The 57,671-nt window shown below is 64.4% G+C and carries 49 protein-coding genes and 1 tRNA gene (1 of these 50 running past the window's edge); 20 read left to right on the top strand and 30 right to left on the bottom strand.

The window, feature by feature from the left end:
• Window positions 1-1,359 carry the end of an alpha-amylase family glycosyl hydrolase gene (locus J7E83_RS20100; protein ID WP_214965772.1) on the top strand. Its footprint begins 1,683 nt before the window's first position, so only the last 1,359 of its 3,042 coding nucleotides appear in the window; the start codon falls outside the window, past its left edge; its stop codon occupies window positions 1,357-1,359.
• 89 nt (window positions 1,360-1,448) lie between these two features.
• Here J7E83_RS20100 and J7E83_RS20095 read toward each other — a convergent pair whose 3' ends face one another.
• Both J7E83_RS20095 and malQ read right to left on the bottom strand, forming a co-directional pair.
• On the bottom strand, window positions 1,449-2,357 hold the full coding sequence (locus J7E83_RS20095; RefSeq protein WP_214965758.1) for an SDR family oxidoreductase: 909 nt from the start codon (window positions 2,355-2,357) through the stop codon (window positions 1,449-1,451).
• Window positions 2,358-2,382: 25 nt separating this feature from the next.
• On the bottom strand, window positions 2,383-4,623 hold the full coding sequence (malQ, locus tag J7E83_RS20090; RefSeq protein ID WP_214965755.1) for a 4-alpha-glucanotransferase: 2,241 nt from the start codon (window positions 4,621-4,623) through the stop codon (window positions 2,383-2,385).
• A 446-nt stretch (window positions 4,624-5,069) separates the two neighbouring features.
• On the opposite strand from malQ, the gene J7E83_RS20085 reads away from it, so the two are divergent.
• A complete protein-coding gene (locus J7E83_RS20085; RefSeq protein ID WP_396020585.1) occupies window positions 5,070-7,547 on the top strand; it encodes a GH32 C-terminal domain-containing protein in 2,478 nt (825 codons plus the stop codon).
• A 97-nt stretch (window positions 7,548-7,644) separates the two neighbouring features.
• Here the strand turns inward: J7E83_RS20085 and J7E83_RS20080 are convergent, their stop codons facing one another.
• Window positions 7,645-7,938: a putative quinol monooxygenase gene (locus tag J7E83_RS20080; RefSeq protein WP_214965751.1), complete on the bottom strand. Its 294-nt coding sequence runs from the start codon at window positions 7,936-7,938 to the stop codon at window positions 7,645-7,647.
• Between the two features lie 76 nt (window positions 7,939-8,014).
• Entirely contained in the window at window positions 8,015-9,013 is a 999-nt protein-coding gene (locus tag J7E83_RS20075) for a LacI family DNA-binding transcriptional regulator (protein ID WP_214965770.1), read from the bottom strand.
• Between the two features lie 165 nt (window positions 9,014-9,178).
• Between J7E83_RS20075 and J7E83_RS20070 the strand changes: the two genes are divergently transcribed.
• The 4 genes from J7E83_RS20070 to J7E83_RS20055 all read left to right on the top strand — a co-directional run bounded on the left by J7E83_RS20070 (window position 9,179) and on the right by J7E83_RS20055 (window position 13,240).
• Window positions 9,179-10,297 carry a substrate-binding domain-containing protein gene (locus tag J7E83_RS20070; protein WP_214965749.1) on the top strand — a complete coding sequence of 373 codons (1,119 nt, stop codon included), beginning with the start codon at window positions 9,179-9,181 and terminating at the stop codon, window positions 10,295-10,297.
• Between the two features lie 28 nt (window positions 10,298-10,325).
• Window positions 10,326-11,372, top strand: coding sequence for an ABC transporter permease (locus J7E83_RS20065; RefSeq protein WP_214965747.1), 1,047 nt, complete (start codon window positions 10,326-10,328; stop codon window positions 11,370-11,372).
• Complete coding sequence (locus J7E83_RS20060; protein WP_214965745.1) at window positions 11,369-12,163, top strand: ATP-binding cassette domain-containing protein; 795 nt, start codon at window positions 11,369-11,371, stop codon at window positions 12,161-12,163. The genes J7E83_RS20065 and J7E83_RS20060 overlap by 4 nt, the downstream gene beginning before the upstream one ends.
• A 111-nt stretch (window positions 12,164-12,274) precedes the next feature.
• Window positions 12,275-13,240, top strand: coding sequence for a carbohydrate kinase (locus J7E83_RS20055; protein ID WP_214965768.1), 966 nt, complete (start codon window positions 12,275-12,277; stop codon window positions 13,238-13,240).
• 12 nt (window positions 13,241-13,252) lie between these two features.
• Here J7E83_RS20055 and J7E83_RS20050 read toward each other — a convergent pair whose 3' ends face one another.
• Entirely contained in the window at window positions 13,253-13,975 is a 723-nt protein-coding gene (locus J7E83_RS20050; RefSeq protein WP_214965743.1) for an AAA family ATPase, read from the bottom strand.
• 93 nt (window positions 13,976-14,068) lie between these two features.
• Complete coding sequence (locus tag J7E83_RS20045; RefSeq protein WP_214965741.1) at window positions 14,069-14,821, bottom strand: GAF and ANTAR domain-containing protein; 753 nt, start codon at window positions 14,819-14,821, stop codon at window positions 14,069-14,071.
• Between the two features lie 210 nt (window positions 14,822-15,031).
• Between J7E83_RS20045 and J7E83_RS20040 the strand changes: the two genes are divergently transcribed.
• Window positions 15,032-15,481: a transferase gene (locus J7E83_RS20040; protein WP_214965739.1), complete on the top strand. Its 450-nt coding sequence runs from the start codon at window positions 15,032-15,034 to the stop codon at window positions 15,479-15,481.
• Here the strand turns inward: J7E83_RS20040 and J7E83_RS20035 are convergent.
• The 13 genes from J7E83_RS20035 to J7E83_RS19975 all read right to left on the bottom strand — a co-directional run bounded on the left by J7E83_RS20035 (window position 15,402) and on the right by J7E83_RS19975 (window position 26,570).
• A complete protein-coding gene (locus J7E83_RS20035) occupies window positions 15,402-16,517 on the bottom strand; it encodes a HoxN/HupN/NixA family nickel/cobalt transporter (protein ID WP_214965737.1) in 1,116 nt (371 codons plus the stop codon). The genes J7E83_RS20040 and J7E83_RS20035 overlap by 80 nt on opposite strands.
• Complete coding sequence (locus J7E83_RS20030; protein WP_214965735.1) at window positions 16,517-17,401, bottom strand: urease accessory protein UreD; 885 nt, start codon at window positions 17,399-17,401, stop codon at window positions 16,517-16,519. Before J7E83_RS20030 ends, J7E83_RS20035 begins: the two co-directional genes overlap by 1 nt.
• Complete coding sequence (gene ureG / locus J7E83_RS20025; protein ID WP_214965724.1) at window positions 17,398-18,015, bottom strand: urease accessory protein UreG; 618 nt, start codon at window positions 18,013-18,015, stop codon at window positions 17,398-17,400. Before ureG ends, J7E83_RS20030 begins: the two co-directional genes overlap by 4 nt.
• An 11-nt stretch (window positions 18,016-18,026) precedes the next feature.
• Window positions 18,027-18,719, bottom strand: a complete 693-nt coding sequence (locus tag J7E83_RS20020) for an urease accessory protein UreF (RefSeq protein WP_214965722.1) — start codon at window positions 18,717-18,719, stop codon at window positions 18,027-18,029.
• Entirely contained in the window at window positions 18,700-19,182 is a 483-nt protein-coding gene (gene ureE / locus J7E83_RS20015; RefSeq protein ID WP_214965715.1) for an urease accessory protein UreE, read from the bottom strand. The genes J7E83_RS20020 and ureE overlap by 20 nt, the downstream gene beginning before the upstream one ends.
• Window positions 19,183-19,198: 16 nt before the next feature.
• On the bottom strand, window positions 19,199-20,968 hold the full coding sequence (gene ureC / locus J7E83_RS20010; protein WP_214965714.1) for an urease subunit alpha: 1,770 nt from the start codon (window positions 20,966-20,968) through the stop codon (window positions 19,199-19,201).
• Complete coding sequence (locus J7E83_RS20005) at window positions 20,965-21,294, bottom strand: urease subunit beta (protein WP_214965706.1); 330 nt, start codon at window positions 21,292-21,294, stop codon at window positions 20,965-20,967. The genes ureC and J7E83_RS20005 overlap by 4 nt, the downstream gene beginning before the upstream one ends.
• A gap of 9 nt (window positions 21,295-21,303) precedes the next feature.
• A complete protein-coding gene (locus J7E83_RS20000; RefSeq protein WP_214965698.1) occupies window positions 21,304-21,606 on the bottom strand; it encodes an urease subunit gamma in 303 nt (100 codons plus the stop codon).
• Between the two features lie 80 nt (window positions 21,607-21,686).
• Window positions 21,687-22,250: a cysteine hydrolase family protein gene (locus tag J7E83_RS19995; protein ID WP_214965696.1), complete on the bottom strand. Its 564-nt coding sequence runs from the start codon at window positions 22,248-22,250 to the stop codon at window positions 21,687-21,689.
• A 59-nt stretch (window positions 22,251-22,309) separates the two neighbouring features.
• Window positions 22,310-23,314, bottom strand: coding sequence for a LacI family DNA-binding transcriptional regulator (locus J7E83_RS19990; RefSeq protein ID WP_214965694.1), 1,005 nt, complete (start codon window positions 23,312-23,314; stop codon window positions 22,310-22,312).
• Window positions 23,315-23,418: 104 nt separating this feature from the next.
• Window positions 23,419-24,003, bottom strand: coding sequence for an HhH-GPD-type base excision DNA repair protein (locus J7E83_RS19985; protein ID WP_214965692.1), 585 nt, complete (start codon window positions 24,001-24,003; stop codon window positions 23,419-23,421).
• A 121-nt stretch (window positions 24,004-24,124) separates the two neighbouring features.
• On the bottom strand, window positions 24,125-25,651 hold the full coding sequence (locus J7E83_RS19980) for an alpha-N-arabinofuranosidase (protein ID WP_214965690.1): 1,527 nt from the start codon (window positions 25,649-25,651) through the stop codon (window positions 24,125-24,127).
• A gap of 94 nt (window positions 25,652-25,745) precedes the next feature.
• A complete protein-coding gene (locus J7E83_RS19975) occupies window positions 25,746-26,570 on the bottom strand; it encodes a sulfurtransferase (protein WP_311379818.1) in 825 nt (274 codons plus the stop codon).
• Between the two features lie 126 nt (window positions 26,571-26,696).
• Here J7E83_RS19975 and J7E83_RS19970 point away from each other — a divergent pair, with 126 nt between their 5' ends.
• The 3 genes from J7E83_RS19970 (at window position 26,697) to J7E83_RS19960 (ending at window position 32,085) form a co-directional block, all read left to right on the top strand.
• Window positions 26,697-29,273: a DUF4118 domain-containing protein gene (locus J7E83_RS19970; RefSeq protein WP_214965688.1), complete on the top strand. Its 2,577-nt coding sequence runs from the start codon at window positions 26,697-26,699 to the stop codon at window positions 29,271-29,273.
• Window positions 29,270-29,953, top strand: coding sequence for a response regulator (locus tag J7E83_RS19965; protein WP_214965687.1), 684 nt, complete (start codon window positions 29,270-29,272; stop codon window positions 29,951-29,953). The genes J7E83_RS19970 and J7E83_RS19965 overlap by 4 nt, the downstream gene beginning before the upstream one ends.
• A 155-nt stretch (window positions 29,954-30,108) precedes the next feature.
• On the top strand, window positions 30,109-32,085 hold the full coding sequence (locus tag J7E83_RS19960; protein ID WP_214965685.1) for an amino acid transporter: 1,977 nt from the start codon (window positions 30,109-30,111) through the stop codon (window positions 32,083-32,085).
• Window positions 32,086-32,477: 392 nt separating this feature from the next.
• On the opposite strand, the gene araA is transcribed toward J7E83_RS19960, so the two are convergent.
• The 3 genes from araA to araB are packed head-to-tail and all read right to left on the bottom strand — an operon-like array spanning window position 32,478 to window position 36,513.
• A complete protein-coding gene (gene araA, locus J7E83_RS19955) occupies window positions 32,478-33,998 on the bottom strand; it encodes an L-arabinose isomerase (RefSeq protein WP_214965683.1) in 1,521 nt (506 codons plus the stop codon).
• Between the two features lie 41 nt (window positions 33,999-34,039).
• A complete protein-coding gene (locus J7E83_RS19950) occupies window positions 34,040-34,729 on the bottom strand; it encodes an L-ribulose-5-phosphate 4-epimerase (protein WP_214965681.1) in 690 nt (229 codons plus the stop codon).
• A complete protein-coding gene (araB, locus tag J7E83_RS19945) occupies window positions 34,726-36,513 on the bottom strand; it encodes a ribulokinase (RefSeq protein ID WP_214965679.1) in 1,788 nt (595 codons plus the stop codon). The genes J7E83_RS19950 and araB overlap by 4 nt, the downstream gene beginning before the upstream one ends.
• Window positions 36,514-36,992: 479 nt before the next feature.
• Between araB and J7E83_RS19940 the strand changes: the two genes are divergently transcribed.
• The 4 genes from J7E83_RS19940 (at window position 36,993) to yjfF (ending at window position 41,613) form a co-directional block, all read left to right on the top strand.
• Window positions 36,993-37,943, top strand: coding sequence for an ABC transporter substrate-binding protein (locus tag J7E83_RS19940; protein ID WP_214960522.1), 951 nt, complete (start codon window positions 36,993-36,995; stop codon window positions 37,941-37,943).
• A 99-nt stretch (window positions 37,944-38,042) separates the two neighbouring features.
• On the top strand, window positions 38,043-39,569 hold the full coding sequence (locus J7E83_RS19935) for a sugar ABC transporter ATP-binding protein (RefSeq protein WP_214965677.1): 1,527 nt from the start codon (window positions 38,043-38,045) through the stop codon (window positions 39,567-39,569).
• Window positions 39,566-40,597 (top strand): ABC transporter permease, encoded by a 1,032-nt coding sequence (locus tag J7E83_RS19930; protein ID WP_214965675.1) that lies wholly within the window; start codon window positions 39,566-39,568, stop codon window positions 40,595-40,597. The genes J7E83_RS19935 and J7E83_RS19930 overlap by 4 nt, the downstream gene beginning before the upstream one ends.
• Window positions 40,597-41,613 carry a galactofuranose ABC transporter, permease protein YjfF gene (yjfF, locus tag J7E83_RS19925; protein WP_214965672.1) on the top strand — a complete coding sequence of 339 codons (1,017 nt, stop codon included), beginning with the start codon at window positions 40,597-40,599 and terminating at the stop codon, window positions 41,611-41,613. The genes J7E83_RS19930 and yjfF overlap by 1 nt, the downstream gene beginning before the upstream one ends.
• Window positions 41,614-41,702: 89 nt before the next feature.
• On the opposite strand, the gene J7E83_RS19920 is transcribed toward yjfF, so the two are convergent.
• Together J7E83_RS19920 and J7E83_RS19915 are read right to left on the bottom strand one after the other, a co-directional pair.
• Window positions 41,703-42,713, bottom strand: coding sequence for a LacI family DNA-binding transcriptional regulator (locus J7E83_RS19920; RefSeq protein WP_214965670.1), 1,011 nt, complete (start codon window positions 42,711-42,713; stop codon window positions 41,703-41,705).
• Between the two features lie 140 nt (window positions 42,714-42,853).
• Window positions 42,854-42,926 (bottom strand) — tRNA-Lys (locus J7E83_RS19915).
• A gap of 220 nt (window positions 42,927-43,146) precedes the next feature.
• Between J7E83_RS19915 and J7E83_RS19910 the strand changes: the two genes are divergently transcribed.
• From J7E83_RS19910 to J7E83_RS19900, 3 genes are all read left to right on the top strand, one after another.
• On the top strand, window positions 43,147-43,806 hold the full coding sequence (locus J7E83_RS19910) for a hypothetical protein (protein WP_214965668.1): 660 nt from the start codon (window positions 43,147-43,149) through the stop codon (window positions 43,804-43,806).
• 275 nt (window positions 43,807-44,081) lie between these two features.
• Window positions 44,082-44,699 carry a DUF47 domain-containing protein gene (locus tag J7E83_RS19905; protein WP_214965666.1) on the top strand — a complete coding sequence of 206 codons (618 nt, stop codon included), beginning with the start codon at window positions 44,082-44,084 and terminating at the stop codon, window positions 44,697-44,699.
• Window position 44,700: 1 nt separating this feature from the next.
• Window positions 44,701-45,717, top strand: coding sequence for an inorganic phosphate transporter (locus tag J7E83_RS19900; protein WP_214965663.1), 1,017 nt, complete (start codon window positions 44,701-44,703; stop codon window positions 45,715-45,717).
• 5 nt (window positions 45,718-45,722) lie between these two features.
• Here J7E83_RS19900 and pstB read toward each other — a convergent pair whose 3' ends face one another.
• The 4 genes from pstB to pstS all read right to left on the bottom strand — a co-directional run bounded on the left by pstB (window position 45,723) and on the right by pstS (window position 49,865).
• Complete coding sequence (gene pstB, locus J7E83_RS19895; protein ID WP_214965661.1) at window positions 45,723-46,502, bottom strand: phosphate ABC transporter ATP-binding protein PstB; 780 nt, start codon at window positions 46,500-46,502, stop codon at window positions 45,723-45,725.
• Window positions 46,503-46,579: 77 nt separating this feature from the next.
• Window positions 46,580-47,692: a phosphate ABC transporter permease PstA gene (gene pstA, locus J7E83_RS19890; protein WP_214965659.1), complete on the bottom strand. Its 1,113-nt coding sequence runs from the start codon at window positions 47,690-47,692 to the stop codon at window positions 46,580-46,582.
• On the bottom strand, window positions 47,692-48,624 hold the full coding sequence (gene pstC / locus J7E83_RS19885) for a phosphate ABC transporter permease subunit PstC (protein ID WP_214965657.1): 933 nt from the start codon (window positions 48,622-48,624) through the stop codon (window positions 47,692-47,694). Before pstC ends, pstA begins: the two co-directional genes overlap by 1 nt.
• 119 nt (window positions 48,625-48,743) lie before the next feature.
• On the bottom strand, window positions 48,744-49,865 hold the full coding sequence (gene pstS, locus J7E83_RS19880) for a phosphate ABC transporter substrate-binding protein PstS (protein ID WP_214965655.1): 1,122 nt from the start codon (window positions 49,863-49,865) through the stop codon (window positions 48,744-48,746).
• A 234-nt stretch (window positions 49,866-50,099) separates the two neighbouring features.
• Between pstS and J7E83_RS19875 the strand changes: the two genes are divergently transcribed.
• The 3 genes from J7E83_RS19875 (at window position 50,100) to J7E83_RS19865 (ending at window position 55,008) form a co-directional block, all read left to right on the top strand.
• Complete coding sequence (locus J7E83_RS19875) at window positions 50,100-51,227, top strand: aromatic acid exporter family protein (protein ID WP_214965653.1); 1,128 nt, start codon at window positions 50,100-50,102, stop codon at window positions 51,225-51,227.
• 95 nt (window positions 51,228-51,322) lie between these two features.
• Entirely contained in the window at window positions 51,323-52,696 is a 1,374-nt protein-coding gene (gene radA / locus J7E83_RS19870) for a DNA repair protein RadA (RefSeq protein ID WP_214965651.1), read from the top strand.
• Between the two features lie 152 nt (window positions 52,697-52,848).
• On the top strand, window positions 52,849-55,008 hold the full coding sequence (locus J7E83_RS19865) for a glycogen debranching N-terminal domain-containing protein (RefSeq protein WP_214965649.1): 2,160 nt from the start codon (window positions 52,849-52,851) through the stop codon (window positions 55,006-55,008).
• Between the two features lie 45 nt (window positions 55,009-55,053).
• Here the strand turns inward: J7E83_RS19865 and J7E83_RS19860 are convergent, their stop codons facing one another.
• Both J7E83_RS19860 and J7E83_RS19855 read right to left on the bottom strand, forming a co-directional pair.
• Entirely contained in the window at window positions 55,054-55,713 is a 660-nt protein-coding gene (locus J7E83_RS19860) for a nucleoside/nucleotide kinase family protein (protein WP_251044216.1), read from the bottom strand.
• Window positions 55,714-55,734: 21 nt separating this feature from the next.
• Window positions 55,735-57,348, bottom strand: coding sequence for a peptide chain release factor 3 (locus J7E83_RS19855; RefSeq protein WP_214965648.1), 1,614 nt, complete (start codon window positions 57,346-57,348; stop codon window positions 55,735-55,737).
• Window positions 57,349-57,671: the final 323 nt, after the last annotated feature.

Below are 57,671 nucleotides of genomic sequence, written 5' to 3'. Positions count from 1 at the left end.
CAGGAGCAGACGGCCGAGGTTCCCACATACATCGCGAAGCGCAGCTACTCGCTCATCTATGGAGGCGCGGCCAGCGACATTAAGACTTCCGCAGAAGGCAAACTGGCAGTCACCGTTCCGCCGCTTTCGGCCGTCGTGTACAAATCCTCAGGCCGCATCCCACACTCCAAGGCAGCGCCCGCCGTCGTCCTCCAGAATCCTGCCGCAGCTCCGGAAGACAACGGGCGTGTTAAGGTGACGGCCGACGTCGGCGGTACTTCGTTTTACGAGGTCACCTTTGAGGCCAGGACTGCCGGAGGAGGCTGGGAGCCGATCGGGACTGATGACAATGCCCCGTACCAGGTGTTCCACGATGTGGCCGCCCTGGACGCCGGCACCGCACTGGAATACCGTGCGACCGTGTTGGACAACGGCGGCCACACAGCCACCAGCCAGTCCAGGAGCGCGGCGGTTCCGGCCCCGGTCCTGACCATGCAGAAGCCTCTGGAAGGCAGCAGCGTGGAGGGAGCTGTGGAGCTCAGTGCCACCGCCGATCCGGAGAAGGCCAGCCACGTGGTGTCCTTCGAACGCAGCGTTGCTGGCGGCGACTGGACGGCCGTGGGCACGGATGATTCGTCCCCCGTGTACTCAGCGACGGACAACCTAACAGCCCTGGACCTCCCGGACGGGACCAAGGTGCAGTACCGCGCCACCATGAGCGGCACCGGGTTCAACGTGGTCAGCCAACCGCGGACCGTAACCGTGGGCGCGGCGCCGCAGCCGGACTCGGTAACGGTTGCGGGAAGCTTGAACCTGCAGATGGGGTGCGCTGAGTGGGATCCGGCCTGCCCGCAGGCCCGGATGACCTTGGACCCGGCGGACAACATCTGGCGTCTCACCGTTGCCATGCCGGCCGGGCATTACGAGTACAAGGCCGCGCTCAATGGCAGCTGGGATGAGAACTACGGCGCCGACGGGGTCCTCAACGGGAACAACATCGTCCTTGACCACCCCGGAGGACCGGTCACGTTCCGCTACGACAACCGCACGCATGTCCTGGGTCCCGTTTACGCGTCCCAGCAGCCGCAAGCCGTGGCCGCCGCCGGAAGCCTTGACATGGCACTCGGCTGCGCTGCCGACTGGGATCCAGCATGCGGCCAGGCCCAGTTGACGCTTGATCCGGCGGATCTGGTGTGGAAGCTGTCCGTTCCGGCCCTGCCGGCAGGCACATATGAGTTCAAGGCGGCGCTGAACCGCGGCTGGACGGAGAACTACGGCGCCAACGGCGTGCCGAACGGGGCCAACATCGTTTACAACCACGACGGCGGCCCAGTCATGTTCCGGTACGACCACTTCACTCACCTCATCACCACCCATTAACCGCAACGTGGGGTCACATCGCGCCCATCGCTAGGCTTCCGATGGGCGCGATGTGACCCCGCGTTGTTGTGGTGCAGACCGTAGGTGACCTACCGGCGGACGGGGTGGCCCAGGCCTTCAACCAGCCTGGCAAGAGCGTCCTCTGCTGCGGGCGGTGGCCCGAAGACCTCCCGCTGGCGGGTGGTGTCCGCAACGTAGCCGCCGGTCTCGAACCAATCGATCATCGCGGACAGATCCTTGGCCATCGGGTTGAGCGGGGCGAGCAATGTCGAGGCAGCGCGGAGGACGCCGGCGGGGACGGACCGGACCCTGATTCGCGCTCCCAGGAGGCGCCCGGAAATGTCGGCGATGTCCTGCATGGACAGCGGCCGGTCCATGCCGATGTCCACCCGCTGCCCCTCCACTCCCGGTGCATCGACGGCAGCGGCAAGGTAGCTGGCGAGGTCAGCGGTGAGCACAAAAGTCAGAGGAGTGCTGGCTGACCCGAACCACATGAGCTTGCGCTTCCTGAAAGGATCGCCGCCGAACCGTGTGACCTGGTCCAGGAACGCGCCGGGGCGCAGTGCCACAAAAGGGACACCCAGTTCTTCCAGCCGGTCTTCGGTGAGCTTCTTATGCCAGAAGTGCGGAACCTGCGGGGTCTGGTCACACGTCAGGATGCTGGTGAGCACGAACCTGCGGACCCCGGCGCGGCCAGCCGCCTCCACGAGGTTGGTGTTTCCCACAGTGTCGATCTCGGAGCTGTCCCCCTTGCTGTGCCTTGTATAGCCGGCCGCCGACGTGATGACGGAGTCGGCACCGTCCATGGCGCGCGATAGCGAATCGGGGTCCATCATGTCTCCGCGGGCAATCGCCACCCCTGCGGCCTCGAGCCGGGTGGCATCGGAGCCAGGCCTCACGAGTGCCCGCACCTGCTTCCCCCGCCCGAGCAGTTGGCTGACCACTTGGCCACCCACCATCCCGGTTCCGCCGACCACCAGTACAGGTCCGTCGCTCATGATCTGGTCCTTTCCGCGCCCCTTGTCAGCGGCCCAAAGCTTCCTGTACAGCCGCCAGCAGCGAGTTGAAACGCGCGTTCCCGGGAAGGTCGTCCAGGAAGACCGCCTTGCCGTCCGGACCACCCAGCGGCACTTGCCAGTTCGGATAGAGCGCCTCGGTGGTGCCGGGCTGGTTCTGCACGCGCCGTTCGCCCACTGCATCAACCAGGGCAACACCCAGCAAGACCGACGGCGACTGGGCCAGCAGGCGGTGCAGCGCCTCTATCGTGCGCTCCTCGCTGCCCAGTTCGTCCAGGGCAGCACCAGCGCCGTCGGGAAGGAGTCCGCGCTCGCGCAGCAGCCCCATCATCTTCTCCAAGGTGGCCATGTGGCCTTCCCGCTCATCCTCCTCCGACCGTTCCAGCAGGCCAAGACGGCTGCGCAGCGCCACGTGGTCGCCGGCGAGATAACCTGCGGTCGGCGGCAAGTCGTGGGTGTTGACGCTCGCGAGCGCCTGAGTGCGGTACCTCTCGGGCGGGAGGGGCGAATCGCCGTCGTTCTCGAACCAGAGGATGGAGGTGCCAAGGATGCCCCGCGCGGCAAGGTAATCACGCACCCAGGGCTCAAAGGTGCCAAGGTCCTCGCCGATCACCACGGCACCGGCGCGTTGCGCCTCCAGCGCCAGGATGCCGATTAGTGCCTCGTGGTCGTACCGGACGTAGGCGCCGTCCCGCGGGGAGTTTCCGGTAGGCACCCACCAGAGCCGGAACAGGCCAAGGACGTGGTCCACGCGGATCCCTCCTGCGTGCCGAAGCACCGTGGACAGCATGTTGCGGAACGGTGCATAACCGGCCTCTGCCAGGCGCCCCGGATGCCAGGGCGGCTGGTTCCAGTCCTGGCCCAGCTGGTTGTACATGTCCGGCGGGGCGCCCACGCTGATGCCGGGCGCCAGGACACCGCGCAGAGTCCAGGCATCGGCGCTGCTGAGATCGACGCCCACGGCGAGGTCGTGCACCACGCCCAGCCGCATGCCGGCCCGGCGCGCCGCCTGCTGGGCATTCTCCAGCTGTTCGTCGCAGATCCACTGCAGCCAGCGGTGGAAGCCGATCCGGTCCGCGAGCTTCTCCCGCAAGGACTCGGCCTCGGCGGATCCCAGGGCGCAGTCCGGGTCCGTCCAGAGCGGGTCCTCCGGCGCGAGGTCCTCCCGGATGGCGGACCAGAGGGCAAAATCATCCAGCCCGGAACCGGAGATCCTGCAGAAATGCTCGAACGCCGCCTGCCGGGTGGGCGATCGTTTGGCGTGGTACAGGAGCTCCAGGGCCTGGAGCTTCGCGGCATATACGGAGTTCCTGTCCAGCCTTTCCCCGTTTCGGTTCAGGCCCTGCACCTGCTCCACCAGCTTGTCCACAGTGGCACGCCGTCGCGGCTTGAGGTACGCCAGCTCGGGGATGTCCTCCACCCGGATGTAGAGCGGGTTAAAGAAGCGCCGGGTGGATGGCGAATACGGCGAGGGTTGTACAGGCGGAACAGGCTCTGCCGCGTGCAGCGGGTTCACCAGGATGTAGTCCGCTCCCCGTGCGCCGCTCAGCGTGGCCAGGTCCGCGAGGTCGGCGAAATCACCGATCCCCCAGGACCGTTTGGACCGCACCGAATAGAGCTGGGTGGCCAGGCCCCAGCCGCGGCGCTCCTCCAGCGGTTGGGCTGTGGTCAGGCGCGCCGGCACCACCACCAGCGTTCCGTGTGCGGAAATCCCCTCGGACTCTGCGTGCAGGGTATGCCAGCCAAGCGGCAGCCCCTGTGGCAACGCGAAGGTCGCCCGGCCTGTGGGTATCCCGTCCACGTCCTGCGGCGGCACCCAGACATCCTGCTGGGTTGCCTCCAGCCGCTGGTCCGGGCCCGTTCCCGCTTCCAGCTCAACGCTCAGCCGAGCCGTGGCGCCGTCGCGCACATGCACGGGAACCTGCGCCGGTTCACCCTCCTGAACCACGACGGCGGGAGGCAGCATCCGCCGCCAGGGCGCCAGTTCCGCCTCGGCGAGGGCAGCTTCGATCAGCTGATTGGTGTGGGCCGCGACCCCCAGGGCGGCAAGCACTTTGATCAGGGTCTCCTCCGCAACACTGTGCGGCAGGCCGTCCCAGCCCTGGAACGTTGTGCCCACTCCGTAGGCATCGGCCAGCCGCTGGAGCAGATGCTGATCAACGGAGCCCTGACCTGCCGCGTCAACGTCGCCGGGAGAAGCTGCCGGCGTGTCGGAAGATTGCGCCTGCTGCTGGTCTGGAGCCTTCATGGATGTCCGCCTCGTCTGGTGTGATGGGCTTGAACCTACACTGCTGCCTGTTGCCCGGAGACCTTCCAGGCCCCGGGCAAACTGTTGGTTCCGATTATTGCAGGGCCACCGCGGGGATGCTCCCGTCCATTGACTTGTCTTGTGGACATCACTTAGCGTTCCTGGCACTGACAACGTTGTCTATGCAATAGGCACGCGCAATGAAGGGCGACCTCAACGATATGCAAACCAATAGATCCCGGACAGGCCGGGCGTGTTCCGCGCTCACCCTGGCCGGTCTCAGCCTGGCCGCCGCACTCCTGGGCGCCGGCCCGGCGTCGTCCGCTGCGGCAGCGAACAACGCTGCAACAGGCGCCATCACAGCCGACGCCGTCACACCCGGCGCGCCCGCTACGGGCGAGGAGCAGTACCGGCCGGCCATCCACTACACGCCCAAGCAGAACTGGATGAACGATCCCAATGGGATGGTCTTCCACAAGGGCCTCTATCACCTGTACTACCAGCACAACCCTTCCGGAAACACGTGGGGGAACATGTCCTGGGGCCATGCAACGTCAACCGACCTCACCCACTGGGAAGACCAGCCGCTGGCCATCCCCACGGACGACCAGCAGGACATCTTCTCCGGGAGCGTCGTGGTGGACAAGGACAACACCTCGGGCTTCGGGACCACCGAAAACCCGCCCCTGGTGGCCGTCTTCACCAGCGCCTACAAGGAAGCTTCGCCCTACAGGGGCCTGCAGGCACAATCGCTCGCCTACAGCCTGGACGACGGCCAGACCTGGACCAAGTACAGTGCCAATCCCGTCCTGAACCGGAACTCCGCCAACTTCCGCGATCCGAAGGTCTTCTGGTACGCCTCCTCCGGCGGGGGCGGCTACTGGGTGATGGCCGCCGTCGAAGCCACCGATCACAAGGTCCTGCTGTACAAGTCCGCCAACCTCAAGGAATGGTCGCAGCTGAGCGAGTTCGGGCCAGCCAACGGAACCGGGGGTCTGTGGGAGTGCCCCGACCTGTTCCCCTTGGCGGTGGACGGCGATGCCGGCAACGTCAAGTGGGTCATGGTGGTCAACATCAACCCCGGCGGCGTGGCCGGCGGCTCTGCAGGGCAGTATTTCGTGGGCAGCTTCGATGGGACCACCTTCACGTCCGATTCCACCAAGCCCAGTGATGCCCTGCCGGCCGGAACGCCCCTGGCGGGCTTCAACGACGGCACCTACAACGGCTGGACGGTGAACAACGAACCGGGGAATTGGAAGAACGGGCCGTTCGGCGACGCCCCGGCGTCCGGTGCGCTGCCCGGCCAGAACACAGTGACTGGCTTCGCGGGGGCCGGGCTGGTCAATTCCTTCAATGACGGCGACTGGCCGCTGGGTTCGTTGAACTCCCCGCAGTTCACCGTGACCAGCGACTACCTCAACTTCCTGGTGGGGGGTGGCCAGCACCCGCGCGTGTCGGACAAGCTGGACAACACGCCGCCGCCCGGCGACCTCCTGTTCAGCGGCTTCGAAGTTCCGGACGGCACCACCCTGGCCGGCGCCGGCTGGACCGGAACCGGGGACCTGGCCCCTGTCTACCAGCCGGCTACCTCCGGCGGTGATTTCTACATCGGCGCCAAGCGGATCAACACGTTCGAAACGGGCGGCGCTCCCGGCGACGACAGGCAGGGAACCATGACGTCGCCGTCGTTCACGGTGTCCCGGAACTTCATGAGCATGCTGGTGGGCGGTGGCCACCGCACCGCGGACTCCGGGCAGCTCCTCGAGGTTCAACTTCTCGTTGACGGCACCGTGGTGCGCAGGTTGGCGGGAGACGACGCCGGCCAGCTGAACTGGAAGGGCTGGGACGTCACGGAGTTCGCTGGGCGCACCGCCCAATTGCGGGTTGTGGACCAGGCCACCGGCGGCTGGGGCCACCTGACGCTGGACCACGTGATGTTGACGGACCAGGCGGCTGTTCCCCGGTCAGAGGAAACCACTGTGAACCTGGTCGTGGACGGCCAGGTGGTCCGCACGGCCACCGGCGCCAACAGCGAGGTCCTGGACTGGGCGTCCTGGAACGTCGCTGAGTTCAAGGGACGGCAGGCCAGCATCAAGGTGGTGGACAACAACCGCTTTGGCTGGGGCCATATCCTGGCAGATGAGTTCGTGGCCTCGGCCGCGCCTGCCACACCGCGGCTGCAGACCTATGACTGGCTGGACTACGGCCGGGACTACTACGCGTCCGTGTCCTTTGGAAACATGCCAGAGGACAAGCGCATCATGCTGGGCTGGATGAACAACTGGGACTACGCGAATACCATTCCCACCTCGCCCTGGCGCAGCGCCATGTCCCTGCCGCGGGAGGTTGGACTCACCCAGACGGCGTCCGGCCCCCGGCTGACCCAGCAGGCCGTCAAGCAGGTGGACAACCTGGGAGCGAAGGTGAGTTACGCCGAGAAGCGGGCACGGTCCATCGCCCCGGGCACCGTTGCCCTGCCGGCAGCGGCATCCGGCCAGGTGCAGAGGATCGATGTCACGTTCGCGCCGGGCACGGCGGCCAAATCCGGAATCACGGTACTGGGGAACGGGACGACGTCAACCGTCGTTGGGTACGACAGGGCTGCCGGTGAGGTGTACGTGGACAGGCGCAACTCAGGCGACACGAGTTTCCACCCGCTGTTCACCTCGGTCGACTCGGCTCCCGTCGCCCCTGACGCCAACGGCAACGTGACTCTGCGCATCTACCTTGACCGGTCCTCGGTGGAGGTCTTCGCACAGGGCGGCCTTCGGACCATCACGGACCAGGTGTTTCCCGGACCCGGAGCCAGCCAGGTGGCGCTCTTTGCCGACGGTGGAACGGCACAGCTGAAGTCGATTACGGTCACTCCGCTGGCCCAGTCCATGTTCACCACCTTGGCGAAGCCCGTTAAGGACCGCCGGTAGTTACCGCCGCCCCTGGACGTCCTGGGTTTGTCCGCGGTTCCTTGCCTTCAAGGTTCGGAATCGCGGACAAACCTGGGAATGGCGTGGGTGCGGCGCGTCAGTCGACCGGCCGGAGCCAGGTCAGCACTGAGCCGTCCCCTTCGATGTGGTCCGCGAGTTCCCCGTTGAACCGTGCGCCGTAATCCGCGCTGATGTGCTCCTGGAAGGCAGCGTCATCTTCGTAAACCTCGAAGACGAAGTACTCACGGGGATTCGTTTCCCGCGTGTAGGGCAGGAAAAGCTGGTTGCCCGGTTCCCGGCGTACGTGTTCGGTCAGTTCGCGCATCATCTCCGCAACCCGGGCTTCGCTGCCGGGCTTGACGGTGAATTCCGCGTAGAGCGTTTTGGTCATGGTTTCCCCTCGTTGTTGATTGGGCTGGTTGCTGAAAACACGTGTGGTCGAAAATGGTGGCGGCTGAGAGGCTTGCTCAGGGAACCGGAGGAAGCTCCCCTGAGCCGCGCTGGATAAGTTCGGACGGAACAACGTAGGTCTGCGCCGGGCTGCCGTCGCCGTCAATCCTTGCCAGCAGCCGCTCGGCAGCGAGCTTTCCGATCCGCTCAGGGTGCTGGGCGATCACGGTGACGCCCGGGTCCATCATGTCCGCCAGTGTGAAGTCGTCAAACCCCACCAATGCCACGCGGCGGCTGGCTCCGAGCTCCTTCAGTGCACGCATGGCGCCGAACGTGATGAGGTTCTGGCTGGAGAAAATGGCCGATGGCGGATCGTCGGCCGTGAGCAGTTCAAGCGCCGCCAGGCGGGCTGACTCCTCGTTATGCAGGCCCTCGCGCACGGGCACGTTGGACGTCGCGATCCCGGCCCTGCCAAGTTCCTCCATGAAGCCCCGCCTGCGCTCGCGGGCGGTCTGGATATCAGTGCGGTCGCCCAGATAGGCAAGTTTTGTGTGGCCGTGCGTAATGAGGTGGCCCGCTGCCCTTCCCGCTCCGACGGCGTTGTCCGTCACCACGGCGTCCGCCTCGATACCCACAGGCTCGCGGTCAATAAACACCATGGGCAGGTCGCGCGAATGCTCCGGGATGACGTAGGCCTGGCTCTTGGCAATGGGGGTAAGGACCAGCCCGTCCACGCGCCGGCCAAGAAATGCCGCCACAAGGGACTTTTCGCGTTCGGGGTCATCGTCCAGGCTGGCGGCAAAGACAGCAATGCCCCGCGCCGTCAGGGTGTCTTCCAGAGCCCGGTGGATTTCGCTGCTGAAGGGGTTGGCCACGCTCGGCAACAGGAGTCCGATGGAGAGGGTCTGGCGGCCGGTGCGCCTCAGGCTCCCTGCGGCCATATCCAGCTGGTAATTGAGCTGCTGCGAGGCGCCGAGGACCCGCTGGCGCGTGGCCTCGGAGACGCCGGGTTCGTCGTTTATCACGCGGGAAACGGTCTTGATGCCCACTCCTGCAAGGGCGGCGACATGCCGCATCGTGGGCCGGCTCTTCCCGGGGTCCGCTTGGTAACGATTAGACATCGTTGTCATAACTTCGTCCTTCATCTTCGAATCTATGTTGACTCTACCTTGTGACGCTGATTACATGATCACTGACATCGTTGTCAGGCACCGGATGTGCCACGAAAACCAGGAGATTCAATGTTGACTTCCAAAGCCCCGCGCACCATCGCCCAGCGACTGCTCGCCGTGGGTGCAGTCCTGACCCTCGGCTCGCTCAGCCTCACAGCGTGCGGGGGAAGTACCACAGCCAACTCGGCAGCGGGAAGCTCATCCGGTGAGAAGGTGGGCGTGTCCCTGATCGTGAAGACGACGTCGAACCCGTTCTTCGTCTCCATGCAGGACGGCGCCAAGAAGGCTGCCGAAGCAGATGGTGTGGACCTCAAGCTGGCTGCAGGCAAGGCCGACGGAGATGAGGACACCCAGATCCAGGCCATCGAGAACGCCATCTCCAAGGGTGACAAGGGCATCCTGATCACGCCGAACGGCCCCTCCGTGGTGGACGCCCTGAAGAAGGCAAAGGACGCTGGCCTCTTCGTGATCGCACTGGATACCCCGCCGGACCCCGCAGACGCTGCGGACATCACGTTCGCCACCGACAACTTCGCGGCCGGCCAGCTGATCGGTAAGTGGACAGCCACCCAGCTCGCCGGCAAAAAGGCCACCATCGCCCTGCTGGATCTGTTTGACGACAAGCTCGTCTCAGTAGACTACAACCGCGACCAGGGCTTCCTGACGGGACTCGGCATCGCGACCGCTGACCCCAAGAAGAACGGTGACGAGGCCAAAACCGGCAAGTACACCGGAGGCAAGGGCGGCGAGTACGAGATCGTCGGCAGCCAGGCCTCCCAGGGTAACGAGGACGGGGGCCGTACTGGCATGGAGACCCTCATGTCCAAGAACCCGAACATCAATGTCGTCTACACCATCAATGAGCCCGCAGCCGCCGGCGCTTACGAAGCCCTGAAATCGGCCGGCAAGGAAAAAGACGTCCTGATCGTCTCCATCGACGGCGGCTGCGCGGGGGTCAACAACGTCAAGTCCGGCGTCATCGGTGCGACGGCCCAGCAGTACCCGGTCAAGATGGCCGAAATGGGCGTCAAGGCAATCGTTGAACTCGCCAAGACCGGCAAGAAGCCCGCCAACTCCGAAGGCCTGGACTTCTTCAACACTGGAGTGGAGCTTGTCACGGACACCCCCGCCGACGGCGTCAAGAGCATCACCACCTCCGAAGCCAGCAAGATCTGCTGGGGCAAGTAAAAGGGATTAGAGGATTTCAGGAGTGAACGTGACCCAGCAACAGACAGCAGGCCCGCCCGCGGCCGGGCAGGCAGACCTGGCCGAGGAATTCCTCGACCGCCAGACACCGCTTAGCCGGATCCGCAATATCCTGCACCGGTACCCCGCCCTCAGTCCCGCCATCGTGCTGCTCGTCGCAGTGGTGGTATTTGGTCTCCTCAATGACCGGTTCCTCCGGTTTGAGAACCTCTCCCTGATTACCCAGCAGGTTTCCGTCGTGGGCACCCTGGCGATCGCCCAGACGCTCATCATCCTTACTGCGGGCATCGACCTGTCCGTTGGCGCGGTCATGATCCTCGCCTCCATGGTGGTGGCACAACTGTCAGTCAGCAATGGCATTCCCGGACCGCTGGCACTCCTCGTCGGCCTGGTAGTGGGGCTGGGCGCGGGCGCGCTGAATGGCTTCCTAGTCACCAGGTTCCGGCTGCCACCGTTCATCGTGACGTTGGGAACCCTGAACATCTTCGTCGCCCTCACGCTGCTCTATTCGGGCGGATCCACGGTACGGGGCTCCAATATGCCGGGGCTGCTCACCTGGATGGGCAGCACGTTCCCCATAGGGCCGGTCCGCATCTCCACCGGCGTTGTCATGATGATCTTGCTGTACATTGCCATGGCGTTCATCCTCGGCAAGACCGCCTGGGGCAGGCACGTCTACGCTGTCGGAGACGACAAGGAAGCCGCCCGCCTGGCAGGAATCCCGGTTAACCGCGTCCTCATGAGCGTGTACCTCGCTTCGGGGGCGGTGCTGGCGATCGGTGCATGGATCCAGATCGGACGGACGAACGCAGCCAGCCCCAACGCAGGTGTGGATCTGAACCTGGACTCCATCACCGCCGTCGTGATCGGCGGGACCAGCCTCTTCGGCGGCCGCGGCTCCATCTGGGGCTCCCTTCTGGGTGCGCTCATCGTCGGCGTCTTCCGCAACGGGCTCTCACTCGCCGGACTGGATGTCCTCTACCAGACCCTCGCCGTGGGCGTCCTCATCATCCTCGCTGTGTCCATCGACCAGTGGATCCGAAAGGTGAAATCATGACCGCCATGCACGTGGAGCCCACAGGAACAGCAGTCCGTCAGCCCATCCTGCAGGCCCGGAACCTCGTCAAGACCTTCGGCCGCGTCGTGGGCCTGGATGGTGTCAGCCTGGACCTCTACCCTGGTGAAGTCCTGGCAATCATTGGGGACAACGGCGCGGGAAAGTCCACGCTGATCAAGTGCCTTACCGGCGCCGAAATCCCGGACTCCGGCGAGCTGATGGTGTCCGGGCAACCGGTCCACTTCAAACGCCCGCAGGACGCCCGCCTCCACGGGATCGAAACGGTCTACCAGAACCTCGCGGTCTCGCCGGCTTTGGACGTCGCTTCCAACCTCTTCCTTGGCAGGGAGGAACGCCTTGCCGGGCCGCTGGGCAAGATCTTCCGTGTCCTTGATACGAAAGGGATGCGCCGCAAGGCCAAGGAGGAGCTGAGCCGGCTGGGCATCTCCACGCTCCAGGACGTGACAGTTCCGGTGGAGAACCTTTCCGGCGGCCAGCGCCAGGCTGTCGCCGTGGCCCGCGCAGCGGCGTTCGGCTCCAAGGTGGTTGTGCTGGACGAGCCGACGGCGGCGCTCGGCGTCCGGGAATCGAACCAGGTCCTGCAGTTGGTCCGGGACCTCAGGGACCGGGGACTGCCCGTCATCCTCATCAGCCACAACATGCCCCACGTGTTTGATGTTGCGGACAGGATCCACATCCAGCGCCTGGGCAAATGCGCGGCAACCATCACGCCGGAATCACATTCGATGACCGACGCAGTGGCCATCATGACGGGTGCCGCCACAGCCTGACCGGCTCCTTGTAAGAACACCTTCCCTCCCGACGCCGTCCGCGGGCCTGCACCAGGCCCGCGGACGGCTCCATGAAAGGCCCAGCCCGTGTCCAAGAACTCTCCCAAACCCATGCCGGCAGCCACTGCCGACGTCATTGTCATCGGTGAAGCGCTGGTAGACGTTGTCACCTCCGCCCAGGGCACCATCGAGCATCCGGGCGGATCGCCGATGAACGTCGCCTACGGCCTGGGCCGGCTGGGCGTCACAACCGCCCTGCTGACGTCACTCGGGGACGACGCGCGGGGAGCGGCGATCGAACGCCACCTCCGGAGTGCCGGCGTCGACCTCCTGCCCGGCTCAAGGTCGACCGGCCGCACGGCCTCCGCCACCGCCACTCTCGCCGCAGACGGTTCTGCCAGCTACCAATTCGACATCAGCTGGGAGCTTGCGCCGGTGGCCCCCGCGTCCCTTCCCAAGGTCCTCCACACGGGATCCATCGCAACCTTCCTCTCCCCGGGTGCCGCCGTGGTGAAGGCGCTCCTGGAGCAGTCGCACCGCGAATGCATGGTCACCTACGATCCCAACGTCCGGCCGGCCCTCCTGGGGAGTCAGGCCGAGGCCCGCTCCATTTTTGAGGATCTCGTTCCGCTCACCGACGTGGTCAAACTCAGCGACGAGGACGCTGCCTGGCTTTACGCGGATCTTGGGCTCGAGGACGCCGCGGCCCGGATCCTCCGGCTGGGGGCTGGGCTGGCCGTTGTTACGCGCGGCTCGGAAGGTTCACTGCTTGCCACGCCGGCCACGACGCTGCACATCCCCTCCGTCAAGTCAGTAGTGGCAGATACCATCGGTGCCGGCGATTCCTACATGGCCGCACTGATCTACGGGCTGCTGGCACGCAAAACTGAAGGACTGGGGCGCGGCACCCTTGAAAATCTCGGCCGGACGGCGGCTAAAGCGGCGGCGATCACGGTCCGGCGCCCTGGCGCCAACCCGCCCACGGCTGCGGAGCTGATGGCAGAACTGCCCGACGCCGGTTCCCAGGAAGGGGCCCAGGCCGAGGCAGGCAAGGCAGCGGCCGCCGTCGCCGGCTGAAAAGGCTACCGATCAGAGGTGCCTGAGGTATCTCTGGGGAGAGTCCATGAAGGAGCGCCAGTTCCTCACCAGGTCCAGGCCTTCCCACTCTCGCTGCCGCAAACCCCACGGACCAACCTCCAATATCCGTGCACCCGGAAGTGCAGCCAGAACCGGCGAGTGCGTGGACATGATGACCTGCGATTTCCCGCTCGCCAGGAGATCCTTCAGGACGGCAAGGAGGCTGAGGCAGCCGGCGAAGGACAATGCTGATTCGGGTTCGTCGAGCACCCACAGGCCATCGCCGCGGAAGCGGTCTACCGCGAGCCCAAGGAACGATTCGCCGTGGGACATGTCATGGAAAGGGATGTCGGGGAGGTACGTGCTCGGGTTCGCTTCCAGGTACGTGAAGAAGCCGTGCATGGTCTCGGCTCGAAGGAAGTACCCGCGCCTGGTGGTTCCCGCGTTCCGGACGAGCTGCAGGTGGTCCGCCAGCCCGGATTCCGATGGACGGGTGCTGTGGCGGGCGCCAGTTGACCCGCCTTCCGGGGACAGCCCGTACGCTTCAGCAATGGCTTCCACCAGCGTGGACTTGCCCGATCCGTTTTCCCCCACCAGGACGGTGGCCGCGGTCAGTTCGAGGCCCTCGTCGAGCAACTGCGCCACCGGCGGCAGGACTGCCGGCCACCGGGCCCGGTCCAGGACATGTGCCGGGTGCTCGGTCAGCCGCCGGATGGGATAGTCACGCAGGGGCATGTGGCCATTCTTGCAGTTTGGGCCGAAGCCCCCTGGGTAGTGCCGCCGTCGGACGTTTCCGACGGCGCTCCGCTGCCTCCCGGCACCTGCTCCCTATTCGTCGAAGTAGGTGGTGGCTGTTCCCGTTCCTGAAATATCGGATACGACGCGGGCAGCGACTTCGTTGAGCTTGATATTTTGGGTATTGGAGACGTGCAGCAGGACCTTGAAGGCCGTGTTCTGGCTGCAGCGGTTCTTGGCCATGATGGCACCCGTGGCAAGGTCGATGACCGTACGGGACTTCATTGCCGCCTTCATGTCGTCCCTGGTTTCCTGTAACTGGCCCAGCCTCAAGGCGAGCTGCAGACCCTTGGACGCCTGCCCGGCGAAGGTTTCCGCTCTTGCAATGGCCTGCCCGCTGAAGGCGTGAGGCTGCTCGCTGTACAGGTTCAGGACCGCCTGGCTGGGCTTCTCCAGAGGCAGCGGAACACCGACAACAGACAGGATCCCCAGCCCTTTGGCCGCCTGGACATAAGCGGGCCAGCGCTTCTCCAGCCTCAGATCGGGGACCAGCACGGGCACCGTGTCCCGCATCACCGTCAGGCATGGCCCGTCGTCGTATTGGTGCTGCAACTGGTCCATCAGCCGGGCACACGGGCTGCTGCTGGCCGTGGTGGTGGTCTTCTTCTTCCTGAAGACGGAAATCCCGCAGGACACCGTCCGTCCGGGATCGCTGAGCCGGGCCGCAGAGTACACGGCCAGATCGCCCAGGAACCCCTCAACTTCAGGGCTTCCCAACACCAGATCCTGAAGGTATTGGGCAACATCAGTAAAAACTTCATGCTCTGAGACTTCGGCAGCTACCATGGTTCCCCCCTGAACACACAGCATGGCTGAAAGAGCTTTACCAGCCAGGCCTGGCCGCCTATTGCAAAGACGGTGACCACAGTTTACCCCGGTCGGTCCCAAGGCAGAATGGGCAGCGATGGCCGGGCGTGGATTCGGGAATCCGTGAGTCCCCTCAGCCGTTAACATTTATGCGCGGGCAACTCCGCCGCGCCTTGGATAAGGAACGGAATGAGCAGGAAGTTTGAATCAGTAGAGGACGACGCCGGCAAGGTCACCCGCTACCTGCGGCACTCCAATGGAGGAGGACTGGTCGGGCCAGGAGCGGACGTCGCTGAAAGCGCCCGTATCGGTTCCATGACCTACGTGGAGACCGGTGCACGTATCGGTCCCGGCTCCCGGGTGGGGCATGGAAGCTGGATTGACCGTGAGGCACACGTTGGTGACCGGACCGTAATCGGCGACGGCGTCTATGTAGGCCACGGTTCTGTCATTGGCAACCGCGTCCATATCGGCAGCCATTCCCGGATCGGAGCCGGTGCCACGATCGGCCACGGGTCGCATCTGCATGCGGATACCACTGTGCCCGAGCGCGGTCGTATCACCGCAAAAACAAGCCGCCTGCGCCACGACGCCGCGGAGAACCGTCCCCGGAAACCGCATCGCCGCCTGGCCGCCTAGGTCTGGCGCCGCGTTGCTGGAAAAGGGCGGCCACGCCCCACACCGCCAGCAGCAGCGCAACCAGCAGCAGTCCCGCGTCGCCCAGGTCGACGGCGCCTGCCCAGCTGGTCAGTGGATCCTCAAGCCCGAACGCGGCTTTGACGAATCCGGCCAGCGTGATCACCGCGATGAACAGTGCGGACAGGGCCGAGATGCCGGTAACCACGGCATTGAAGCCCAGCCTCCGCCGCGGATTGTCCAGCGCGGAGCGGTACATCCGCATCATCGCCACGCCGTTGAGCGAATCGCACAGGGTCATGGCAGCCGTGAAAGCCAGTGGCAGTGCAGCCAGGGCGAGTGGCGAGACGCCAGCCAGCGAGGCCGCCGTCGTCATCACCAGCAGCCCGATGGTGGTGGCGGTGTCAAAACCCAGCCCGAACAGGAAGCCGATCAGGTAGATGTGGCGCGGCCGGCGCACTCGGCTCAGGGGCTTGGTCAGCAGGCGTGCCACAAAGCCTTTCGCTTCGAGGTCTTCGACGGCGATGCTGCCGCCGGCGCGCGCGCTCCGGTACACTCGCACCGTCTGCATAAAGGCGGAGCCGTTAAACATGCCCATTGCCAGCAGGAACAGCCCCGACACCCCGCTCCCGATCAGCCCAAGCGCCAGGTTCCCGGCCGAGCCTTCCTGCATGAACTGCCCCACCACTGTGGCACCGGCAACCACCAGGACGCCGGCCAGGATCACCACCGAGCTGTGCCCCAGGCTGAACGCGAAGCCCACACTCACCGGATCCTGCCGCTGGGCCACGAACTTGCGCGTGGAGTTGTCGATCGCGGCGAGATGGTCCCAGTCGTAGCTGTGCTTGACGCCGGCGAGATAGGCGGTCAGCACCAGTCCCAGCGCCAGCGGCTGGCTGCTCCCCCTCCCTGCTAGGAGAAGTACGACGGCGGCGGCGTGCAAGGCGCCCACAGCACCGAAAGTGAACAGCAGGCGTGTCCGCAGCGGCAACGTTTCCCGCTGGCGATACATCACGGCGAACTGGGTGAGCGTGGTCATCAGTACTTCCTCAGATCCAGTGGTTCCTGCCCGTGCCAGCGTTCCCGGAGCAGGGCCGTGCAGGCGCCCAGAATGCGGTGCAGTTCTCCCGTGCTGTTGGACAACGAGCGCAACACCAGCCCGGTGGTTCCGGACACAGTCCGCGTCAGCGAGATCCCGGTGTAGGCATCGTGACCGGCGGTCAGCGCATGGAGTTCATCGGCGAGCGCCTGGTCCACCCGGGCATCAACGACCAGCAACGACCCCAGGTGGCTGAAGCCCTCCATGAATCCCATGCCGGTGACATCGTTGAGGGGCGGCCGGATCAGGAGGTTGTCGAGGGCCAGCAGCGTCGGCTCCGGGCATCGGCCCCCTTCCACGCGGATTTCGTTCCGGAGCCGCAACTCCTCATATCGGAACGATGCGCCATCCGGCGACCAGCCCGGGGTTACCACCTCAGCCATGACCAGGCTCGACGACGGACGCACCGTGATGGAGGTATTCTGCCGGTAGCTCGCCTCCCGGTAGGCGATGAGCTGATCCGGCAACAACTCCAACCGCGCCCCCTCCCCCAGCCGGAGAGTCATCCGCTGCTCGGCAAAAGACCCCGGAGTCCGGTAAACCTTGGTCGCGGACTGGGTAGTGAGCAACAGGTCAGCCCCATCGCCCACTTCCACATCCAGGACAAAGAGATCCGCCCCCAGATAGGCCCCGCCAGGATTCACAACCACATAACAAACCTGCCCAGACTCATCCAGGTAGTGCGGCCGCAATATTCTCAAAGCGCCCTGATGAAACTGCCGAGATGCCACAGACCGCCCGCCACGTTCGGTGATGAACAGGTCAAGTTGTCCCATCGGCGAAACGATGACAGCAGGACCCTCAGCGACCGCCGCCGTGGTCATGAAGCCAGGTCGAGCATCAGGACGTCGCGCCGAAGCCAGTCGATGACGGCGTCAAGGCCCTCGTCCGTTTTGAGGTTGGTGAAGCAGAACGGCTTGGCGCCGCGGAATTCCTTGGAGTCCCGTTCCATGACGGAGAGATCCGCGCCGACGTGGGGTGCCAGGTCGGTCTTGTTGATAATGAAGAGGTCGGACTTGATCATGCCCTGGCCTGCTTTGCGGGGGATTTTCTCGCCCTGGGCCACGTCGATGATGTAGATGGAGAAGTCCACCAGTTCGGGGCTGAACGTAGCGGAGAGGTTGTCGCCGCCGGACTCCACGAAGATCACCTGCAAGTCAGGGTGCCGCGCCTTGAGTTCGGCGATGGCGGCCGTGTTCATCGACGTGTCCTCGCGGATGGCGGTGTGGGGGCAGCCGCCCGTTTCCACTCCGATGATCCGGTCCACGGGCAGGATGCCGTTGGCGGCCAGGATCTTGGCGTCCTCGATGGTGTAGATGTCGTTGGTGATCGCGGCCATTGAGATCTCGCGGCTCATGTGGCGGGTGAGCCGTTCCACCAGTTGGGTTTTACCGGCGCCCACCGGGCCGCCGATGCCGATCTTGACGGGTTCAGACATGTTTCCTCCTGCTAGCTCATGAACATACGGGCGCGCTGACGCTCGTGCCGCATTTGCGAAATTTCCAGTCCGGGGCTGACCGCCCCGAAGTCGTCCGGCGCGAGGTGACCGATCTGCACGACGGCGGCAGCGACGCCGTCGGACGCGTCCCGCAGCAGCCGCTGGCCGGCATTCTGCCCCAGCGGGATGGCCCGGACGGCGTTCTGGGTCAGCGAGGTGACTGCGGCGAACAAGTAAGCGGCGAGCGCCTCAGCAAGCGGAACGCCCAGTGAACGGGCGACGACGGCAAAAGCCAGCGGCTGATGGCCTGCGGCCCGGCCTGACGCCACGAGCTCCCGGTACAGTTCCAGCTCCGCGGAAGGGAACACCTCCGAGCCGATCTCGATCAGCCGGGTCCCCATCTTGATGCTGGCCTCCCGCACCTGCCGCGGCAGTAACTGCGCCGACAGCAGCGCATCCAGGTGACCAACGGCCCAGCCTTCGTACAGGAAGCGAATGGCAAGCCCGTCGGAGTACGTCAGCGGCTGGGAGATGAACGCACCCAACCAAACCCCAAACGACTCTTCGTCACGTACCAAACCCCGGTCGATATACGTCTCAAAGCCCAGCGAGTGGGCAAACGCCCCGGTCGGAAGCGCGGAGTCAGTCAGCTGCTGCAGTGCGAGCTGGTAACCGGGCAAGGGATTAGTGGCTATGTTCGGCATGGCGGAAGGGGACGGGCAGAACGCGTTCCTGGCGGCCGTAGGGCACGCCGACATGTTTAAGGTAGTCCTCGACGGTGTGGTCGTACTGGCACACCATGACCTCGGCACCGTACTCCGAGGACGCGTCGAAGAACTGTGCCTGCAGGTGCCGGTTGCCCAGGGAGTGCGCCACCATGCCCATCTCGTAGACCGACGTAGGCGCAATGACCAGAACGTCCGTGGGGAGGACGGACACCACGATCATGTTGGTTTCGGCCAGGTGCAGGATGTCGCCGTCGCGCAGGTCACCGGATCCCGACGGAAGCCGGATGCCGATCTCCTTGCCATGGTCCGTGGTGACGCGCTGGATGCGTTTGACCAGCTGAGCGCTGGGCAGCACCACTTTCTCCTGATGCAATCCGGCGTACTGAGCCGAACCTGAAGGCAGTTCGTGCAGGTTGCCGAGGATCTTTTCGATGATCACGTTCAGCTCCGGGGTTCTAGAAGAGGAAGTAGCGCTGGGCCATGGGCAGGACGTCGGACGGCTCACAGGTGACATCCTCGCCGTCGACCGTCACCTGATAGGTCTCCGGGTCCACTTGGATGTCGGGAGTGGCACCGTTGTACTTGAGGTCCGCCTTGGTCAGCGAGCGGATCCCCGTGACCGGCCGGATCACTTTCTGCAGCCCCAGTTCCTCCGGCACTCCCGCCTCGATGGCGGCCTGCGACAGGAAGGTGATGGAGGACTGCTGCAGCGCCTTCCCAAAGGTCGCGAACATGGGCCTCATGGTGCGCGGCTGCGGAGTGGGAATCGAGGCGTTGGCGTCGCCCATCAGTGCGTAGGCGATCTGCCCTCCCTTGAGCACCAGCTCGGGCTTCACGCCGAAGAACGCCGGGTCCCAGAGCACCAGGTCCGCGAACTTGCCCTCCTCCACGGAACCGATCGAATCCGCCATCCCTTGGGCGATTGCGGGGTTGATCGTGTACTTGGCCACATAGCGCTTGAGGCGGAAGTTGTCGCTGTCCGCCCCGGAGCCGACGGCGGAACCGTGAGTCCCGGCTGCATGGTCCCCTGCGCCGTCCCTCTGGGGGTCCTTGAGCACGCCGCGCTGCTTCTTCATCTTGTCCGCCACCTGCCAGGTGCGGGTGATCACCTCACCAACCCGGCCCATGGCCTGCGAGTCCGAGGATGTGATGGCGAAGATCCCCAGGTCCTGCAGGACGTCCTCGGCCGCGATGGTCTCAGCACGGATGCGGGAATCGGCGAATGCCACGTCCTCCGGGATGTCCGGGTTGAGGTGGTGGCAGACCATCAGCATGTCCAGGTGCTCTTCGATGGTGTTGCGCGTGTAGGGCAGAGTCGGGTTGGTGGAGGCGGGCAGTACGTTCGGCAGCCCGGCGATTTTGATGATGTCCGGGGCATGGCCGCCGCCGGCACCCTCGGTGTGGAAGGTGTGGATGACACGGCCGTCGATGGCCCGGATGGTGTCCTCCACAAAGCCGCACTCGTTCAGGGTGTCCGTGTGAATGGCCACCTGCACGTCGTACTCGTCTGCCACCTTCAGCGAGTTGTCTATCGATGACGTGGTGGAACCCCAGTCCTCGTGGACTTTGAGCCCGATGGCACCTGCCCGGATTTGCTCTGCCAAAGGTTCGACGGCGGACGCATGCCCTTTGCCGAACAGGCCAATGTTGATGGGGAGGCCTTCAGCCGCCTGGAGCATCCGCTGGATATGCCACTTACCGGGCGTCACGGTGGTGGCCTTGGTGCCTTCTGCGGGGCCCGTACCGCCGCCCACCATGGTGGTCACCCCGCTGCTGAGGGCAGTGGGTACCTGGTCCGGGGAGATGAAATGGATATGGGTGTCCACGCCGCCGGCGGTGAGGATCTTCCGTTCCCCGGCGATGATTTCGGTGCTGGCCCCGATGACGATATCCACGCCGTCGGTGATCTGCGGGTTGCCGGCCTTCCCGATCCTGAAGATGTGGCCGTCCTTGAGGGCGATGTCCGCCTTGTAGATGCCGGTGTAGTCCAGGATGACCGCATTGGTGATCACGGTGTCCGGAACGTCCTCATCCCGGACTGCCTGGCCGTTCTGGCCCATTCCGTCACGAATGACCTTGCCGCCGCCGAACACGACTTCCTCCCCGTAGACGGTAAGGTCCTTCTCAATTTCCAGGAACAGTTCGGTGTCCGCGAGGCGGATGGCGTCACCGGTCGTCGGACCGTACAGGTCCGCGTACTGCCGGCGGGGAATGTCGAAGCTCACTTGATACCGCCCCCTGCCGCCGCAAGGTAGCCGTTGACGGCATTGCTGAGCCCGTATACCTCACGGCTTCCGGCCAGTTCGATCAGCCGTATCGTTTTGCTGTCGCCAGGTTCGAACCGCGCCGCGGTTCCCGCAGGAATGTCCAGCCGCCGTCCGTACGCGGCCTCACGGTCGAAGGTCAGCGCACGGTTCGCCTCGGCAAAGTGGAAGTGCGAGCCCACCTGCACCGGCCGGTCGCCGGTGTTGACGACGACGACGTCGATCGCCTCCCGCCCGGCGTTCACCGTCACGGGCTCCGAGCGAAGGATGTACTCTCCTGGAATCATGGCATGCCCCTAGCGGATCGGATCGTGGACGGTGACAAGTTTTGTGCCGTCAGGGAAAGTCGCCTCGATCTGGACGTCATGGACCATTTCCGGCACTCCCTCCATGACGTCATCGCGGGTGAGGAGCGTTGTGCCGTAACTCATGAGCTCTGCCACGGTCCGGCCGTCCCGGGCGCCTTCGATCAGTTCATAACTGATGACGGCCACGGCCTCCGGAAAGTTGAGCTTGAGTCCGCGGGCCTGCCGTCGCCGGGCAAGATCGGCGGCCACCACAATCATGAGCTTTTCCTGCTCGCGGGGCATCAAATGCATCTGGTTTCCCTTCAACAGCCGTGGAATTGGCGTGTGACCACAGTAGGCGGGTCAGGTTTCGGTGAGGTTTCCGATCTGCCTCATCCAATCCCGCCGGACCGCAGCCTGCCGAGGATCACGTCGTTTGACTGCACGGGCTGGCGGTATTCAGCCGAGAGGATCCGGAGCATGTCCGCGGCAGCCTGGGTATCCTCTGACGCCATGGCATCCTCGGCGTAGGTGACCCTGATATTCCTCGCGAACGCATCCGCGGCAGTCTGGGCGATGCAGTTGTGCGTGGACACCCCCGCCAGGACCACCTCATCCACGTCCCAGTTCCGAAGCCGGGACAGGAGGTCCGTCCCCACAAAGGCGCTGTCCCGGGTCTTGACCAGCTGTGGCAACCCACTGATGTCCAGTCCGGCAACAAATTCGGCCTGTGTGCCGCCGCGGAAGATGAACCCCTGGTCGTCGTCGAGCATGTTCAGCGACCATGTGGACTTGTCGCGTTCGTGTTCAGACCCGATCAGCAGCGCCTTGTGGCTGTTGGCGGAGAATCCATCCAGCAGCTCATTGCAGGCGCCGACCAGGCGTTCCTGCTTGGCTGCCAGTGCCGGATCCTCAAAGTAGGCGTTCTGCATGTCGATGACCAGCAAGGCAATCATGTGGGGCGCCCTTTCAGTGTTCGAAGAGGTGCAGTAAGACTAACCCTGGGACCCGGCCCTTAGGGCGCGGACTCCCTGATCTTCAGGATAAAGTCCGCTTCGACGTGTACCCCATCATCCTCGGGCTGCAGCCCTTCGATCCTGTCGATCAGCAGGCCGATGGAGCGTTCCGCGATCTCGTCCATGCCGGGTGAAACCGTGGTGAGCGACGGGGACGCGAACCGCGCCTCGTCAATGTCGTCGAAGCCTGCAACCGCAACGTCCTGCGGCACTTTGATACCCCGGATGAGCAGTTCATGCATCGCGCCCAGCGCCAGTGTGTCGTTCAGGCCGAATACCGCGTCAAAAGGAACACCGGCGTCCAGCAGGCCAGCCACGGCGGCAGCCCCGGCATCACGCCACCATCCACCGGGCGCCATTAGCGCCGGGTCGAAGGCAATTCCAGCGTCCTCCAGTGCCTTCCGGTAACCGCTGAGCCGCAACCCCGCACTGCCCCCCGAATCCTCCGGGTGCGCCCCCACGACGGCAACGCGGCGGCGTCCCCCCGCCAGGAGATGGGCTGTGACCGCCCTCGCGGCTTCTTCGTTTTTCATGGTGACCAGGTCAAAACGGGCGTCCAGGATGTACTCCCCCAGCAGCACCACCGGCTTGTTGCCCCGGCTGGAGGCAACCGCATCGGCCTCCATGGCAAGCGGCGTGAACAACAGCCCGTCAGTCAGCTGCCGGAAGGGTCCCTGCAGGGCACTCAGCTCGTTGTCAACGTTGGCATCCGACTGCTCCACCAAGACGCGGTAGCCGCGCAGGGAAGCCACCTTCATCAGCTTGGAGGCAAGCTCCCCGTAGTACGGCACGGAGAGATCGGACAGGACAAGGCCCAGCATGCGCGTTTTCCCCGAGCGCAGGCTCCGCGCTGTCAGGTTCGCCTCGTACCCCAGCTCAGCGATCGCCTCATTGACCTTCTGCCTCGTGGCAGGACGGATGAACTCATAGTCGTTAAGCACATTCGATACCGTCTTGAGCGAGACGCCCGCGGCCCGTGCGACGTCGTTCATAGTGACTGCCATTGGTGCTGACTCTCCTTGCGATCCGTTTGAGTACATCGTTGCAGATGGTAGCCCGCACGGAACAACCCACAGTTACGAAAGGCCAAAGGTGTGCCATGCCCGAATTAGCTCTTGGCCGCCTTGGCTGCAGCCTTTGCCGCCTGCTTGCTGGCCCGCACCTTGGCTAGCGACTCGGGATCCACGATGTCGGCAACCGAGAGGAACGCATCTGCCCGGCCGTAATGGCCTGCGGCCTCCTCCCATCCCGGTGCCTGGAGCCCGCGCTGCTTGCCCAGGAGTGCCAGGAATATTTTCGCCTTCTGTTCCCCGAATCCTGGCAGTTCCTGCAGACGCCGCAACACCTCATTGCCGTCGGGGTCACCCTTGGTCCAGATCATGGTTGCGTTGCCGTCCCAGTCACGCTGGACTGCTTCGGCGAGCGCCTGGACACGTCCTGCCATGGAGCCGGGAAAACGGTGTACCGCCGGCCGCTCCTTGAACACCTCAATGAAAGCCTGCGGATCGTAGGCGGCGACGGCGGCCGGTTCGATCGACCCGATGCGGGCCCGGATTTTCTCCGGGCCCGCAAAGGCGGACTCCATGGTCACCTGCTGGTCCAGCAGCATGCCTGTCAGGAGCGCAAAGGCGTCGTCGCTCAGGAGTTTGTCGGCAGCGGGGTCACCGGTGATATGAAGTTCCATGTCCCCCATCCTTCCACCTGCTCCCGCCCGAGTCATGGGCCCGGAGTTTTTGTCCAGATCGAGCAGGAGTCGACGAGCGCGCCTTATCTGGACAAAAACTGAAAGGGACGAGTTCTTTCCGGGTGCCGGACTAGGAGCCCACAGCAAGCCGGATCATAGACCATGACACGGCAGGCAGCTCGGCGGTGAGCCGGCCGGCGTCGGCCTTCACCGTGACGTTCTCGGCGGGCAGGACTGACGTCGAGTCATCGGCGGTGGCTTGCCAGTACGGGTCCTTGTTGGTGTAGGTGACCGCTTCCGTGACCCGGACATCGCCAAGCCCGGCCACGGCTGCATCAAGCGTCAGCGCATCCGTCGTAGAGCGGTTTACCGCGAACACCACGGCCTCGCCGCTCTCGACGTCGATCGTTGCCACGGCGGACAGCGCGGCGAAATCGGCCGTCTTCCCCCCGCTGACCAGCGGTGACTCGACGGCGAGCCGAAGCACCGTGCCGGACGCGTGCCGGGATGTTAGGGCGAATGGGTGGAAGGTGGTCTGCTTCCACGCGCGGCCGCCCGGTTCAGTCATGATGGGGGCAATGACGTTGACCAGTTGGGCCAGGCTGGCGGAGTGCACCCGGTCAGTGTTGCGCAGCAGCGTGATCAGGAGATCACCGACGACGACGGCGTCCGCCACCGTGTAGATGTCCTCCAGCAGCACGGGGGCCACCGGCCAGTCCTTGCCCGTGGGTGTCCTGGACTCCCCGCGGCTCGCGTGCCAGACGTTCCACTCGTCAAAGGAGATGTTTACCTGCTTGGAGGACTTCTTCACAGACTTCACGTGGTCGATGTGGCTGACAATGTCGCGGATGAAGGATTCCATCTTGTGGCCCGCGGCCAGGTGCTCCTGAAGGTCGCCGAAGTCCTCGAAATACTGGTGGGCGGAGATCAGGTCCACCAGGTCGTAGGTTTCGGTCAGGACCACGCGTTCCCATTCCCCGAAGGTGTCCATGCCAGGAGACGAACTGCCGCAGGCCACGAGCTCCAGGTCCGGGTCGATCATGCGCATGCCGCGGGCCGTGTCGGCAGCGAGCCGGCCGTACTCGAGGGCGTTCTTGTGGCCGATCTGCCACGGGCCGTCCATTTCGTTCCCCAGGCACCACATTTTGATGCCGTAGCCGTTCTCCGCACCATTGGCCTTGCGCTGGTCGGCGAAGGCCGTGCCGCCGTCGATGTTGCAGTATTCCAGCAGGTCCAGAGCCTCCTGGGTACCGCGGGTGCCCAGGTTGACCGCCATCATGGGTTCCACACCGGCTTTAGCGGACCATTTGGCGAACTCGTCCACTCCAACCAGGTTGGGATCGGTGGAGTGCCAGGCCAGGTCCAGGCGCACCGGACGCTGCTCTGCAGGGCCCACCCCGTCTTCCCAGCGGTAGCCGGAGACAAAGTTGCCACCCGGGTAACGCACAGTGCTGACGCCCAGTTCGCGCGTGAGGTCCAGCACGTCCGTGCGGAAGCCGTCCTCATCGGCCTTGGGGTGCCCGGGCTCGAAAATGCCGGTGTACACGCAGCGGCCCAGGTGCTCCACGAAGGCACCAAACGTCCGGCGCCGGACGGGTCCTACCGTGTAGGCGGGGTCGATGGTGATGTTTGCTGCGCCAGATTCTGCAGTGGCCATGAAGCGTCCTCGTTTCTAATTTCTACAACGTTATAGAAACTAATTGTTAGTGCTCGCGCCGCGCGAGTCAACCCTGTTCGGAAGTTGATTTCTCTCAAGCGGTTTCGACAGGAAGGCTTGTTTGGTGGGCGTACTGCGACCAGCCCCCGACGAACAGTTTGCCCCGCCCCGCTCCCAGCTTTTCCAGCACCAGGAGATTGTGGCAGGCAGTCACTCCCGATCCGCAGTAACTGATGACGCCCTCGGCTGAACGGATGCCGGCGCGCTCGAAATTCCCGCGCAGCTGGTCCGCGGGGAGGAGTTTGCCGGATGAATCCAGGTTCTCGCGGCAGGGCACGTTCACAGCACCCGGTATATGTCCTGGCCGGGGGTCAATGGGGTCCTGGCTGCCGTCGAAGCGGTCGCGGTTTCTGGCATCCACCACCCTGTAGTCACCACGGGATGCCTCGGAGATATCCGCTATCCGGGATTCCGGCCAGGGCCGGGCAGTGAGGTCTCCTTGAGGACGGTTGGATACCTCGGTCTCCAACCCTCCCGGATAGCTGGCGAGCCCGCCGTCGAGTATGGCGGCCCGGTGCCCGGTGACCCTGAGCATCCAGACGAGCCGGGCAGCAATAACGCCGCCGGCGTCGTCGTAAGCGATAACGGTATCTGAACTGTTGATTCCAGCTTCACGCATCCCCCGGGCAAACACCTCCGGATCGGGCAGCGGGTTTCTCCCCGATTCCTTCGACGCCGGGCCGGAGAGGGAGCGGTCCAGATCAACAAAAACGGCCTCAGGGATGTGCCCGGCGTGGTAAGCGTCGCGCCCTGAAGAGCCATCCAGATACCAGCGGGTGTCGGCGAAGACAAACTCCCCCGAATGGCTGTTGCACCAGCCCCAGTCAACGAAAGGAGGGAAGGTCGAGAACTTCATCATGATCTTGAGCCTAGAATCTCGTCCCGTATCGCGAGATAGCCGTCTCAGCATACGGATGTGTCGTAGGGTCAATAAGGCCGAGACTCAATACGCTGGTCCAGCTTTTTAAACTGACAGACTGTGGGTATGGCAAGAGGAACTCTCCGCATTTTTCTGGGCGCGGCGCCCGGAGTGGGCAAGACTTTTGCCATGCTGCAGGAGGCCCACCAGCTCCAGGCCAACGGGAAGGACGTTGCGATAGGAATTGCGCTGGACCATGGCCGGCCGGAAACGCGGGAGCTCATGACAGGCCTGGAGATCATTAGCGCCCGGCGCTTCGAAGGTCAGGGCGTCGAGATCGAGGAATTGGACATGGAGGCCGTTTTGACCCGGCATCCGGAAGTCGCCGTCGTTGATGACTACGCACATTCCAACCCACCCGGCAGACGAAATGAACAGCGATGGCAGGATGTCGATGAGATGCTCGACGCCGGTATCGATGTACTCTCCACTGTCAGCATCCAGCACCTTGCCTCCCTTCGGGATGTGGTTGGTGGCATCACCGGGGTGCCCCTGACCGAAACCGTGCCCGATGAGATTGTGCGCCAGGCAGACCAAATCGAGCTCGTGGACATTTCGCCGGAGCTGCTGCGGCAGCGGCTCTTCGATGGCAACATCTATCCCCGGGGGCAGGTCGACGCCGCCCTCGCCAATGAATTCCGGCTTGGCAACCTTTTTGCCCTGCGGGAGATCGCCCTGATCTGGCTGGCCGACAGAGTGGATGAAGGGCTGGCGAAATACCGCGCCAGTCAGGGCATCATCACGAACTGGCCGGCCAGGGAGCGCGTGGTTGTCGGACTCACGGGGGGTCCGGATGGTGAAGCGCTGATCCGAAGGGCATCCCGGATCCTGTCCCGGGTCAACGGCGGCGACTTACTGGCTGTTCACGTTCGGCGCCCTGAAGGGCAAGCCCGGGAGTCCCCGCAGGCCGCGGAGGCACAACGCCGGCTCGTCACCGACCTGGGCGGCAGTTACCACACCGTGGCTGGCGATGACCCGGCAGAGTCGCTGTTGGACTTTGCCCGCAGCGTCAACGCAACCCAGATCGTCGTCGGTATCTCGCATGGAGGTTTGACCGGGCGCCTTCTGGGCGGCGGTGTGGGGGCCAAGGTGATCCGGGGATCGGGCGACATTGACGTCCATATGGTTTCCCGCCCCCTGGGAAGTCCCGGCCTGCCGCTGCCTCGCTTTGGGGCATTGGGCCGGACCAGGACAACCGCCGGTTTTATCCTCGCCGTACTCATCCCCGTCCTGGCCACCGCGTTGCTGTCATTTGCGCCGGACCTGAACTTTGCCACACAGGTGCTCGTCCATCTGACTGGAGTAATGGCGGTGGCATTCATCGGTGGCCTCGCGCCCGCAGTACTCGCGGCAATCCTGGACTCGCTGTTGCTCAACTACTTCGAAACCGATCCGGTCGGGAACCTGAGCATCAGTGACCCGCAGAACCTCTTCGCCTTGCTCGTGTTCCTGGGCGCCGCCATTGCCGTGTCGCTGGTCGTGGGTCTCTCGGCCAGAAGGGCGCGGGAAGCAGCCCGGGCCCGCGCCGAGGCGGCGACACTGGCTGATCTGGCCAGGGACGCACTGGTTGAGGACGATACAGTTGCTGCCTTCCTGGAGAAGGTCCGGGAGACCTTCCGGGTCCGTTCCGCGGGTCTCTTCACCAGCTCCGCCGAGAATGGCGGCGACTGGGAACTTCGGGCGTTTTCAGGTGACGCCCCTCCCCCGCCCCCGCATTCCGGGGAATCCGGCACTGATGCTGTTGAACTGGCCGATCCCGAGACCGCCCTGGTGATCTCGGGCAGGACTCTGACTGCCGGTGACCGGCGGTTGCTGGCAGCGCACGGGGCCCACCTTCTCCTGTTGCAGAGACGACATTCACTGCAGCTCAGACTGAGGAACACCACGAAACTGGCTGAGGGCAACAGCATTCGGACATCCATTCTGCGCGCCGTCAGCCATGATCTAAGGACACCCCTGGCGGGGATCAAGCTTGCGGTCACCGCCCTTCAGCGCCAGGAGCGCAGGCTTCCCGAAGAGATACGGGCTGAAATGCTCGACACCATCGAATCCTATGCGGACCGCCTCGACTCCCTCGTGGGCAACCTTCTGGACATGTCGCGAATCTCCAGCGGGTCCGCCGCCCCCCTTACCGCCCCCGTTACCTGGCGTGATGCCATCGAAGAGGCTCTGCGGGGAGTACCCGTCGGAGCAATCCGGATCGACCTTGCCGCAAACATGCCCCCGGTGGATGCAGACCTTGGGATGCTTGAACGCGTCATCGCAAACATCGTGGAGAACGCCCTGAAATACGCACCCCACTCTGACATTGTCATCGTGGGGCCCTCCAGTGGCCCCGGGGCCACCGTCGTCCACGGACGCCCCTGCGGGGAACTGCGCATCGTGGACCACGGTCAGGGCGTGCCGGCGGCTGATGTGGTGGCAATGTTTGAGCCGTTCCAGCGGCTCGATGACGCACCTGAGGGCCTCGGCATAGGCCTGGGGCTGGCTGTGGCTAAAGGTTTCACGGAAGCGATGGGCGGAGAGCTCGTGGCAGAACCGACACCAGGAGGGGGACTGACGGTCGTGATCCGGCTGCCTCTTTCCGCCGGACCGGAGAAAGTGCGCCCCGGTTCCCGCCACTCAGAAACAGGTGACGCATGAGGACCGTGCTTGTCGTGGACGACGAACCGCAACTCCTCCGTGCGTTACAGGTGAATCTGCATGCCGAGGGCTACCAGGTACTGACAGCCCTCGACGGGACTAGCGCGCTCCAGTACGCCGCCAGCAACCATCCCGATGTCATCGTTCTCGACCTGGGCCTACCGGACATCAACGGGGTGGACGTCATCACCAAGATCCGGCGATCCAGCAGCACACCGATCATCGTGCTTTCTGCCCGGCACGGATCCGCGGACAAGGTTAGGGCCCTGGACGCGGGAGCCGATGATTACGTCACCAAACCCTTCGGCCTTGATGAACTCCTGGCACGGCTACGGGTCGCCGAGCGGAGGCTCTCCACGTCGGACGGAGGCGAACAGGTGAAAGCTGTCGACGTCGGGGACTTCGAAGTAGACCTGGCAAGCCAGAAAGTCACCCGCAACGGAGCACCGGTGCGGCTGACACCGCGGGAATGGGCCATCCTTCAACTGCTGGTCCGTAACCCGGGACGGCTCATAACCCAGCAGCAGATGCTAACCAGGATCTGGGGCCCGGGATACAGCAGCGAAACTCATTACCTGCGGGTCTACATGGGACAGCTGCGCCGCAAACTTGAAGCCGACCCGGCGCGACCCAGGCACCTGCTGACTGAAGCGGGAATGGGGTACCGCTTCGAGCCCTGACCCGGCAGACGCGCACTCCCTACAGGCAGCCGGGCCCTCCCGCCGGCCAGCGTAAATGATTCGTCAATAAATACGCCTTTCACGGTTCACGGTTTTTCACAGGTGTTAGTTTCGGCTGTGTCCGCGGCGCGATCTGCCGCGCGGAAAGGAAATTCATGACCACGTTGAGCAGGCCCCCGGCAGATCCATCGACGCCTCCCCCTGGAGGTAAGGCGGCTCTAAGGAACTGGCTGCTGTTCGGTCTTCAGGACAGCAAAGGCACCCACCAGGGCCCGGGTGGAGTGACCACCGCCCACGAAAAGAAGCATTCGTGGTGGCAGGTCATGTGCCTGACGGGCGTGGACTACTTTTCCACCCTCGGCTATCAGCCGGCGATCGCGGCCCTTGCCGCCGGTGCCATCTCGCCGCTTGCCACCATGGTGCTCGTTGCAGTCACCCTGTTCGGCGCCCTGCCGGTTTACCGGCGGGTTGCCGGGGAAAGCCACCGCGGAGAGGGCTCCATCGCGATGCTCGAACGGCTGCTGCCCCGGTGGGGCGGCAAGCTTTTTGTCCTCATCCTGCTGGGGTTCGCCGCGACGGACTTCATGATCACCATGACGCTTTCGGCCGCCGATGCCAGCGCGCACTTGATCCAGAACCCCATCGCCCCCGGGTGGTTGCAGGGCCAGAATGTCGTGGTCACCCTGTTCCTGCTGGCACTGCTCGCAGCGGTGTTCCTTAGGGGTTTCAGGGAAGCCATCGGAGTCGCCGTCGCCCTCGTGGTCCTCTACCTCGGCCTCAACGCGGTGGTCGTGGTCGTGACTCTCAGGGAGGTGTTCACACACCCTGTTGACCTCGGAGACTGGTGGACGACACTCTGGACTTCCCATGGTGACCCGCTCATGGTCGTGGCCATCGCACTTCTCGTCTTTCCCAAACTTGCCCTTGGCCTGTCAGGCTTCGAAACGGGAGTGGCTGTCATGCCCCAGGTCAGGGGAGACGAGGCTGATACGGCTGAAAACCCTGCCGGCCGTATCCGCGGAACCCGCCGCATGCTGACCACGGCCGCCGTGATCATGAGTGGCTTCCTGATCGCCACCAGCTTTATTACCGTCGTCCTGATCCCGGCACAGGAATTCGAACCTGGCGGGCAGGCGAACGGACGCGCCCTGGCCTTCCTTGCGCATGAGTACCTGGGCGTCGAATTCGGGACCGTCTACGACATCAGCACCATCGCCATCCTCTGGTTCGCTGGCGCTTCCGCCATGGCAGGGCTGCTGAACCTGGTACCGAGGTACCTGCCGCGCTACGGAATGGCCCCCGGATGGGCCAAAGCGGTCCGTCCGCTAGTGCTGGTCTTTACCCTGGTAGGGTTCCTGATCACTTTCCTCTTCGACGCCGACGTCGACGCCCAGGGCGGTGCCTACGCCACCGGCGTCCTGGTATTGATGACCTCCGCAGCTGTTGCTGTCACTCTTTCGGCGCGCCGGCGGAAGCAGCGTAAACGCACAATAGGCTTCGGCGCTATTTCCGTCGTGTTTACCTACACCACCATCGCCAATATGTTCGAACGGCCAGAAGGCATCAGGATCGCCGGCGTCTTCATCTTGGGCATCATCGTGATCTCCCTGCTCTCACGCATACGCCGCTCCTTCGAACTGCACGCCACGCACGTTCATCTTGACCGGCAGGCCCTCGAATTCATGTCCTCCACCCTGGACGGACCGATCGCGATCATTGCCCATGAGCCGCTCCGGCTCACGGCCGAGGCCTACAGGAACAAGCTCACCTCGGCGATCGAGGTCAGCCATCTGCCCCTCGAACACGAGGCTCTGTTCCTCGAAGTGGTGGTCGAGGATTCCTCTGATTTCGAGACAGAACTGAGGGTGAACGGCGTGAGCCGCCACGGATACCGGGTCCTGGAAGTGCATGGCCCCGTCGTCCCCAACACTATTGCCTCCGTCCTGCTCCACATCAGGGACGTGACCGGTCTGATGCCGCACATCTACTTCCGTTGGACTGAAGGGAACCCAGTGACCAACCTCCTGCGGTTCCTGTTCCTCGGCGAGGGCGAGATCGCTCCGGTCACCCGTGAAGTGCTGCGCGAGGCGGAGCCTGACGTCACCAAACGTCCCTGGGTCCATGTTGGCTGACACTTCTGCGCAGCGTGGGGAAGGTGGCGTAGGCGCGGACCGGAATTCGAGTACCGGAACCGCCAATCCGAGTACTACCTAATCTGAAAAACGAGTACCGATTACCCGTTCTTCCTGGCCCGTCCAGAACTAGGTTCGTCTCAAGGGATTAGACGTGTATGGCTCACTAGGGGGTGTGAGGCGGGCAATGCGCTCAGGACTCACAAACTGCGAACTCCCGGGCTAACGGATCCGGGCATTTAGCGGGGCCGGCGACGAGGAGACCTTTGAGACCAAGGCCTCTCCCCCAGCCGTCGCCGGCCCTCTCACCGCGGACAACCGCAACGGCGGCGCTCCCCCGCGCCCATTTCGAGCACTAGGTGCGGGAACGCGCCACCCCATGATGCCCGTGCTCAGAGACCCCCGGCGAGCTTGTAGTACGCGGCGTTCCAGTTCAGGTCCTTTTTGAACTGGCGGATAGTGGTGCCCTCGTCAATGGTGAGCAGTTCAGTGCGGGCAATTTCCGCAAAGTCCTCAAAGACGTCCATCCCGACGGCGGTGCTCAGCACGGTGTGGTGCGCGGCGCCTGCGGTGAGCCAGGCGGCAGCGGAGGTGGCGAAATCAGGCTTCGGCTCCCACAATGCACGGGCTACCGGGAGGTTTGGAAGCGGCTGGTCCAGGGGCACGACGTCCACGGCGTTGGCAACCAGGCGGAAGCGGTCCCGCATGTCCGAAAGCGCCACCACAACGCCCGGGGAGGCATCGGCGTCGAACACCAGGCGAACGGGATCTTCCTTGCCGCCGATGCCCAGCGGATGGATCTCCAGGCGAGGCTTTCCGGCGGTCAGGGACGGGCAGACCTCCAGCATGTGGGCGCCAAGGATCTTCTCCGCACCGGGCTCCAGGTGGTACGTGTAGTCCTCCATCAGGGAGGCGCCACCGGGCAGTCCGGAGCCCATCACCTTGGCGGCGCGGACCAGGATGGCGGTCTTCCAGTCACCCTCGGCCCCGAAGCCGTAGCCATCCGCCATGAGCCGCTGGACTGCCAGGCCCGGCAGTTGACGGAGCGCGCCCAAGTCCTCGAACGAGGTGGTGAAGGCTGCCGAGCCGTTGGCTTCCAGGAAGCTGCGCAGGCCCAGTTCGATGCGTGCTCCGTACCGGAGCGAATCGTGGCGTGCGGCGCCGGCGCGGAGTTCCGGAACCACGTCGTAGAGTTCCTCATACTCTGCCACCAGGGCGTCAACGTCGGTGTCCGAGGCACCGTGCACGGCATCGGCGAGTTGGTTGACTGACCAGGTGTTGACCGCGACGCCGAACCGCAGTTCTGCCTCGGTCTTGTCGCCTTCGGTCACGGCCACGTTGCGCATGTTGTCACCGAATCGCGTCAGTTTCAGGGTCCGCACGGCGGCCCAACCGGCGGCTGCGCGCTGCCAGACGCCTACCTGCCGGGCCACCTCGGGGTTGGAGACGTGGCCGACGACGGTCTTCCGAGCGATACCCAGGCGGGACTGGATGTACCCGAACTCACGGTCGCCGTGGGCGGCCTGGTTGAGGTTCATGAAGTCGAAATCGATGTCCGCCCAGGGCAGTTCGACGTTGGCCTGGGTGTGCAGGTGCAGGAGGGGCTTGCGCAGCAGGTCCAGGCCCTGGATCCACATCTTGGCCGGGGAGAACGTGTGCATCCAGGCGGTGACGCCGATGACGGAGTCGTCCGAGTTCGCTTCCAGCGCGGTGCGGCGGATGGCGTCCGAATCTGTCAGGACAGGCTTCCAGACGATCTTTACCGGAACGCTGGAGGAGGCGTTCAGCTGGTTGGCGATCTCCTGGGACTGGGCGGCCACCTGCTTGAGCACGTCCTCGCCATAGAGGTGCTGGCTGCCGGTCAGGAACCAGACTTCATAGCCGTCAAGGGAGGTGTTTGCTGCGGTGTTCATAAGTTCTCCTGCAAGTAAATTCAAGGTGGGCTGACGGCGGGTTACTGGCCGTAGACGTTCTGGTAGCGGGCGTAGAGGGAGTCGATATGACCCTGGTCAATGGGGATCGGCTCGCCCAGCTGGCGGGAAATGTGGACGGTACGGGCCACTTCCTCGCACATCACGGCGGCCTTGACCGCGGACCTGGCATCCTTGCCGATCGTGAACGGGCCGTGGTTCTGCATCAGCACCGCCGGGGAGTTGGAGCCCTTCAAGGTTTCCACGATCCCCTGCCCGATCGAGTCGTCGCCGATCAGTGCGAACGGTCCCACAGGGATGGAGCCGCCGAATTCATCGCTCATCATGGTCAGCACGCACGGGATGGATTCGCCCCGCGCCGCCCAGGCGGTGGCGTAGGTGGAATGGGTATGCACTACCCCGCCCACCTCCGGCATATGCCGGTAGACGTATGCGTGTGCTGCTGTGTCCGACGACGGCGACAACGGCGGGTTGCCCCACTCACCTTCTGCATCGCCATTGACGGGAACCCCATAGAGGTCTGTGACGACCATCTGCTCAGGCGTCAGGTCGTCGTAGGAAACACCCGAGGGCTTGATGACCAGCAGTTCATGGCCTGGGACGCGGGCCGAGACGTTGCCGGCTGTCCACACCACCAGTTCGTAGCGGGTGAGTTCGGCGTGGAGTTCACAGACCTCAAGGCGGACACGGGCAATGGTTTCGAGCGTACTCAAGCGGACACCTCTACAACCCGTTCTGCGGCATCGGAGTCAGCCTGCACGGAATCGGAGGCGTCCAGGCCGGGTGTCGCGTTGCGCTGGATGGCCTTGAGCCGGTGCATAACGTCGTTGGTGCCGCGGCCGAAGTAGTCGTGCAGGGTGCGGTATTCCTTGAAGAGTTCCTCGTAGGCGGCAACGTTTTCCGGAATGGGAATATACACTTCGCCGGGTTCGGAGCCCATGGCCGCGGCAGCTTCGCGGATATCTGCGTACTTTCCGGCAGCAACGGCGGCGTGGATGGCGGAGCCGAGGGCGGGCCCTTGGGTAGAGCCGATGGTGGAGAGTTGGAGCCCGGTGATGTCCGCGTAGATCTGCATCAGGAGCTTGTTCTTCAGCAGCCCGCCTGCCACGATGAACTCCTTGACCGGAACGCCGGAATCACGGAATGCGTCCACGATGGTCCGGGTTCCGAATGCGGTGGCTTCGAGGAGGGCGCGGTAGGTGTCCTCGGGCCGGGTGGCGAGGGTCTGTCCTACCACTACGCCGGAAAGTTCGTGGTCCACCAGCACTGAACGGTTGCCCGAGTGCCAGTCCAGCGCGATCAGGCCATGCTCGCCGATTGCCTGCCGGGAAGCCAGCTCGGTGAGGTATTCATGGACGCCCAGGCCCGCCGCTTCCGCGGCCTGGTGGTATTCGGGCGGGACGCCATACTTAGTAAACCAACCGAAGATATCACCGACGCCGGACTGGCCGGCTTCGTAGCCCCAGAGGCCATCAACGATGCCGCCGTCCACCACCCCGCACATGCCGGGCACTTCGTGGAGTTCGGTGCCGTTCATGACGTGGCAGGTGGAGGTGCCCATGATGGCGACCAGCTGGCCTGGATCAACTGCCTTGGCTGCCGGAGCTGTGACGTGGGCGTCCACGTTGCCCACCGCGACGGCAATGCCTTCCGGCAGGCCGGTCCACTCGGCAGCTTCGGCTGTGAGGTAGCCGGCAGCGTCTCCGAGACGGCCGATGGTGTGTTCCAGTTTTGCGCTGACGAAGTCCGCGAACTCGGGGTTCAGCGCTGCAAGGAAGTCCTCTGCGGGATAGCGGCCGTCCTGGTAGATCCCCTTGTAGCCGGCAGTGCAGGCGTTGCGCACATACTTTCCGCACAGCTGCCAGACAATCCAGTCGGCAGCTTCGACCCAGTGGTCCATCTCGGCATAGGCTGCCGGGTCCTCCTCCAGGAGCTGGAGGCCCTTGGCGAACTCCCATTCCGAGGAGATGAGGCCTCCGTAGCGTGGAAGCCAATCCTCTCGACGCTCTGCGGCGAGCTTGTTGATCCGGTCCGCCTGGGGCTGCGCAGCGTGGTGGCGCCACAGCTTCACGTAAGCGTGCGGCCGGTTCGCGAACCCGTCCAGCTCGTTGAGCGGCGTGCCGTCGGACTTGACCGGGACCATGGTGCAGGCGGTGAAGTCGGTGGCGATGCCGACAACGGCGGCGGGGTCGATTCCGGCGTCAGCAATGGCTGCTGGCACCGCGTTCCGGAGCACGTCACGGTAGTCGTTAGGGACCTGGAGCGCCCATTCTCCTGGAAGCCGCACGCCCCGTCCATCAGTGCTCCCGCCAGCCACGTCCTGCGGGAGGACGTCTGTCACTACGGCGTGCGGGTAATCAAACACGCCGCTGCCCAGTTCCTTGCCGTCCCGGACCCGGACTACTACGGCGCGGCCAGAGAGGGTTCCGTAATCTACGCCGATGACATAGTTGTCGGCGTCGGGCTCGCTGGAAAATTGAGGTGTGTTGCTCTGCATAAGAAGCCTCCAAGGAAGAGGCGAGGACCTCTTTGCCTACGATGGAAAGGAAAGGACTACTACTAATTGTGAACGCTAACACGGGCAGCGTCAAGACCGGGTGCGGGTGCTCTGGGCTGTCAGTTGTCCGGCGGCAGTGATGCGGCCGGACAACTGTGGACTTACGGGCGGCGTTTTGGTCCAACCGCTGGGGAAAAGCCAATGGAGAGCGCTCACAAGACGCGGGTCCTGAAAAGTATGACGGGCTGAAGGCGTAGAAAGTAGAGTGCTCCTCCAGGCGGGCGCGGCCCAGCGCAAGGACAGTCGCGTCATTATCCAAATCGTGACCTGCAACGCTTGACGGGGATGATTGTTAGCGTTCACACTTGCTGCCAGAGCAGCAGCTCTCTTGCAGCAATGGCGGTGTTGGAAACTCCCGCCTGCCTGTAATCCACGCATCCGGGAGGACCATTGTGTTCAAGAAAACTCTAATCGCGGTCATGGCCGCATCAGCCCTGGCCCTGACCGCGTGCGGCGGCGGCACCCAGGCCGCCAGCGGCGGCGGCGCAGACAAGAAGATCGTGATGGGCTTCGCCCAGGTAGGCGCCGAAAGCGGCTGGCGCACCGCGAACACCAAGTCCGTCCAGGAATCGGCCAAGACGGCCGGGGTGGACCTGAAGTTCTCCGACGCCCAGCAGAAGCAGGAAAACCAGATCAAGGCGATCAGGTCCTACATCCAGCAAAAGGTCGACGTCATCGCCTTCTCCCCCGTGGTCGAATCCGGCTGGGACACCGTGCTGAAGGAAGCCAAGGACGCGAAGATCCCCGTCATCCTCACCGACCGCGCCGTTGACTCGGCCGACAAGTCCCTCTACAAGACCTTCCTCGGCTCCGACTTCGTCCTCGAAGGCAAAAAGGCAGGCGAATGGCTGGTCGGGGACTCCAAGTCCGCCAGCGGCACCGTGAACATCGTCGAAATCCAGGGCACCACCGGCTCCGCGCCGGCCAACGACCGCAAACAGGGCTTCGAAGAGGCCATCAAGGCCGACCCGAAGCTGAAGATCATCGCCTCCCAAAGCGGTGACTTCACCCGCAGCGGCGGCAAGCAGGTCATGGAAGCCTTCCTGAAGAACAACCCGAAGATCGACGTCGTCTTCGCCCACAACGACGACGAAGGCCTCGGCGCCATCGAGGCCATCGAAGCCGCCGGCAAGGTCCCGGGCAAGGACATCAAGATCATCACCATCGACGCCGTCAAGGACGGCATGACCGCCCTGAGCGCAGGCAAGATCAACTACATCGTCGAGTGCAGCCCCCTGCTGGGCACCCAGCTCATGGACCTGGCCAAGAAGGTCCTCGCCGGCGAAACAGTACCCGAACGCGTCGTCACCGAAGAAACAACCTTCACCCAGGAACAGGCCACCAAGGCCCTGCCTACCCGTCAGTACTGAGCCAACGCTCACCTGACCATCCGTGCGGTGGCAGCGCACGTCGTGCAGAACTTGCCACGCGCCGCCACCGCACGGATCAACACAGAAAAGATATCCAGGATGAACGAACTCGCTCCGGTCGTCGAGATGACCGGCATTGCCATCGGATTCCCAGGGGTCAAGGCCCTGGACGACGTCAGCTTCCGACTTTTCCCAGGCGAAGTGCATGCCCTTATGGGCGAAAACGGGGCGGGCAAATCCACCCTCATCAAGGCGCTGACCGGCGTCTACACCATCGACTCGGGCCGGATTACGGTCCTGGGCCAGCAGAAAAACTTCTCGACGCCAGCAGAATCACAGGCGGCCGGCGTCAGCACTGTTTACCAGGAAGTGAATCTCTGCCCCAACCTCACCGTCGAAGAAAATGTGCTGCTGGGGCGTGAACCGCGGCGGCGCGGTTCCATCGACTGGCGCAGCGTACGCACACGGACCCGGGAGGTCCTGGCCCAGCTCCACCTGGAACACGTTGATCCGGGTTCGCTACTTTCCGAACACTCCATCGCGGTCCAGCAACTGATCGCCATCGCCCGCTCCGTCGAGGTCAACGCCAAGGTACTGGTCCTGGACGAGCCGACGTCGAGCCTGGACGCAGACGAGGTCAACCAGCTTTTCCGCGTCATCAGGGATCTCCGCGACCGCGGAGTCGCCATCCTTTTCGTTTCGCACTTCCTGGAGCAGGTCTACGAGCTGTCGGACCGAATGACAGTGCTCCGCAACGGCAAGCTCGTGGGTGAATACATGACCCGCGAACTTTCCCGCATGAATCTCATCTCAAAAATGATCGGGAAGGACCTGGAGGTCCTGGAAGAACTGGACCAGGCATCCGCCCGGTCACAGGCCCGTCTCGCGGCCGGCGCACAGCCGTTCATGCAAGCAGAGGGACTCGGCCGCAAAGGATCGGTCTCCGGCGTCAACCTGTCCATCTACCCGGGCGAGGTTGTGGGACTTGCCGGGCTGCTCGGGGCCGGACGCACCGAAACGGCACGGCTGCTCTTCGGTGCGGACAAGTCCGATGAGGGTTCCATCAAGGTCAAGGGGCAGCCGCTGAAACTGCGTTCGCCACGCACCGCCATCGACCACGGCATTGGTTTCTGCTCCGAAGACCGCAAAGAGGAAGGCCTCATCGGCGACCTCACCGTCCGTGACAACCTCGTGCTCGCCATGCAGGCAACCAAAGGCTGGGCACGGCGCATTCCCCGCCGGGTGCAGGACGAACTTGTTGCCGAGTTCATCGAGACGCTCGACATCCGGCCGGCAAACCCGGACGCCCTGATCCGAAACCTCAGCGGAGGAAACCAGCAGAAAGTACTGCTTGCCCGCTGGATGGTGACGTCCCCGGATCTCCTGATTCTGGACGAACCAACGCGAGGCATCGATATCGGCGCCAAGACGCAGATCCAGAAACTGGTCAACAGACTTGCCTCCGAGGGCATGTCCATCCTCTTCATCTCCTCCGAGCTGGAGGAGGTACTCCGGCTCAGCGACCGCATAGCCATCATCAAGGACCGGGCCATGGTGGCCGAAATCAGCAACGACGACGTTTCAGTCGAAGACGTCCTGACAGTCATCGCCGGAGGCGCCCAGTGAAATCCGTTCTGAAAAACCGGCTGGCCTGGCCGGTCATCGCCCTCGTCGCGCTGTTGGCGGTCAACCAGATATTCCGGGGAGACTTCCTGAGCCTGCGCATGCAGGACGGCCACCTCTACGGCAGCATCATCGACATCATGCGCAATGGAGCCCCCACGATCCTCATCGCCCTCGGCATGACTTTGGTCATTGCCTCCAGGGGTATCGACCTGTCCGTTGGCGCCGTGGTTGCCATTGCCGGTGCGGCCTCCTGCGCCTACATTGCCGCTTCTCCTGAGCCGGCTTCGCCCGCTACTGCGGCTGTGGCGGTGGTCATAGCGGTTGTGGCCGGCCTGGTCCTTGGCGTCTGGAACGGTTTCCTGGTCTCCACCATCGGAGTCCAGCCCATCATCGCCACGCTGGTCCTCATGACCGCCGGCCGCGGCATCGCGCAGCTCATCACCGACGGCCAGATCGTCTCCGTGACCAATGACAGCTACAAGGCAATTGGCGCTGGCTACCTCTTCACCCTCCCCATCTCCATCCTTATCACCGCCGTCGTCTTCATTCTGGCCGCGGTCCTGACGCGCCGGACAGCCCTGGGAACACTGATTGAAGCCGTGGGCATTAATCCCGTCGCCAGCCGGCTGGCCGGACTGCGGGCACGCAACATCATTTGGATCGTGTACATCTTCAGCGCATTTTGCGCTGCGATTGCCGGCCTGATGATCAGCTCCAACGTCACTGCGGCTGACGCGAACAACGCCGGCCTGTACATCGAAATGGACGCCATCCTCGCGGTCGTCATCGGTGGGACTTCGCTCGCCGGCGGACGCTACAGCCTGGTAGGCACAGTGGTGGGAGCTTTCATCATCCAGACCCTGACCACCACCGTTTACACCCTGGGCATCCCCCCGGAGGTCACCTTGGTGTTCAAAGCTTTGGTGGTCCTCACGGTTTGCCTGCTGCAGGCGCCAAAGGCACGGAACCTCCTGAGGAACCTCAAGCCCGCAAGCCCGCTTCGCACTAAGGAAAAGGTCGCAGTCTGATGTCTCCCCTCTCCACAGTGGCCCCGCCCACGATCAAAAAGCCCTCGGCCGTCCGGACCCGCATGCGTAGCGGCGCCCGCTACGCGCCCACGCTCGCGACCCTGGTCCTCTTCATCCTGATGTTTATTGTCGGTGCCGGCATGTACCCGAGCTTCCTCTCGGGTCAGGTGCTCCTGAACCTCTTCATCGACAACACCTTCCTGATTGTCCTGGCTGTCGGCATGACCTTTGTCATCCTTACGGGAGGAATCGATCTGTCCGTTGGGGCCGTCGTCGCCCTGTCCATGATGGTCACGGCCACCATGCTTCAAAACGGCTGGAACCCCGGCATCGTCATTCTGGCCGTGCTGGTCATCGGCGGAGGACTTGGGCTGCTGATGGGGCTGATCATCCAGTATTTCGATATCCAGCCGTTCATCGTGACGCTGGCCGGAATGTTCCTGGCACGCGGTCTGTGCTATGTGATCAGCCTCGAATCCATTCCCGTCACGGACCCCTTCTTCACAGGCATGGCCCAGGCGAGGATCCCCCTCTCGGAGGAGCTGTTCATCTCTCCCGGGGTCCTGATCGCACTCGTCGTCGTCGGCGTCGCGTTCTTCGTCCTTCACCACACACGTTTTGGACGGACGGTGTACGCCATCGGCGGCAACGAGCACTCCGCCATGCTGATGGGCCTTGCCGTCAAGAGCACCAAAGTCCTCGTCTACTCCGTCAGCGGGCTTTGCTCGGCCATTGCCGGGATCCTCTTCTCCTTCTACAGCCTGTCGGGCTACAGCCTCGCGGCGCAGGGCATGGAGCTGGACGCCATCGCTGCGGTGGTCATAGGCGGAACCCTCCTGACCGGCGGGGTTGGCTACGTGCTGGGTTCAGTCGTCGGAGTCCTGGTGCTGGGCATCGTCCAGACGTTCATCGCCTATGACGGAACCCTGAGTTCCTGGTGGACCAAGATTGTCATCGGCGGGCTCTTGCTGGTCTTCATCCTGCTGCAGCGGCTGTTCACCAGACGCACAAATTAGCCGCAGACGGGCCCGGCCCTGCTGCGCGAACTGGCAGCTAATGACCTCAAACCGGAACTTTGAGGGAATCAGCTGCCAGTTCGCGCACGTCAGATGGCCGCAGTGCTTCCCCGCACTACCAACTCCGGAGTAACCACGACTCCGCTGACCGCCGCTCCCTGCTCAATTTCCCCGACCATCGCATCCACGCAGCGCCTGCCGAGTTCCTCGAAGTCCTGGCGCACGGTTGTCAGCGGCGGAACAAAGTAGGCCGCCTCGGGAGTGTCATCAAACCCCACCACCGACACATCACCCGGGATACTGATTCCGGCCTCACTGAATGCCCTCAGCAACCCAAGAGCCATCTGGTCGTTGCCCACGAAGATTGCGGTGGCTGTAAGCTCCGCTGCCCACTCGCGTCCGATCTTATAGCCGCTGCCCGCGCTCCAGTCGCCGTGAAAGAGGAGGTCATCCTCGAGGCCCGCAGCGCGCAGCGTCTCCCTCCACCCGTCCGCCCTTGCGGCACCGTCGATCCAGTCAAGGGGTCCGGAGATGTGGCCGATCCTCTTGTGCCCCTGCTCGATGAGATGCCTGACGGCGAGTTCCGCGCCGCGCTTCTGGTCGACCATGGCACCGCTGATCTTGTCGTTGCCCAGCGAGCCCACCGTCACGACGGGCACGTCCAAGGCCATCTCGTCCAGCGCGCTGAGCGTCTCAGAGTGCGGAACAACCACCACCACTCCGTCCACTGACTGGTCCTGGAAGTGGCGCAGGGCGTCGGAAATACTGTCCCGATTGACGGTCTTGAGCGCTGCGATGCTGACGAAGTATCCGGCGTTCCGCGCAGCCTGTTCCACACCCAGGATCGTGTTGGCGGGGCCGTACTGGGACAACTCGCTGCCCACAACGCCGATGGTCTGGGACCGGCGGGTCACCAGGCTGCGGGCAGCGGTGTTGCGGCGGTATCCGAGCTCGGAAATGACTGCCTCAACCCGCTCCCGCGTTGCCTTGCTGACGTTGGGGTGGTTATTGACCACCCTGGACACGGTCTGATGTGACACACCGGCCAGCGCGGCTACGTCGTTGAGGCGCGGTAGCCGTCGGCCGTTGGTGTTCGCCACAAAGGGGCCTTTCCACTGGGAGGGTATTGCTCCATATCTTAGGGCCCCGCGCCGGATACACCCTGTTAATTTCTTCCCGACACAAAACCCCGGCCTCCTGGTGACAGGAGACCGGGGTTTTCCACTCTTCGCTAAAAGAGTGGGCCCTGTGGGGATCGAACCCACGACCCACGGATTAAAAGTCCGATGCTCTACCAACTGAGCTAAAGGCCCCAGCCGACCGCCATAACAGCCGATCAGCCCGTCCATTTCTGGACGTTAATACTGTACCCCACACGCGGGGCCGCTCCCGCACCGGGTCAGTGCCGCCGTCGTACCTTTCCTGCCGTGGTTTTCCGCGGTCCCTTCCGGCGCCGGATCAGACGCCGATCCCTCGAACCCCTGTACACGCGATGCTCGATTTCCGCAGCGGCACAGGAGTAGCGTGGGTGCCATGAGCGAGCAAGCAGGACCCAGCCAGTACGGCGGAGCCAACCGGCATCACAAGCCGAAGCCTTTCGCCCCCATTGATTTTGAGCCTTTCGCGGGCGGCGCCGATCCCGCCCGAGTCTCGGAGGCTGCGCACCTCGCAGCCCAGGCGCTGGTACGCCACGGACGTGACAGCGACGACCCCGTCATCACCGAGCGGCTGGTCAGGCTGGCTGACGAGCAGGGCCTGGAAGCCATCGCCGAGATGTGGGCCGAGAGTCCGGCGCGGTCCCTTCCCGGTGCGCTGTGGCGGCTTTATGCCCTGCGCGCGGCCACGGTTCAGGACCCGGAACGGATTTCGGTGTACTTCCGTGCCGGCAAAGACACGGCGCAGGTCTCCAATGTGGTGGCAGGAGCCGCTGAGCCGCCCGGTGCGGCCGAGATGACCGCCATGGCTGACGCCATCCTGTCCGGGGCGTTCGACGGCGAGTTCGATGTCGCGCTGGAACGTTCTGCGGCCTTCTGCCGGGTGGTGGCACTCGGCCAGGCGACGATCGCTGATGGCGCCGAGCACTCCAACGAGGCCCACGCGAGCAAGCTGACCCGTAACTCCCACCAGCTCGTGAAGACGGCGGAAGACCTTGAGCACGCAGCTAATGCCTGGCGCCTGGGCGAGCTGGACTGACCTGCGCTCAACCCCAAGGGGTCCGATCTGTCAATGTTGACTTGGGCCAGCCAACGTAGAACACTGAAACTGGTGCCGAGCCGCGAAACCCCCGGGCTTCAACAATTAGCCGCCTAGAGCGGCCTACCGCCGAGAGGCGTATCCGGTTCGGCACCATTTTTAGGCCCATTTTTAGGGCCCCTTCCGGGCCGGTAGAGTAAGCGTCAGTTGCGGGCGGCGTCAAGTCACAAGGCCGGCAGCTCCCAGCCCAGTACATCCTCCGGAGACCACACCACGTGAAGCTGCGCCTTTTCCCCCAGGAGCCCGCCGGGCTGATCCTCCTCTCGGAGATGGCACATCAGATCGTGCTGGCCGGCGCCACCCTGGCCGAGCTCTTGGGGGTCCCCGCAGCCGAGCACGGCAAGCTCGTGGAGGACATGCACAACCACGAGGCCAAGTCCGCCGAGCTGCACTTTGCGCTGCTCACCCACATGCGCACCAGCTTTGTGAACCCGCTCCCACGCGAGGACATGTACGCGCTGTCCCGCTACCTCAACGAAGCAATCGAGAAACTGGACGCTGCCGGTGAGCTGGTTGCCCTGTACAAACTGGAGCGGCTGCCAAAACGGGCGGCGGACCAGCTGGAGATCATCAGCCGCCAGGCGGAACTTACCGTGGACGCCATGCGCCGGCTCGACAACCTCGACGATCTCGAGGACTACTGGATTGAGATCCTGCGCCTGGCAAAGCGCGCAGAACGCACGCACCGGGTTTGGGTTGCGGACATGATCACGGACATGAAGTGGGCCCAGTATGCCCGCAACCGCGACATCGCCAACCAGCTGGTGGAAGTGACCAAGGACATGCGGCGCATCGCCACCCAGGTGGGCAGCATCATCGTCAAGGAATCGTGAGGTGACCGCTGTCATTTTCGGCGCCGTGGTCCTGCTGACTGCGGCGTTCGCGTTCCTGAACGGATTCAGGGACGTTTCCACTTCGGTTGCGCTGGCGGTCCGGACCCGCGCGCTCACGCCGAGTGTGGCCGTGCTGCTTGCCGCCTTCTTCAACTTCCTGGGCGCCCTGCTGAGCGCCGGCCTGGCCGTGGCGGTCAGCCAGACGTGGATCAGTCTGCCAAACGGCACGGACGGCCTCAGCATCCTGACGGCAGGCCTCGCGAGCGCCTTCGCCTGGGGCGTCCTGCTGTGGTGGAAGGGCGTCCCGGCGTCCTCCACGCATGCGCTGGTTGGAGGCTTGGCCGGCGCCGGGCTCGCGAGCCTGGCGGTGTGCGGCACAGGCGTCGGCGGGGTGGACCAATCGCTGCTCTTCCAGGTGGTGCTGCCGCTGCTGCTGTCTCCCCTGGTTGCCTACAGCGGCGCATTCCTGCTGGTCTTCCCGGTCACGTGGGCGGCACGCTACGCACAGCCCAACGTTATCAACCAGCGCTTCCGCCGCAGCCAGTCGATCGCGGCCGGCGCCGTGGCGTTCGGGCATGGGCTGCAAGATGGCCAGCGGGTCAGTGCCGTGCTGCTTCTTGCGCTGTTGGCGGCAGGCTATTCCGACGGCGGCACCCTCCCCTTGTGGATTGCCCTGCTATCGGCCCTGATGATTACGGCGGGTACGCTCTTCGGCGGCTGGCGGATCTCGCACACCATCGCCTACAAGATCACCCGGGTCGACCCGCTCCGGGGATCCGTGGCCCAGATCTTCAGCGCCCTCATGCTGTTCGTCGGCGCGATCGGGCTGCACTGGCCGGTGTCCACCACCCACACGGTCACGTCCGCCGTGCTGGGCGCCGGCGAGAACCAGCACTTCTCCGTGACCAACCGGAAGCTGGTGATCCGCATTGTGTGGCTCTGGGTACTGACGCCGGCAGCGACGGCGGCCGGGGCGTTTGTGCTGGCTCTCGCCCTGTCGCCCCTCGCGGGCAGCTAGCGGGACTACCCGAAGCGGCCGGAGACGTAGTCTTCGGTGGCCTTCACTGTCGGATTGCTGAAAATGGTGTGCGTGTCGCCGTATTCGATCAGTTTGCCGGGCTTGCCGGTGCCCGCGATGTTGAAGAACGCGGTTCTGTCCGAGACTCGGGCGGCCTGCTGCATGTTGTGCGTCACGATCACCACCGTGTACTGGTCCTTGAGCTCGTTGATGAGGTCCTCGATGGCGAGGGTGGAAATCGGGTCCAGCGCGGAGCATGGCTCGTCCATCAGGATCACCTGCGGTTCCACGGCGATGGCCCGGGCGATGCAGAGGCGCTGCTGCTGCCCGCCTGACAGCCCGGAGCCCGGCTTCTCCAGCCGGTCCTTGACCTCATTCCAGAGGTTGGCACCCTGCAGCGACCGCTCGACCAGGGTGTCGGCCTCACCCTTGGAGAACTTCTGGTTGTTCAGCTTCACGCCGGCCAGCACGTTATCCCGGATGGACATGGTGGGGAACGGGTTGGGTCGCTGGAACACCATGCCGATCTGGGACCGCACCGTCACCGGGTCCACACCGGGTCCGTACAGGTTGTCCCCGTCCAGGAGCACTTCGCCCTCCACCCTCGCACCGGGCAGGACCTCGTGCATGCGGTTGAGGGTCCGCAGGAAGGTGGACTTTCCGCAACCGGACGGGCCGATAAACGCGGTGACGGACTTGGCCTCGATGTTGATGCTGACGTCCTCCACGGCCAGGAAATTGCCGTAGTACACGTTCAGGTCCTTGACGTCGATCCGCTTAGACATGATGTTCCTTCACTTGCTGGGGTAGATGTTGAGTTTAGGGGCTGGCCGCGAGGTGTGGAATGCCCTGCCGAAACGAGTCAGCGCCCGGTTTTGGGGGCGAAAATCCTGGCGATGAGCCGGGCGCCGAGGTTCAGGATCATGACCAGGATGATCAGCACCAGGGCCGCCCCCCAAGCCCGCTGCGACGACGGGCCCGGATTGGACGGCGACGTGGGATTGAGGATCTGGGTGTAGATGAACGTGGGCAGCGAGGCCATCCAGCCGCCGAACACGTTGTTGTTGATGTTCGTGGCGAAACCGGCGGTGACCAGAATGGGAGCGGTCTCGCCGATGACGCGGGCAATTGCCAGGGTGACGCCGGATGCGATGCCCGAGATCGCCGTCGGGATCACCACTTTGAGGATGGTGCGCCATTTGCGCACGCCCAGGGCGTATGCAGCCTCACGCAGCTCGTTGGGAACGATCTTCAGCATTTCCTCGCTGGAGCGGACCACCACGGGGATCATCAGGACGGAAAGCGCGACGGCGGCGACGGCTCCGGTTTTGGTGCCGGGCCCGACCACCGCGAAGAAGAAGGCGGCCGCGAACAGGCCGGCCACGATGGACGGAATGCCTGTCATCACGTCCACAAAGAACGTGATGGCTCGTGCCAGCCTGCCGTCATTGCCGTACTCCACGAGGTAGACGGCCGTCAGCAGCCCAACTGGGACTGAGATGACGGTGGCCAGGAGGGTGATCTGCACGGTGCCCAGCAGCGCATGGTAGATACCGCCGAGCACCGGTGCGCCAGCTTCAACTGCCTTGTTGTCGTATGCCCCCGTGACGCCGTTCATGGAGTTGGTCAGGAACCCCGGGGTGATGATGCCGGGAACTCCGTTGACCAGCACCGTCCAGATCACCGAAACGAGAGGCAGCAGCGCGACCAGGAACGAGCCCACCACGAGGCAGGTGGCCAGCTTGTCCTTTGCTTTGCGTGATCCCTCGACGGCGGCGCTCCAGCCGACCAGTCCGGCGGCGAAAAGGATGGCGGAGAGGATGCCCCAGCCGAAGGCGTTGAAGCCGATCAGCGCCAGGACGGCCGCGCCGATGATCAAGGCCGTGGCCAGGACAACGTACGGAGCATACTTGGGCAGCTGGCCTTTTGTGAGGGCCGACCTTTTGCTGCGTACGGGAGTGAGGGTGGCGGTCATCAGTTGGCTCCCGAGAATTCTTTGTGCCGGGTGATGATCCAGCGGGCGATCATGTTCACGCACAGGGTGATCACGAACAGGACCAGGCCGGCGGCGATCAGCGTACTGACCTTCAGGCCGCTGGCCTCCGGAAAGTTGAGGGCAATTTCGGCGGCAATGGTCTGGTTGCCGGACTGGATCAGGCTCGCGGTGAGGGCCCCGGATGACAGGACCAATGCTACGGCCATGGTTTCGCCGAGCGCGCGACCCAATCCCAGCATGACGGCGCTGATGATGCCCGGCCTGGCGAAGGGCAGGACGGCCATTTTGATCATTTCCCAGCGGGTGGCTCCGAGCGCGAGCGCGGCTTCCTCGTGGAGCTTGGGCGCCTGGAGGAAGATTTCCCGGCTGAGCGACGTAATGATGGGCAGGACCATGACCGAAAGAACTATTCCGGCGGTGAGGATGGTCTTGCCGGTAGCCGAGGCCGGGCCCTGGAGGATGGGCAGCCAGCCCAGGTTCCCGGCCAGCCAGTTATAGGCCGGTGAGATTTCCTTGGCCAGGAACGCGGCACCCCATGCGCCGTAGACCACGGAAGGGATGGCGGCGAGGAGGTCCACCACATAGCCCAGTCCGGCGGCCAGTTGCCGGGGCGCGAAGTGCGAGATGAACAGCGCCACCCCGATGGCGATGGGCGTGGCAATCACCAACGCGATGACGGCGGCGATGAGGGTGCCGACGACGATGGGCCAGATGTAGGGGAAGAAGCCCGCTCCGCCCTGGATCTTGTCCGCTGGAGCGGTCAGAGCCGGGATCGCCTGGACCACCAGGAACAGGGCAACGCCGAACAGGACGGCCAGGATGAGGCACCCGGCGGCCAGGGCGGCGCCGGAAAAGATCTTGTCCCCGGTGCGGCCTGCGCCCTGGGGACTTCTCAGCGAGGTGGCGGTCATTCCGACCCTTCGGTTGTGGTGTAACTAAGAATTGTGGCGGGGCTCAATGAGCCTGCTGGCAATGCCAAGTTCCCCGCCCGCCTTGCGGCGTGGCGGGGAACCGGGCTCAGGGACAGGTACTAGGACTTGACCTTGATGGTTGCAATGGCCTTCACGGCCTTCTCGGCGAGGGCCGGGGAGAGCGGTGCGGACTTGGCGGAGTCAGCGGCTGCCTTCTGGCCGGCGTCGGAGACTACGTAGTTTTCGAAAGCCTTCACCAGGTCAACGGTTTCCTGGGTGGCGTAGGTGGTGCAGACCACGTGGTAGGACACCAGGACCACCGGGTAGGCGCCCGAGGCTGTGGTCTTCCGGTCCAGTTTGATGGACAGATCGTTGGCCGGCCTACCGTCAACGGGCTTGCCCGCGTCGACGGCCTTCGCCGCGGCGTCGGCGGAAATCTTGGTGAACGAGTCGCCAACCTTGATCTGCGCAACACCGAGCTTGCCGCTGACTGCGGAGTCATCGGCGTAGGTCACGGCGCCCGGGGTATCCGTCACGGTCTTGACCACGCCGGACGTTCCCTTGGCATTTTCACCCTGGAGCGTTGCGGGCCAGATGCCGGCGGCCTTGTCGGTCCAGACCTCGGGAGCCGCTGCTGCCAGGTAGTCGGTGAAGTTGCTGGTGGTACCGGAATCGTCAGAGCGGTTGACCGGGGTGACCTTGGTGTCCGGGAGGGTGACGCCCGGGTTCAGGGCGGAAATGGCGGGATCATTCCACTTGGCGATTGCGCCGCGGAAGATCTTGGCGACGGTAGCGGCGTCAAGCTTCAGCTCGGTCACGCCCGGGAGGTTGAACGCAACGGCGATCGGGGAAATGTAGACGGGGATGTTGATGGCTCCGTCAGCGCCGCACTTGTCCTTGGAGCTGGTGAGCTCGGCGTCCGTGAGGTAGGCATCGGAGCCGGCAAACTGGGCGGAGCCGTCGAGGATCGCCTTGCGGCCTGCGCCGGAGCCGTCCGGGGAGTACTGCACACTGGCGCCCTGGTTGGCGGCGGAGAAGCTGGTCTTCCAGGCATCCATGGCCGCACCCTGTGCGGAGGAGCCGATACCTGTCAGCGTGCCGGTGACCTTCGGACCCGCAGAAGTCTGGTTGCCGGCAGGCGTGGTGCCCGTTGCGTTGTCTGAACCGCAGGCGGTGAGCGCGAGTGCGCCGGCTGCGATAACAGCGATAGCCGCGTGGCGGCCGAAGCGGAGTGCCTTCACTTAGATGTACCCCTTCCAGGGTTATTCAGGTGCGGGCAGGGCCGGAGACGCCCTGCAGCGCGATGCGTACGTTGTGTACCTCCACTGAAGTTAAGGGCCGCAGGTAACGGGAGGGGCCGCCCAAAGTGAACGGGAAATTAACGACGGCGGGATATTGGCTTACATCTGGGCCGTCACCATTGCGCACGTCACACCGCCGGTCGTAGTGCACTGCCTGTGAATAGACTGGAACGCATGGCCGCCGCAACAGGACTCTCAGCAAGCAGACGATTCCTGCGCGGCCGCATCCGCACCGGCCTGATCCGGAGCCGCAATTCGCTGATCCCCGCCATCCAGATGACGGTGTGCGCGGTGGGCGCCTATGCCTTCGCCGAGTACGTGCTGGGGCATTCCGGTCCCCTGTTTGCTGCCACCTCGTCCCTGATCGCACTGGGTTTTTCCCGGGATCCGCGGCTGCGCCGGGTGGTGGAGGTGGGCCTCGGCTGCACCATCGGCATCGCGGTGGGTGACCTGCTCCTGCACTGGCTGGGCAGCGGAATCTGGCAGGCCGCCGTCGTGCTTCTGTTCTCCATTCTGTTGGCCCGCTTCCTGGACAGCGGCAGCATCTTCACCACTCAGCTGGGGCTGCAGTCGCTGCTGGTGGTGCTGCTGCCGGCGCCGGCCGGCGGGCCCTTTACGCGCAGCCTCGATGCTGTGGTGGGTGGGCTCTGCGCCCTGTTGGTGACCATCCTCATACCGAAGGACCCGCGCCGGGAGCCACGCAGGGACGTGCAAAAGCTGCTCCATGAACTCGCCGAGGTGTTGCGGGAGTGTGCCACCGCCCTGAGCGACAGCGACTCCACCCAGGCGTGGCACGCGCTGATCCGGGGCAGGAACTGCCAGCCCCTGGTTGACTCCATGCGCCAGACGCTCCGTGCCTCAGGTGAGGTGGCCACGCTGTCGCCGGCCTACCGCCGGCACAAGGATGAGCTGGACCGGCTGGAGCAGTCGCTGGACTTCATCGACCTGGCACTGCGCAACAGCCGTGTTTTTGCACGCCGGCTGACGAGCGCCATCAACCACGCCGCGCTCTCGGACGACGCCACGGAGAATATCGCAGAGGTCCTCCAGGAGACCGCTGCCGCCATCGACGAGCTTTCGCTGGGCCTGGCCGAAACGCACGACGGCGTGCGGCGCGCGCATCTCCGGACTGCCAGGCAGGACCTGAGCGGGATTGCGCTGCGGCTGCACCCAAAGCTGCTTGAAGTGCAGCGGCTGGAGGGCGAAACCGTCGTGATGCTGTTCAGGCCCCTCATGGTGGACCTGCTCGAGGCCACCGGGATGGATTCGCGCGAGGCCCGGGACGTGCTGCCGGCGCTGTAGGTTCCTGGGCCCACGACCGCCAGGGTTCCCTGACCGAGCTTGCGAGGTCAGGGGGCGGGCGGGGATTGTCCGGGGCCACCGCTAGGGTGGAACCCATGGCAACAAAGACTTCCCGGGCATCCAAGGCGCCCGCCTACAAGTGCGCCGAATGCGGCTGGACCACCGTCAAGTGGGTGGGGCGCTGCGGCGAGTGCCAGGCCTGGGGTACGGTCGAGGAAACCGGCTCCGCCGTTGCGCGTACGACGGCGGCCACAACAGTCCTGGCGCCGGCCCGCCGGATTGCCGAGGTGGACGCCACCACCGCGGCGTTCCTGCCCACCGGCGTGGATGAGCTGGACCGTGTACTGGGCGGCGGCCTGGTGCCGGGCGCCGTCATCCTGCTGGCCGGCGAGCCCGGCGTGGGAAAGTCGACCCTCCTGCTCGATGTTGCCGCCAAATTCGCCCGCACCGCTCAGGACGTCCTCTATGTCACAGGCGAAGAGTCCGCAGCGCAGGTGAAGCTCCGCGCGGAGCGGATCGACGCCGTCGCGGATTCCCTTTACCTGTCCGCCGAGACGGACCTGGGGCAGGCCTTGGGCCAGGTGGAGAAAATCGAGCCGCGGCTGCTCATTGTGGACTCAGTCCAGACCCTCAGCAGCGCCGACGTGGACGGCAGCGCCGGTGGTGTTTCGCAGGTGCGGGAGGTGGCCGCGTCCATCATCGCGGCGGCCAAACGCCGGAACATGACCACCCTGCTGGTGGGCCACGTGACCAAGGACGGTTCCATCGCGGGCCCGCGGCTGCTGGAGCACCTCGTGGACGTCGTCTGCCAGTTCGAAGGCGAGCGGCACTCCCGGCTGCGGCTGCTGCGGGCAGTCAAGAACCGCTACGGACCCACCGACGACGTCGGCTGCTTTGACCTGAACGAGGACGGCATCGTGGGCCTGGCCGATCCCAGCGGGCTCTTTGTCAGCCGCACCAAGGATCCGGTCTCCGGCACATGCATCACGGTGACCATGGAAGGCCGGCGCCCGCTGCTGGCCGAGGTACAGTCCCTGCTTGCCGAAAGCCCCAACGCGCAGCCCCGTCGGGCCACCAGCGGACTGGACAGCTCCCGCGTGTCAATGCTGCTGGCAGTGCTGCAGCAGCGGGCCGGCTGCCTGCTGCACAAAGATGATTCCTACGTGGCCACGGTGGGCGGCGTGAAGCTCAGCGAACCCGCGACCGACCTTGCCGTGGCGCTCGCCGTGGCATCGGCCAAGGCCCGGAAACCCCTGCCCATCCGCCTGATCGCGTTCGGCGAGGTAGGCCTGGCCGGGGAGGTCCGCCCCGTCCCCGGGATCAACCAGCGCATCCAGGAAGCACACCGCCTGGGCTTCACCCATGCGGTGGTCCCGGCAAGCCACAACGGCCCCGGACCCGTGCCGGCAGGCTTTACGGTGCGGGAAGTGGAACACCTGACAGAAGCGCTGAGTTTGCTGATCGGGTAGGGGCGTCGGCAGGCTCTGGAACGGCATACCGTTGGGCTCTGGCACCCGGAGGCAAGCAAGAGTAGCGTCGGTCGGAGAATGCGGCGGGCGGATGCAGCCGCATGCCTCCAGTGCCAGGGCGCGCTGGTGCCAGTCTGTTGAAGGAGCCAGTCATGGCTGGATGGAACGCTGATACGGCGGCGGGGCCTGTCGGGTCCGGGACCGTTACTTTGGTGGAGGGATCGTCCTTCTGCATCTCCTTGCAGAACGGAGATATACAGCCGGACCATCCGCACGGTGTATTCCACCTCGACACCCGGATCCTGTCCGGCTGGTGCCTCACCATAAACGGCCAGGAGCTTGAGCCGTTGGCGGCGGAGACCAAGGAACCCTACCGTGCCCTGCTTGCCGGCCGCGTTCCCCGTTTGGACGGGTATGCCGACAGCCCGCTGATCGTGGAGCGGTTGCGCGAAGTGGGCGCCGGTATCCAGGAACAGGTCACCATCCGCAACTACTCAGTGGAAGCGGCTGAATGCCTGATCTCGCTTCGGGTTGAGGCCGATTTCGCTGATCTTTTCGAGGTGAAGGAGGCACGGATCCAACGGCGCTGGAAGGAAACACGGCACGTGGACGGTGATACGTTGACGGTCCGGGCTGTCTGGCAGGATGTCCGGAAAGGCATCCTGGTCCAGGCGCCGGGAGCCGAGGTCACGCAAGAGGCCTTGACCTACAGGGTGACGGTGGCACCGCACGGCCAGTGGAGCACTGTCCTCACCGTACTGCCCAGCAACGAGGCAGCCAGTCCACCGCCGCCGTCGTTCGTCCATTTTGAGGGTGACGAATTGTCCCCCCGGGACCTGCGGCGACGGGAGTGGGTGGCCAAGATCCCCGAGATCCACATGGGAAACCGCTCCATCGAACGGACATTGCGTCGCAGCTATGACGATCTGGGCGCCCTCCGGATCGAGGATCCGAACCACACTGACCGCGTAGTGGTGGCCGCCGGAGCCCCGTGGTTCATGACCGTGTTCGGCCGCGACTCGCTCTGGGCTTCAATTATGGCGATGCCGATCGACCCGTCCCTGGCCCTTGGCACCCTGCAGACGCTGGCGGAGCGGCAGGGCACCGTGGTTGATCAGATGAGCGAGGAGGAGCCGGGCAAGATCCTTCACGAGGTCAGGCTCGATGTTTCCAGCGGGTTGTCACTGGGCGGCAAGTCCGTCTACTACGGCAGCGTGGACGCGACGCCGCTGTTCGTGATCGTGCTCGCATCCGTCAGCCGCTGGGGTTTCGCCAAGGACACCATCGCCGCACTGCTGCCCCATGCGGACCGGGCTTTGGACTGGATCCGGGACTACGGGGACAAGGACGGCGACGGGTTCGTCGAATATGAGCGCCTCAACCCTCAGGGGCTGATCAACCAGGGCTGGAAGGACTCGTGGGACGGGATTAACTTCGCGGATGGTCGCATGGCCGAGGGCCCGATCGCGCTGTGCGAGGTTCAGGGTTATGTGTACGACGCGTATATGGCGCGTTCATGGATGGCTTACGACGCCGGCGAGACGACTCTGGCGGCCGAGCTCGCTGACCGGGCGGCCCAGTTGAAGAAACAGTTCAACGAGCAGTTCTGGATGCCGGACCGCGGATACTACGCCGTCGCCCTTGACGGCAAGAAGCGCCAGGTCGACGCGTGCGCCTCCAACATGGGGCATTGCCTGTGGCTCGGCATCGTGGATGAGGACAAGGCCCCGCTCGTAGCTGAACGGCTGTTGTCGCCGGAGATGTTCAGCGGCTGGGGAGTGCGGACCCTGGCCAGTGACATGGGCGCCTACAACCCCGCGAGTTACCACAACGGGTCGGTCTGGCCCCACGACAACGCGATTATCCACGCCGGCCTGTTGCGCTATGGGTTTGTGGCCGAGGCACAGCGGATCTCCACGGCCCTGTTGGAAGCGGCCGACTACTCGGGCGGGAGGCTGCCGGAGCTCTTCTGCGGCTTCAGCCGGGAGCAGTTCGCGGAACCGGTGCCTTATCCAACGGCCTGCTCGCCGCAGGCCTGGGCGGCGACCACGCCGATCCTGCTCATGACGAGCCTGATGCGGTACGACGCCCATGTTTCCCGGGGCGGCGTATGGCTGGACCCGGTAATCCCGGAATCCTTCGGCGATCTGCGCCTCACCAACGCGCCCATGGCAGGGGGCCGCATCACCATCGACATCGCGAATTCCATACCGACCGTCCGGGGGCTGCCGGAGGGGATGGAGTTCCACCGGGGGCACCGGCCCTGGCTGGCCGAACTTGTGGAGCAGGCGGCCCGGAGCCAAAAGGCCTAGCGGGACAGGTCGAGCCTCCCGTGGCACGAATACGTTATCTGGCCGTCACCCAAGCCGGATGATGAGGTCCGCCGAGTTCCTTGTTGTCCGGATGAACTCCGCGTTGGGTTCATCCGTCCCGCGTACCCATTCCACAGCCTGCGACAGGGCCTTGCCGAAACGGACGTGCCGGTCCACGAGTCTCTTCAACCGGAGTTCGTCCGGGGTTTCCAGGAACCAGACTTCGTCCAGTTCCGCGCGGACCGCCAACCACGCCAGCTCGGGGGCCAGCAGGTAGTTTCCTTCCGTGATGACCACCGGCACGTCCTTGGGCACGGCGATGGACGCCGCAATGGGTTCTTCGAGTCCCCTCCGGTAGGCAGGGGCATAGACAACGTCTTCCTCGCGGGCCCGGATCCGCTGAAGGAGGGATCGGTAACCGCTGACGTCGAACGTGTCGATCGCTCCTTTGCGGTGAAGCTTCGGAGAGTCCTTGATGACATCGTGACCCAGGTGGAACCCGTCCATGGGCACGACCACAGCATTGTCACCGCCCAGCCCAGCTGCCAATTGTTCGGCAAAGGTCGATTTACCGGCGCCAGGCGCCCCGCACAAGCCCAGGACAAGCCGGGAACCCGGCGTCAGTTTCTGCAGGATCCGCTGAGAGAGCTGATCCATGTCTGCATCCAGGGTCTCCGGAAAGGGAGGGTGGTTGCCCAGCTCCATGAATTCAGCTCCTTGTAACAGCTACTTTGCGGGGTTATGCGTCCCGATCGGCACCAGGGTCAGGCCAGGGTGGTTCTTCTCGATCCGGCGCAGCGCCCAGACGTCGTTGAACAGGGCGAGGTATTCGCCGTCGGACCGCAGCAGTACCTCCGCGCCCGGCACGTTTGCGAGCGCCGGCATGGCGTCCGCCGTCGAAATCCTCGCGATGGAGTACGGCAGGCGTTCCAGCCGCATGGGGGCGCTGAAGTCGTGCGCCATCCGGTCCTCCACTACCTCGAACTGCATGGGGCCGACGGCGGCAAGCACGGGCGCCTGGTCTCCGCGGACATCAGACCGCAGGACCTGGATGACGCCCTCGTGCTCAAGCTGCTCGATGCCGCGGCGGAACTGCTTGAAGCGGCTGGGGTCCTTGGAGCGCGCTACCTGAAAGTGCTCCGGCGCGAACAGCGGAATGGCCGGGAACTCCACCGAGTCCTCCAGGAACAAGCTGTCCCCCACGCGCAGGGAGGAGGCGTTGACCAGGCCGACGACGTCCCCCGGGTAGGCCTCGTCGATGACCTCGCGTTCGCGGCCGAAGACCTGCTGCGCGTACTTGGTGGCGAACGATTTTCCCGTCCGGGTCTGCGTGACAACCATGCCGCGCTCGAAGACGCCGGAGCACACGCGGATGAAGGCGACGTGGTCCCGGTGGGCCTTGTTCATGCCTGCCTGGACCTTGAAGACGAAACCTGAGAACGGCGCTTCCACGGCACGCGGGCTGCCCTCAACATCCGGCCTGGGCGCCGCTGGCGGGGCGTAGTCCACCAGGGCGTCCAGAAGTTCCTTGACACCGAAGTTCAGTGCGGCGGAGCTGAACAGGATGGCGGTGGCCTTGCCGGCGTGGAAACTCTCGACGTCGAACTCCAGGTTGGACTCGATCACCAGTCCGGCCTCATCCACGGCGTCGGTCCAGTTGCTGCCCTGGCTCTCAGCCGCCTGTTCGGGAGTGAAGTAATCGGTGAGCGCGATGCTGGCGCCGGAGTTGTTGCGCTGGAACCGTGCGAAGCGGTCGTTGCGCAGGTCCCACACTCCGCGGAAGTCGCCTGAGATACCCACGGCCCACGTCAGCGGCATGGGCTGCAGGCCTGTCCGCTCGGTAATTTCGTCCATGAGCGCCAGCGCGTCCAGGCCCGGGCGGTCCCACTTGTTGATCACCGTGATGATGGGCAGGTTGCGCTGCTTGCAGACTTCAAAGAGCTTCATGGTCTGGGTTTCCAGACCCTTCGCGGCGTCCACCAGCATCACGGCGCAGTCAACGGCCGCGAGCACGCGGTACGTGTCTTCCGAGAAGTCGGCGTGGCCGGGCGTATCCAGCAGGTTGATGACAGTGTCCCGGTAGGAGAACTGGAGGGCTGCGGAGCTGATGGAGATGCCGCGGTCCTTTTCCATCTGCATCCAGTCCGAGACCGTTTCCTTGCGGTTGGCCTTGCCGCTGGACGCACCGGCGGTGCCGATCACTTTGGCGTGCAGCGCCAGGGCTTCAGTGAGTGTGGACTTGCCGGCGTCGGGGTGCGAAATAACAGCAAAGGTCCGACGCCGGGCCGCCTGTTTGTGAATCTCGTGGACCCGGGCGGGGCTAAGGACATCTTGGGACACGGTGCTACTTTCGCTGCGGTGGGGAATACCCCTGGCGCTTGACGGGGAAAGGGACTGGCGAACAGCCAAGTTCCAAGTTTATCGCAGTGGTACGGGCAGCGCCGAGTGGGGTTGCACTGGTGGTGCTTTGGGATCGGTGGCTCGCGAATCATGACCGTTGAGAACAGAGGGGCTAGTGGAAGGTGATGCAGTGACCAAGTGGCAGCGCCCTTGGCCGCGATACGCGAGCGAATCCGGCAATTGGGGGCTGAACGCCATGTCGCCCCAGAATCTAAGGACTGAACGAGAACCCTCCCGCGGGGCTAGGTGTACTGCCCAGGCAG

Origin of the sequence: Arthrobacter sp. ISL-48 (genome assembly GCF_018613805.1) — a bacterium.
Taxonomy (GTDB): Bacteria; Actinomycetota; Actinomycetes; order Actinomycetales; family Micrococcaceae; genus Arthrobacter.
Note: the sequence above shows the minus strand (reverse complement) of the source record. Positions and strands in the feature narration are given on the sequence as shown.

Bases quoted from the DNA above. Each gene is read 5' to 3' on its own strand.
- J7E83_RS19940 (WP_214960522.1), top strand. From the start codon at position 36,993: ATGGCCGCATCAGCCCTGGCCCTGACCGCGTGCGGCGGCGGCACCCAG.
- J7E83_RS19965 (WP_214965687.1), top strand. From the start codon at position 29,270: ATGAGGACCGTGCTTGTCGTGGACGACGAACCGCAACTCCTCCGTGCG.
- J7E83_RS19970 (WP_214965688.1), top strand. From the start codon at position 26,697: ATGGCAAGAGGAACTCTCCGCATTTTTCTGGGCGCGGCGCCCGGAGTG.
- J7E83_RS20075 (WP_214965770.1), bottom strand. From the start codon at position 9,013: ATGCGGCATGTCGCCGCCCTTGCAGGAGTGGGCATCAAGACCGTTTCC.
- J7E83_RS19935 (WP_214965677.1), top strand. From the start codon at position 38,043: ATGAACGAACTCGCTCCGGTCGTCGAGATGACCGGCATTGCCATCGGA.
- J7E83_RS20030 (WP_214965735.1), bottom strand. From the start codon at position 17,401: ATGACCACGGCGGCGGTCGCTGAGGGTCCTGCTGTCATCGTTTCGCCG.
- J7E83_RS19865 (WP_214965649.1), top strand. From the start codon at position 52,849: ATGGCTGGATGGAACGCTGATACGGCGGCGGGGCCTGTCGGGTCCGGG.
- yjfF (WP_214965672.1), top strand. From the start codon at position 40,597: ATGTCTCCCCTCTCCACAGTGGCCCCGCCCACGATCAAAAAGCCCTCG.
- J7E83_RS19995 (WP_214965696.1), bottom strand. From the start codon at position 22,250: ATGATTGCCTTGCTGGTCATCGACATGCAGAACGCCTACTTTGAGGAT.
- J7E83_RS19960 (WP_214965685.1), top strand. From the start codon at position 30,109: ATGACCACGTTGAGCAGGCCCCCGGCAGATCCATCGACGCCTCCCCCT.
- J7E83_RS20060 (WP_214965745.1), top strand. From the start codon at position 11,369: ATGACCGCCATGCACGTGGAGCCCACAGGAACAGCAGTCCGTCAGCCC.
- J7E83_RS19985 (WP_214965692.1), bottom strand. From the start codon at position 24,003: ATGGGGGACATGGAACTTCATATCACCGGTGACCCCGCTGCCGACAAA.
- J7E83_RS20095 (WP_214965758.1), bottom strand. From the start codon at position 2,357: ATGAGCGACGGACCTGTACTGGTGGTCGGCGGAACCGGGATGGTGGGT.
- J7E83_RS20070 (WP_214965749.1), top strand. From the start codon at position 9,179: ATGTTGACTTCCAAAGCCCCGCGCACCATCGCCCAGCGACTGCTCGCC.
- J7E83_RS20085 (WP_396020585.1), top strand. From the start codon at position 5,070: ATGAACGATCCCAATGGGATGGTCTTCCACAAGGGCCTCTATCACCTG.
- J7E83_RS20055 (WP_214965768.1), top strand. From the start codon at position 12,275: ATGCCGGCAGCCACTGCCGACGTCATTGTCATCGGTGAAGCGCTGGTA.
- J7E83_RS19910 (WP_214965668.1), top strand. From the start codon at position 43,147: ATGAGCGAGCAAGCAGGACCCAGCCAGTACGGCGGAGCCAACCGGCAT.
- J7E83_RS20020 (WP_214965722.1), bottom strand. From the start codon at position 18,719: ATGCCGAACATAGCCACTAATCCCTTGCCCGGTTACCAGCTCGCACTG.
- J7E83_RS19975 (WP_311379818.1), bottom strand. From the start codon at position 26,570: ATGATGAAGTTCTCGACCTTCCCTCCTTTCGTTGACTGGGGCTGGTGC.
- pstB (WP_214965661.1), bottom strand. From the start codon at position 46,502: ATGTCTAAGCGGATCGACGTCAAGGACCTGAACGTGTACTACGGCAAT.
- pstC (WP_214965657.1), bottom strand. From the start codon at position 48,624: ATGACCGCCACCTCGCTGAGAAGTCCCCAGGGCGCAGGCCGCACCGGG.
- J7E83_RS20080 (WP_214965751.1), bottom strand. From the start codon at position 7,938: ATGACCAAAACGCTCTACGCGGAATTCACCGTCAAGCCCGGCAGCGAA.
- J7E83_RS19860 (WP_251044216.1), bottom strand. From the start codon at position 55,713: ATGGAGCTGGGCAACCACCCTCCCTTTCCGGAGACCCTGGATGCAGAC.
- pstA (WP_214965659.1), bottom strand. From the start codon at position 47,692: ATGACCGCCACCCTCACTCCCGTACGCAGCAAAAGGTCGGCCCTCACA.
- araA (WP_214965683.1), bottom strand. From the start codon at position 33,998: ATGAACACCGCAGCAAACACCTCCCTTGACGGCTATGAAGTCTGGTTC.
- J7E83_RS20005 (WP_214965706.1), bottom strand. From the start codon at position 21,294: ATGATTCCAGGAGAGTACATCCTTCGCTCGGAGCCCGTGACGGTGAAC.
- J7E83_RS20040 (WP_214965739.1), top strand. From the start codon at position 15,032: ATGAGCAGGAAGTTTGAATCAGTAGAGGACGACGCCGGCAAGGTCACC.
- ureG (WP_214965724.1), bottom strand. From the start codon at position 18,015: ATGTCTGAACCCGTCAAGATCGGCATCGGCGGCCCGGTGGGCGCCGGT.
- J7E83_RS19875 (WP_214965653.1), top strand. From the start codon at position 50,100: ATGGCCGCCGCAACAGGACTCTCAGCAAGCAGACGATTCCTGCGCGGC.
- J7E83_RS19990 (WP_214965694.1), bottom strand. From the start codon at position 23,314: ATGGCAGTCACTATGAACGACGTCGCACGGGCCGCGGGCGTCTCGCTC.
- J7E83_RS20035 (WP_214965737.1), bottom strand. From the start codon at position 16,517: ATGACCACGCTCACCCAGTTCGCCGTGATGTATCGCCAGCGGGAAACG.
- J7E83_RS19980 (WP_214965690.1), bottom strand. From the start codon at position 25,651: ATGGCCACTGCAGAATCTGGCGCAGCAAACATCACCATCGACCCCGCC.
- radA (WP_214965651.1), top strand. From the start codon at position 51,323: ATGGCAACAAAGACTTCCCGGGCATCCAAGGCGCCCGCCTACAAGTGC.
- J7E83_RS20045 (WP_214965741.1), bottom strand. From the start codon at position 14,821: ATGGTAGCTGCCGAAGTCTCAGAGCATGAAGTTTTTACTGATGTTGCC.
- J7E83_RS20000 (WP_214965698.1), bottom strand. From the start codon at position 21,606: ATGCATTTGATGCCCCGCGAGCAGGAAAAGCTCATGATTGTGGTGGCC.
- araB (WP_214965679.1), bottom strand. From the start codon at position 36,513: ATGCAGAGCAACACACCTCAATTTTCCAGCGAGCCCGACGCCGACAAC.
- malQ (WP_214965755.1), bottom strand. From the start codon at position 4,623: ATGAAGGCTCCAGACCAGCAGCAGGCGCAATCTTCCGACACGCCGGCA.
- J7E83_RS20050 (WP_214965743.1), bottom strand. From the start codon at position 13,975: ATGCCCCTGCGTGACTATCCCATCCGGCGGCTGACCGAGCACCCGGCA.